This window comes from Micromonospora sp. NPDC005298 (assembly GCF_040607375.1).
Lineage (GTDB): Bacteria > Actinomycetota > Actinomycetes > Mycobacteriales > Micromonosporaceae > Micromonospora.
Genome location: NZ_JBEXGP010000024.1, coordinates 1 through 54701 on the forward strand (window position 1 = coordinate 1; position 54701 = coordinate 54701).

60 protein-coding genes (1 of these 60 running past the window's edge) are annotated in these 54701 nt (G+C 71.5%); 30 read left to right on the plus strand and 30 right to left on the minus strand.

Going from position 1 to position 54701, the window contains the following annotated elements:
- Positions 1 to 131 precede the first annotated feature (131 nt).
- Complete coding sequence (locus ABZS77_RS25000; RefSeq protein WP_354827350.1) at positions 132 to 677, minus strand: TIGR00730 family Rossman fold protein; 546 nt, start codon at positions 675 to 677, stop codon at positions 132 to 134.
- Positions 677 to 1540: a TIGR00730 family Rossman fold protein gene (locus ABZS77_RS25005; RefSeq protein WP_354827353.1), complete on the minus strand. Its 864-nt coding sequence runs from the start codon at positions 1538 to 1540 to the stop codon at positions 677 to 679. The genes ABZS77_RS25000 and ABZS77_RS25005 overlap by 1 nt, the downstream gene beginning before the upstream one ends.
- A gap of 155 nt (positions 1541 to 1695) precedes the next feature.
- Between ABZS77_RS25005 and ABZS77_RS25010 the strand changes: the two genes are divergently transcribed.
- Complete coding sequence (locus tag ABZS77_RS25010; RefSeq protein ID WP_354827356.1) at positions 1696 to 1866, plus strand: hypothetical protein; 171 nt, start codon at positions 1696 to 1698, stop codon at positions 1864 to 1866.
- 46 nt (positions 1867 to 1912) lie between these two features.
- Here ABZS77_RS25010 and dapE read toward each other — a convergent pair whose 3' ends face one another.
- Positions 1913 to 2986, minus strand: a complete 1074-nt coding sequence (gene dapE / locus ABZS77_RS25015; protein WP_354827358.1) for a succinyl-diaminopimelate desuccinylase — start codon at positions 2984 to 2986, stop codon at positions 1913 to 1915.
- A gap of 78 nt (positions 2987 to 3064) precedes the next feature.
- Here dapE and dapD point away from each other — a divergent pair, with 78 nt between their 5' ends.
- Positions 3065 to 4024, plus strand: a complete 960-nt coding sequence (gene dapD, locus ABZS77_RS25020) for a 2,3,4,5-tetrahydropyridine-2,6-dicarboxylate N-succinyltransferase (RefSeq protein WP_354827361.1) — start codon at positions 3065 to 3067, stop codon at positions 4022 to 4024.
- Positions 4025 to 4075: 51 nt separating this feature from the next.
- Here the strand turns inward: dapD and ABZS77_RS25025 are convergent, their stop codons facing one another.
- Positions 4076 to 7369 (minus strand): S8 family serine peptidase, encoded by a 3294-nt coding sequence (locus ABZS77_RS25025; protein WP_354827556.1) that lies wholly within the window; start codon positions 7367 to 7369, stop codon positions 4076 to 4078.
- A gap of 158 nt (positions 7370 to 7527) precedes the next feature.
- Between ABZS77_RS25025 and ABZS77_RS25030 the strand changes: the two genes are divergently transcribed.
- Together ABZS77_RS25030 and ABZS77_RS25035 are read left to right on the plus strand one after the other, a co-directional pair.
- The gene (locus ABZS77_RS25030; protein ID WP_354827364.1) at positions 7528 to 8085 is read left to right on the plus strand and encodes a sugar O-acetyltransferase; all 558 of its coding nucleotides are present in this window, start codon (positions 7528 to 7530) and stop codon (positions 8083 to 8085) included.
- A gap of 9 nt (positions 8086 to 8094) precedes the next feature.
- Entirely contained in the window at positions 8095 to 8733 is a 639-nt protein-coding gene (locus ABZS77_RS25035; RefSeq protein ID WP_354827366.1) for a dihydrofolate reductase family protein, read from the plus strand.
- Between the two features lie 18 nt (positions 8734 to 8751).
- On the opposite strand, the gene ABZS77_RS25040 is transcribed toward ABZS77_RS25035, so the two are convergent.
- The 4 genes from ABZS77_RS25040 to ABZS77_RS25055 all read right to left on the minus strand — a co-directional run bounded on the left by ABZS77_RS25040 (position 8752) and on the right by ABZS77_RS25055 (position 12104).
- Positions 8752 to 9399: a nucleoside/nucleotide kinase family protein gene (locus ABZS77_RS25040; protein ID WP_354827369.1), complete on the minus strand. Its 648-nt coding sequence runs from the start codon at positions 9397 to 9399 to the stop codon at positions 8752 to 8754.
- Positions 9399 to 10037 carry an SIMPL domain-containing protein gene (locus ABZS77_RS25045; protein ID WP_354827371.1) on the minus strand — a complete coding sequence of 213 codons (639 nt, stop codon included), beginning with the start codon at positions 10035 to 10037 and terminating at the stop codon, positions 9399 to 9401. The genes ABZS77_RS25040 and ABZS77_RS25045 overlap by 1 nt, the downstream gene beginning before the upstream one ends.
- A gap of 9 nt (positions 10038 to 10046) precedes the next feature.
- Positions 10047 to 11066 (minus strand): prephenate dehydrogenase/arogenate dehydrogenase family protein, encoded by a 1020-nt coding sequence (locus tag ABZS77_RS25050; protein WP_354827374.1) that lies wholly within the window; start codon positions 11064 to 11066, stop codon positions 10047 to 10049.
- Between the two features lie 96 nt (positions 11067 to 11162).
- Complete coding sequence (locus ABZS77_RS25055; RefSeq protein ID WP_354827376.1) at positions 11163 to 12104, minus strand: DUF4034 domain-containing protein; 942 nt, start codon at positions 12102 to 12104, stop codon at positions 11163 to 11165.
- 181 nt (positions 12105 to 12285) lie between these two features.
- Here ABZS77_RS25055 and ABZS77_RS25060 point away from each other — a divergent pair, with 181 nt between their 5' ends.
- Positions 12286 to 14127, plus strand: coding sequence for a M48 family metallopeptidase (locus ABZS77_RS25060; RefSeq protein WP_354827379.1), 1842 nt, complete (start codon positions 12286 to 12288; stop codon positions 14125 to 14127).
- 47 nt (positions 14128 to 14174) lie between these two features.
- Here the strand turns inward: ABZS77_RS25060 and dapC are convergent, their stop codons facing one another.
- Both dapC and fdxA read right to left on the minus strand, forming a co-directional pair.
- A complete protein-coding gene (gene dapC / locus ABZS77_RS25065; RefSeq protein WP_354827559.1) occupies positions 14175 to 15284 on the minus strand; it encodes a succinyldiaminopimelate transaminase in 1110 nt (369 codons plus the stop codon).
- Positions 15281 to 15607, minus strand: a complete 327-nt coding sequence (fdxA, locus tag ABZS77_RS25070; RefSeq protein ID WP_007464872.1) for a ferredoxin — start codon at positions 15605 to 15607, stop codon at positions 15281 to 15283. Before fdxA ends, dapC begins: the two co-directional genes overlap by 4 nt.
- Positions 15608 to 15686: 79 nt before the next feature.
- On the opposite strand from fdxA, the gene ABZS77_RS25075 reads away from it, so the two are divergent.
- A complete protein-coding gene (locus ABZS77_RS25075; protein WP_354827381.1) occupies positions 15687 to 16697 on the plus strand; it encodes a GNAT family N-acetyltransferase in 1011 nt (336 codons plus the stop codon).
- Positions 16698 to 16797: 100 nt separating this feature from the next.
- Here the strand turns inward: ABZS77_RS25075 and ABZS77_RS25080 are convergent, their stop codons facing one another.
- The 3 genes from ABZS77_RS25080 to mshB form a co-directional block, all read right to left on the minus strand.
- Positions 16798 to 17262 carry a hypothetical protein gene (locus ABZS77_RS25080; RefSeq protein ID WP_354827384.1) on the minus strand — a complete coding sequence of 155 codons (465 nt, stop codon included), beginning with the start codon at positions 17260 to 17262 and terminating at the stop codon, positions 16798 to 16800.
- An 81-nt stretch (positions 17263 to 17343) separates the two neighbouring features.
- Positions 17344 to 17778 carry a hypothetical protein gene (locus ABZS77_RS25085; RefSeq protein ID WP_354827562.1) on the minus strand — a complete coding sequence of 145 codons (435 nt, stop codon included), beginning with the start codon at positions 17776 to 17778 and terminating at the stop codon, positions 17344 to 17346.
- A gap of 17 nt (positions 17779 to 17795) precedes the next feature.
- Complete coding sequence (gene mshB, locus ABZS77_RS25090) at positions 17796 to 18722, minus strand: N-acetyl-1-D-myo-inositol-2-amino-2-deoxy-alpha-D-glucopyranoside deacetylase (RefSeq protein ID WP_354827386.1); 927 nt, start codon at positions 18720 to 18722, stop codon at positions 17796 to 17798.
- Positions 18723 to 18808: 86 nt separating this feature from the next.
- Here mshB and ABZS77_RS25095 point away from each other — a divergent pair, with 86 nt between their 5' ends.
- Positions 18809 to 20953, plus strand: a complete 2145-nt coding sequence (locus ABZS77_RS25095; protein ID WP_354827389.1) for a prolyl oligopeptidase family serine peptidase — start codon at positions 18809 to 18811, stop codon at positions 20951 to 20953.
- Positions 20954 to 21014: 61 nt separating this feature from the next.
- Here ABZS77_RS25095 and ABZS77_RS25100 read toward each other — a convergent pair whose 3' ends face one another.
- The 3 genes from ABZS77_RS25100 to ABZS77_RS25110 form a co-directional block, all read right to left on the minus strand.
- Positions 21015 to 21500, minus strand: a complete 486-nt coding sequence (locus ABZS77_RS25100) for a MerR family transcriptional regulator (protein ID WP_354827392.1) — start codon at positions 21498 to 21500, stop codon at positions 21015 to 21017.
- Positions 21501 to 21509: 9 nt separating this feature from the next.
- Positions 21510 to 22370 (minus strand): SDR family NAD(P)-dependent oxidoreductase, encoded by an 861-nt coding sequence (locus ABZS77_RS25105; RefSeq protein ID WP_354827395.1) that lies wholly within the window; start codon positions 22368 to 22370, stop codon positions 21510 to 21512.
- Positions 22371 to 22469: 99 nt separating this feature from the next.
- Positions 22470 to 22868, minus strand: a complete 399-nt coding sequence (locus tag ABZS77_RS25110) for a helix-turn-helix domain-containing protein (RefSeq protein ID WP_354827398.1) — start codon at positions 22866 to 22868, stop codon at positions 22470 to 22472.
- Positions 22869 to 22972: 104 nt separating this feature from the next.
- On the opposite strand from ABZS77_RS25110, the gene ABZS77_RS25115 reads away from it, so the two are divergent.
- Both ABZS77_RS25115 and ABZS77_RS25120 read left to right on the plus strand, forming a co-directional pair.
- Positions 22973 to 23875 carry an NADP-dependent oxidoreductase gene (locus ABZS77_RS25115; protein WP_354827400.1) on the plus strand — a complete coding sequence of 301 codons (903 nt, stop codon included), beginning with the start codon at positions 22973 to 22975 and terminating at the stop codon, positions 23873 to 23875.
- A 95-nt stretch (positions 23876 to 23970) separates the two neighbouring features.
- Positions 23971 to 24705, plus strand: a complete 735-nt coding sequence (locus tag ABZS77_RS25120; protein WP_354827403.1) for a VOC family protein — start codon at positions 23971 to 23973, stop codon at positions 24703 to 24705.
- A gap of 13 nt (positions 24706 to 24718) precedes the next feature.
- Here ABZS77_RS25120 and ABZS77_RS25125 read toward each other — a convergent pair whose 3' ends face one another.
- The 6 genes from ABZS77_RS25125 to ABZS77_RS25150 form a co-directional block, all read right to left on the minus strand.
- On the minus strand, positions 24719 to 25588 hold the full coding sequence (locus tag ABZS77_RS25125; RefSeq protein WP_354827406.1) for an AraC family transcriptional regulator: 870 nt from the start codon (positions 25586 to 25588) through the stop codon (positions 24719 to 24721).
- A 157-nt stretch (positions 25589 to 25745) separates the two neighbouring features.
- Entirely contained in the window at positions 25746 to 27488 is a 1743-nt protein-coding gene (locus ABZS77_RS25130; protein WP_354827410.1) for an ABC transporter substrate-binding protein, read from the minus strand.
- A 145-nt stretch (positions 27489 to 27633) separates the two neighbouring features.
- Positions 27634 to 28620, minus strand: coding sequence for an ABC transporter permease (locus ABZS77_RS25135; protein ID WP_354827413.1), 987 nt, complete (start codon positions 28618 to 28620; stop codon positions 27634 to 27636).
- Between the two features lie 11 nt (positions 28621 to 28631).
- The gene (locus ABZS77_RS25140) at positions 28632 to 29639 is read right to left on the minus strand and encodes an ABC transporter permease (protein WP_354827417.1); all 1008 of its coding nucleotides are present in this window, start codon (positions 29637 to 29639) and stop codon (positions 28632 to 28634) included.
- Positions 29636 to 30670, minus strand: coding sequence for a dipeptide ABC transporter ATP-binding protein (locus ABZS77_RS25145; protein ID WP_354827419.1), 1035 nt, complete (start codon positions 30668 to 30670; stop codon positions 29636 to 29638). The genes ABZS77_RS25140 and ABZS77_RS25145 overlap by 4 nt, the downstream gene beginning before the upstream one ends.
- Positions 30667 to 31773, minus strand: a complete 1107-nt coding sequence (locus tag ABZS77_RS25150; protein WP_354827422.1) for an ABC transporter ATP-binding protein — start codon at positions 31771 to 31773, stop codon at positions 30667 to 30669. The genes ABZS77_RS25145 and ABZS77_RS25150 overlap by 4 nt, the downstream gene beginning before the upstream one ends.
- Positions 31774 to 32205: 432 nt before the next feature.
- Here ABZS77_RS25150 and ABZS77_RS25155 point away from each other — a divergent pair, with 432 nt between their 5' ends.
- The 5 genes from ABZS77_RS25155 (at position 32206) to ABZS77_RS25175 (ending at position 39125) form a co-directional block, all read left to right on the plus strand.
- Complete coding sequence (locus ABZS77_RS25155) at positions 32206 to 33642, plus strand: TldD/PmbA family protein (protein ID WP_354827426.1); 1437 nt, start codon at positions 32206 to 32208, stop codon at positions 33640 to 33642.
- Entirely contained in the window at positions 33639 to 35051 is a 1413-nt protein-coding gene (locus ABZS77_RS25160; protein ID WP_354827429.1) for a metallopeptidase TldD-related protein, read from the plus strand. Before ABZS77_RS25155 ends, ABZS77_RS25160 begins: the two co-directional genes overlap by 4 nt.
- Before the next feature lie 262 nt (positions 35052 to 35313).
- A complete protein-coding gene (locus ABZS77_RS25165; protein WP_354827432.1) occupies positions 35314 to 36120 on the plus strand; it encodes a hypothetical protein in 807 nt (268 codons plus the stop codon).
- Between the two features lie 12 nt (positions 36121 to 36132).
- Positions 36133 to 38061 (plus strand): fumarate reductase/succinate dehydrogenase flavoprotein subunit, encoded by a 1929-nt coding sequence (locus ABZS77_RS25170; protein WP_354827435.1) that lies wholly within the window; start codon positions 36133 to 36135, stop codon positions 38059 to 38061.
- Positions 38058 to 39125, plus strand: coding sequence for a succinate dehydrogenase/fumarate reductase iron-sulfur subunit (locus ABZS77_RS25175; RefSeq protein WP_354827438.1), 1068 nt, complete (start codon positions 38058 to 38060; stop codon positions 39123 to 39125). Before ABZS77_RS25170 ends, ABZS77_RS25175 begins: the two co-directional genes overlap by 4 nt.
- Before the next feature lie 60 nt (positions 39126 to 39185).
- Here the strand turns inward: ABZS77_RS25175 and ABZS77_RS25180 are convergent, their stop codons facing one another.
- Complete coding sequence (locus ABZS77_RS25180) at positions 39186 to 39626, minus strand: (deoxy)nucleoside triphosphate pyrophosphohydrolase (protein ID WP_354827440.1); 441 nt, start codon at positions 39624 to 39626, stop codon at positions 39186 to 39188.
- Between the two features lie 183 nt (positions 39627 to 39809).
- On the opposite strand from ABZS77_RS25180, the gene ABZS77_RS25185 reads away from it, so the two are divergent.
- The 5 genes from ABZS77_RS25185 (at position 39810) to ABZS77_RS25205 (ending at position 43821) form a co-directional block, all read left to right on the plus strand.
- Complete coding sequence (locus tag ABZS77_RS25185; RefSeq protein ID WP_354827444.1) at positions 39810 to 40118, plus strand: 4a-hydroxytetrahydrobiopterin dehydratase; 309 nt, start codon at positions 39810 to 39812, stop codon at positions 40116 to 40118.
- Positions 40119 to 40235: 117 nt separating this feature from the next.
- A complete protein-coding gene (locus tag ABZS77_RS25190) occupies positions 40236 to 40556 on the plus strand; it encodes a hypothetical protein (protein WP_354827446.1) in 321 nt (106 codons plus the stop codon).
- 502 nt (positions 40557 to 41058) lie between these two features.
- Entirely contained in the window at positions 41059 to 41421 is a 363-nt protein-coding gene (locus tag ABZS77_RS25195) for a PH domain-containing protein (RefSeq protein WP_030337500.1), read from the plus strand.
- 224 nt (positions 41422 to 41645) lie between these two features.
- Entirely contained in the window at positions 41646 to 42374 is a 729-nt protein-coding gene (locus tag ABZS77_RS25200) for a class I SAM-dependent methyltransferase (protein ID WP_354827449.1), read from the plus strand.
- A gap of 166 nt (positions 42375 to 42540) precedes the next feature.
- Positions 42541 to 43821, plus strand: a complete 1281-nt coding sequence (locus tag ABZS77_RS25205; protein WP_354827452.1) for an MFS transporter — start codon at positions 42541 to 42543, stop codon at positions 43819 to 43821.
- On the opposite strand, the gene ABZS77_RS25210 is transcribed toward ABZS77_RS25205, so the two are convergent.
- Genes ABZS77_RS25210 through ABZS77_RS25220 form a run of 3 tightly spaced genes read right to left on the minus strand, consistent with a single transcriptional unit; the run spans position 43805 to position 45055 of the window.
- Complete coding sequence (locus ABZS77_RS25210; RefSeq protein WP_354827455.1) at positions 43805 to 44248, minus strand: SRPBCC domain-containing protein; 444 nt, start codon at positions 44246 to 44248, stop codon at positions 43805 to 43807. The genes ABZS77_RS25205 and ABZS77_RS25210 overlap by 17 nt on opposite strands.
- A gap of 1 nt (position 44249) precedes the next feature.
- The gene (locus ABZS77_RS25215; protein WP_354827459.1) at positions 44250 to 44600 is read right to left on the minus strand and encodes a metalloregulator ArsR/SmtB family transcription factor; all 351 of its coding nucleotides are present in this window, start codon (positions 44598 to 44600) and stop codon (positions 44250 to 44252) included.
- Entirely contained in the window at positions 44597 to 45055 is a 459-nt protein-coding gene (locus ABZS77_RS25220) for an SRPBCC domain-containing protein (RefSeq protein WP_354827462.1), read from the minus strand. Before ABZS77_RS25220 ends, ABZS77_RS25215 begins: the two co-directional genes overlap by 4 nt.
- A 116-nt stretch (positions 45056 to 45171) precedes the next feature.
- Here ABZS77_RS25220 and ABZS77_RS25225 point away from each other — a divergent pair, with 116 nt between their 5' ends.
- On the plus strand, positions 45172 to 45546 hold the full coding sequence (locus tag ABZS77_RS25225) for a VOC family protein (protein ID WP_354827465.1): 375 nt from the start codon (positions 45172 to 45174) through the stop codon (positions 45544 to 45546).
- Between the two features lie 95 nt (positions 45547 to 45641).
- Positions 45642 to 46871: a GAF domain-containing SpoIIE family protein phosphatase gene (locus ABZS77_RS25230; RefSeq protein WP_354827468.1), complete on the plus strand. Its 1230-nt coding sequence runs from the start codon at positions 45642 to 45644 to the stop codon at positions 46869 to 46871.
- Between the two features lie 42 nt (positions 46872 to 46913).
- Here the strand turns inward: ABZS77_RS25230 and ABZS77_RS25235 are convergent, their stop codons facing one another.
- Positions 46914 to 47687 (minus strand): class I SAM-dependent methyltransferase, encoded by a 774-nt coding sequence (locus ABZS77_RS25235; RefSeq protein WP_354827470.1) that lies wholly within the window; start codon positions 47685 to 47687, stop codon positions 46914 to 46916.
- A gap of 72 nt (positions 47688 to 47759) precedes the next feature.
- On the opposite strand from ABZS77_RS25235, the gene ABZS77_RS25240 reads away from it, so the two are divergent.
- Positions 47760 to 48194 (plus strand): hypothetical protein, encoded by a 435-nt coding sequence (locus tag ABZS77_RS25240; RefSeq protein ID WP_354827473.1) that lies wholly within the window; start codon positions 47760 to 47762, stop codon positions 48192 to 48194.
- 62 nt (positions 48195 to 48256) lie between these two features.
- Positions 48257 to 48847, plus strand: a complete 591-nt coding sequence (locus ABZS77_RS25245) for a DinB family protein (RefSeq protein ID WP_354827476.1) — start codon at positions 48257 to 48259, stop codon at positions 48845 to 48847.
- An 18-nt stretch (positions 48848 to 48865) separates the two neighbouring features.
- Here ABZS77_RS25245 and ychF read toward each other — a convergent pair whose 3' ends face one another.
- A complete protein-coding gene (ychF, locus tag ABZS77_RS25250) occupies positions 48866 to 49951 on the minus strand; it encodes a redox-regulated ATPase YchF (protein WP_234583858.1) in 1086 nt (361 codons plus the stop codon).
- A gap of 162 nt (positions 49952 to 50113) precedes the next feature.
- Here ychF and ABZS77_RS25255 point away from each other — a divergent pair, with 162 nt between their 5' ends.
- Genes ABZS77_RS25255 through ABZS77_RS25280 form a run of 6 tightly spaced genes read left to right on the plus strand, consistent with a single transcriptional unit; the run spans position 50114 to position 52843 of the window.
- On the plus strand, positions 50114 to 50527 hold the full coding sequence (locus ABZS77_RS25255; RefSeq protein WP_354827479.1) for a YbaB/EbfC family nucleoid-associated protein: 414 nt from the start codon (positions 50114 to 50116) through the stop codon (positions 50525 to 50527).
- A gap of 4 nt (positions 50528 to 50531) precedes the next feature.
- Positions 50532 to 50849, plus strand: coding sequence for a type VII secretion target (locus ABZS77_RS25260; RefSeq protein ID WP_354827482.1), 318 nt, complete (start codon positions 50532 to 50534; stop codon positions 50847 to 50849).
- An 8-nt stretch (positions 50850 to 50857) separates the two neighbouring features.
- On the plus strand, positions 50858 to 51349 hold the full coding sequence (locus ABZS77_RS25265) for a hypothetical protein (protein ID WP_354827486.1): 492 nt from the start codon (positions 50858 to 50860) through the stop codon (positions 51347 to 51349).
- On the plus strand, positions 51346 to 51915 hold the full coding sequence (locus tag ABZS77_RS25270; RefSeq protein WP_354827489.1) for an exonuclease: 570 nt from the start codon (positions 51346 to 51348) through the stop codon (positions 51913 to 51915). Before ABZS77_RS25265 ends, ABZS77_RS25270 begins: the two co-directional genes overlap by 4 nt.
- Positions 51912 to 52466, plus strand: a complete 555-nt coding sequence (locus ABZS77_RS25275; protein WP_354827492.1) for a nucleotidyltransferase domain-containing protein — start codon at positions 51912 to 51914, stop codon at positions 52464 to 52466. Before ABZS77_RS25270 ends, ABZS77_RS25275 begins: the two co-directional genes overlap by 4 nt.
- A gap of 29 nt (positions 52467 to 52495) precedes the next feature.
- Entirely contained in the window at positions 52496 to 52843 is a 348-nt protein-coding gene (locus ABZS77_RS25280; RefSeq protein ID WP_354827494.1) for a hypothetical protein, read from the plus strand.
- A gap of 7 nt (positions 52844 to 52850) precedes the next feature.
- Here ABZS77_RS25280 and ABZS77_RS25285 read toward each other — a convergent pair whose 3' ends face one another.
- Both ABZS77_RS25285 and ABZS77_RS25290 read right to left on the minus strand, forming a co-directional pair.
- Positions 52851 to 53585 (minus strand): peptidase E, encoded by a 735-nt coding sequence (locus tag ABZS77_RS25285; protein ID WP_354827497.1) that lies wholly within the window; start codon positions 53583 to 53585, stop codon positions 52851 to 52853.
- 73 nt (positions 53586 to 53658) lie between these two features.
- Positions 53659 to 54156 carry a hypothetical protein gene (locus ABZS77_RS25290; RefSeq protein ID WP_354827500.1) on the minus strand — a complete coding sequence of 166 codons (498 nt, stop codon included), beginning with the start codon at positions 54154 to 54156 and terminating at the stop codon, positions 53659 to 53661.
- A 187-nt stretch (positions 54157 to 54343) separates the two neighbouring features.
- Here ABZS77_RS25290 and ABZS77_RS25295 point away from each other — a divergent pair, with 187 nt between their 5' ends.
- Positions 54344 to 54701, plus strand: the 5' end (the start) of a protein-coding gene (locus ABZS77_RS25295) for an AlkA N-terminal domain-containing protein (protein WP_354827503.1). The gene runs 1106 nt beyond the window's last position; only the first 358 of its 1464 coding nucleotides appear in the window; its start codon is at positions 54344 to 54346; the stop codon falls past the right edge of the window.

Genomic DNA, 54701 nt, shown 5'->3' on the forward strand with positions numbered 1-54701 from the left:
CGAACGTGGTGGTCGTGGTGTCGGTGGGCGCGGCGGCGGCCGGCGCGGCGAGAACGCCGACCATCGCGGCGGCGACCGCCCCGGCGAGTGCCGCCAACCTCATGATCGACGGGGAGGGCGCAGGCCCGGGGTCAGGTCAGGGCGGACTCCAGCGCGTCCAGGGCGGCCGGGACCGTCGGGGCCACCGTCAGCAGGCCGAGGCCCGCCGGCTTGAGGAAGTGCTGGTCGGTGACGGTGGTGAGCCAGTCCAGCAGCGGGCGGTAGAAGCCGTCCGCGTCGACGAGCACCATCGGCTTGCGGTGCAGGGCGAGGGTGGCCGTGGTCCAGACCTCGAACAGCTCGTCGAGCGTGCCCAGCCCGCCGGGCAGCGTGAGGAACGCGTCCGACTTCTCGATCATCAACGTCTTGCGGCTGGCCATCGAGTCGGTGACCAGCAGCTCGTCCGAGCCCAGGTCGGCGACCTCCAGGTCGACGAGCGCCTGCGGGATCACCCCGATGGTGCGCCCGCCGGCGGCCCGGGCGCCGTCCGCCAACGCGCCCATCATGCCGACGCAGCCACCGCCGCTCACCAGCGTGTGGCCGCGTCGGGCCAGCTCCGCGCCGGTCTCGGTGGCCAGGTCCAGGAAACGCCTGTCGAGGGTACGGGAGGACGCGCAGAAGACGCAGATCGCCGCCATCAGCCCTCCCGCGAGTGGTCGGCGGCCTGCTCGGCGGCGGCCTGCTGGTCGGCCCCGGTACGGGCGACGGCCTCGTCGCGGACCGCGTCCTGCTCGACCGAGAGCGCCGCCTCGGACTCGACGATGTGCCGGACGGCCGCGTTGACGTCGTCGGTGAGGCAGATCAGGTCCAGGTCGACCGGGCCGATCTTGCCGTCGGCGGCCATCGTGTCGCGCAGCCAGTCGAGCAGCCCCTGCCAGTACGCGACACCCATCAGCACGACCGGGAACCGGGTCACCTTGCCGGTCTGCACAAGCGTGAGCGCCTCGAACAGCTCGTCCATGGTGCCGAAGCCGCCGGGCAGCACGACGAACGCCTGCGCGTACTTGACGAACATCGTCTTGCGGGCGAAGAAGTAACGGAAGTCGATGGCCAGGTCGACCCAGTCGTTGATGCCCTGCTCGAACGGCAGCTCGATGCCGAGCCCGACGGAGAGGCCACCGGCCTCGGTGGCGCCCCGGTTTGCGGCCTCCATCACCCCCGGCCCACCTCCGGTGATCACCGCGTAGCCGGCCCGGGCCAGCGCCCCGCCCACCTGCTCGGCCAGTCGGCACTCGGCGGTGTCCGGGCCGCTGCGCGCGGAGCCGAAGACACTGACCGCCGGTGGCAGGTCGGCGAGGGTGTCGAAACCCTCGACGAACTCGGAGAGGATGCGCAGCGCCCGCCAGGCGTCCCTGGTCTTCCAGTCGCCGCGTCCGCGCGAGTCCAGCAGTCGCTGGTCGGCGGTGCTGCTCGGGATCGCCCCCCGACGCAGCGTCACCGCGCCCCGGTGCCGCTCCTGCGCCGGACCGCGGCTGGCCTCCCGCCCGTTGCTGTCGCTCATGGGGCAACCGTAGTGCTCCACCCGGCGGTTGCTGGGTCGGGTCGCGGACGCCGAGAAATAAGTGCCGATCAAGGGCAACTATTCGGCTCGCTCGTACGTCTTACTATTCACATACCGGGTATGCCCCGGCGCGCGCCTTCGGGGGAGGAGACAGCGTGATCAGCAACAGCGAGATGATCCGGATCCGTCGCCAGATGCAGCGACGGATCCGAGATGTGGTGGCCGAACGCCGCCGCACCCGCCAACAGGACCCGATCCCCCTGCTCGCCCCTCCCGCATCCGGAGCCGATCAAGAGGTTTGCGTCGCCGACAACGGGCCCGGCTGACGCAAACCTCTTGATCACCGGCGCGGTTGGCCGGCGCCGGTCGAGGTCAGGCCGGGGCCAGCCAGCGGTGCAGGGTTGCCGCGCCGTCGCGGATCTTGCTGATCTCGACGTGCTCGTCCGGGTGGTGGGCCAGGTTGGGGTCTCCCGGGCCGAAGTTCAGGGCGGGGATGCCCATCGCCGCGAAACGGGCCACGTCCGTCCAGCCGAGCTTGCCGATCGGCGCCGCGCCAACCGCTGCCAGGAACTCCTTCGCCGGGGCCGCCTCCAACCCGGGCGGGGCACCGGCCACCGAATCCGTGACCACCAGCTCGAAGCCGGCGAAGACCTCCCGCAGGTGCGCCTCCGCCTCAGCGGGGGTGCGGTCCGGGGCGAACCGGTAGTTGACCTCGATCTCACAGCGGTCCGGGACCACGTTGCCGGCCACCCCGCCGTTGATCCGCACCGCGTTCATGCCCTCGCGGTAGTCGCAGCCGTCGATGGTGACCCGCCGGGCCTCGTACGTCTGGAGACGCCGCAGCACCTCACCAGCCGCGTGGATGGCGTTCACGCCGTGCCAGGAGCGCGCCGAGTGGGCCCGTACCCCGGTCGTGGTGACCACCGAGCGCATGGTGCCCTGGCAGCCCGCCTCGACGATGCCGTACGTCGGTTCCAGCAGCACCGCGAAGTCCGCCTCCAGCCACTCCGGGAACGCCTGGGCGACCAGGTTCAACCCGTTGTACCGGGACTCGATCTCCTCCGCCTCGTAGAAGAAGTACGTCACGTCGTACCGCGGGTTCGGCAGGGTCACCGCCAGGTGCAGGGCGTACGCGGTGCCCGACTTCATGTCCGAGGTGCCGCAGCCGTACATCAGGTCGCCGCGCATGGTCGACGGAAAGTTGTTGTTCAGCGGAACGGTGTCCAGGTGCCCGGCCAACACGACGCGCTGCGGCCGACCGAGGTCGGTACGCGCCATCACCGTGTTGCCGTGCCGGTGGGTGCTCAGGTGCGGCACACCGCGCAGGACCTCCTCGACACAGTCGGCGATCGCCTTCTCGTTGAGGGACACGGACTCTATGTCGACGAGAGCGCGGGTCAGCGCCACCGGATCGGCGAGGACCTCGGGGGTCAGCGGGTTCTCCATGGTTCGCACGGTACCTTCAGGTCTGTCAGCGCGAGGAGTGAGCTGAGGCCGGCGCGGCCCAGACCGAGAGGTGTAACAGTGACGTCCGCAGATTCCGCCTGGGGCATCGGCCTGGCCACGGTGACGGCAGACGGGCAGGTGCTCGACACCTGGTACCCGACCGGCAAGCTGGGCCTGGGCGAGCTGCCCCTGGTCGCCGGTGAGGGCGAGTCGGACGTGCTGGACCTGCCGCCGGGTGCGCTCGGCGACCGCGCGCTGCCCGGTCTGCGTACCGTGCAGGTGGTCACCGTGATCGGGTCGCTGGACGACCCGATCAAGGACGCCTCGGACGCGTACCTCCGGTTGCACCTGCTCTCGCACCGCCTGGTGCGACCCAACGCGATCAACCTGGACGGCATCTTCGGCAAGCTGGCGAACGTGGCGTGGACGTCCGCCGGGCCGTGCCCGCCGGAGCGGGTGGACGAGCTGCGGGTGATCGAGCGCGCGGCCGGCCGGCACCTGGCGGTGTACGGGGTGGACAAGTTCCCCCGGATGACCGACTACGTGGTGCCCTCCGGCGTGCGGATCGCCGACGCCGACCGGGTGCGCCTCGGCGCTCACCTGGCCGCCGGCACCACCGTGATGCACGAGGGCTTCGTCAACTTCAACGCCGGCACCGTGGGCACCTCGATGGTCGAGGGGCGCATCGTGCAGGGCGTGCTGGTCGGCGACGGCTCCGACGTCGGCGGTGGCGCCTCGATCATGGGCACGCTCTCCGGTGGCGGCACCGAGAAGGTGAGCATCGGCGAGCGCAGCCTGATCGGTGCGAACGCGGGTGTCGGCATCTCCCTCGGCGACGACTGCGTGGTCGAGGCGGGCTGCTACATCACCGCCGCCTCGAAGATCACCCTGCCGGACGGCCGGGTCGTCAAGGCGCGGGAGCTGTCCGGCGTCGACGGCCTGCTGTTCTGGCGCAACTCGGTGAACGGCGCGCTGGAGGCGAAGCCGCGCACCGGCCGGGGCATCGAGCTGAACGCCGCCCTGCACGCCAACGACTGACGTCCCCGCCGGGTCCGCGGCGCTCGGCCGCGGACCCGGACGGGGTACGCCTCAGCGCAACCGGTACGCCTGGATGATCCGTTGCGTCACCGTGTTGCCGGCGGCGTCCCGGGCGGTGGCCCGCAGGGACGCGTACCCGGGGCCGGCGGGATGCCTGACGGTGGCCGTCCAGCCGTGCCCGCCGTGCCGTACCCGGGCGGGTTGCCAGCTCCGGCCGCCGTCGTAGGAGACGTCCACGCTCAGCCCGGTCAGCCGCGACGCGGGGGCGCCGGGCTGGCGCTGCACCTGCACCGGGATGACCAGGCTCCGGCCGGCCGGAGCCGTGTTGTCCCGGTCGAGCGGTGGCGTGAACCGGATCGCGGACACCGGCAGCTGCCGGTAGTCGTCGCCGGGGACGTGCCCGGACCGGAACGTCCACGCCGCGCCGACCTCGGTGCTGAGGTCGGTGAAGCTCCGCTTCGACGACACCTCCAGGCGGTAGTTCGCGGCGCCGGACGGCACCGTGAACTGGCCGTAGCCCGGGTCCGCCAGCTCGTCGACGAGGACGCCGTCGCGGTAGAGGGCCGTGCGGGCGGCGTCCGGCACCGACCCGCCAGCGTGGCCGTCGGCGTCGCTGTGCAGCGGAACGTCCACCACGATCTCGTCACCGAGGCGGGTGACGCCCTGCTCCGGCCAGCGCGGCGTCGGGAACGACGGCCCGTACGGCGCGCTGTTCCAACTCTCCCGCGTGTGCCGGCCGGCCCGGTACGCCCTCGGTTCGGCGACCAGCACCGCCTTCGTGTCGAGCCACCCCTCCTCGGTGGGCACCCCGAACGTCAGCTCCGAGGACCAGCGCAGACCGTTGGTGTTGTAGTGCTCGACCCGCTGCCCGGGCACCACGGTGGGCAGGACGGTGGCCCAGCCGCCCAGGTCCGGTTCCAGGTGCGGGAAGACCACCCGCTCGGCCGACAACCCGGGATAGCCGCCCCGGAACTGGTGCGTGACGGTGGCCAGGTCCCGGGCGCGGTAGGTCTTGTCGAAGCCGGTCGGCATCCGACCGGGGAACTTCTCGCTGAGCGCGTACAGGTAGGGGCTGACGGCCACCTCGGGCTTGCGCCACTGGCTGCTCACCGTGGCGAAGAACCGTGCGCCGGAGACCGCCCGACCGAGGTGCCCGGTGGACAGCCCGGTGAAGTCCAACGCGAGCAGACCGAAGCCGTACGACCCGTCGTCCGCGCCGAGGAAGATGGCGCTGATGTCCACCAGATCCGGTACGGCCGTCGGCTCCGGAACGCTCGTCCGCACCGGCCGGGCCTTTCGGGCGTCGACGGTGACGGCGGTGTCGGCGGTCACCGCCAGCTCGGGCTGAGCCAGTTGGGCGACCCCGGTGTCCCCGCTGAAGACGAGGCTGGCCAGCCCGTACCGGCCCTTGGGCACGCGGACCTCGTCGGTGCCGTCCGGGTCGTACAGGTCGTAGCTCTCCATGGTGTCGAGCCGGATCAGCGTGGTGATGTGGTCGGTGGCGGCGGCGCCGGTGGCGTCGAGGTGCCGGACGGTGAGCTGGTAGCTCTCCACCTCCCGGTTCACCGCGATCGGGGTGACCGCCACGGCCGTGCCGGAGCGGGCCACGACGCGTCCGGTCCAGTAGCCGTCCGTACCGAGCCGGGTGTCCACGGTGACCGTGGTGCCGGCGGTGCCGCCCGGCGGCACGGTGACCTGGCTCGCGCCCAGGGTGAACATCCCGGCCGGCGCCGGCTGGCCGTCCGGGCCGGTCACCTCGACGGCGAGGTCCAGGGTGAGCGGGTCCGGGCCGTCGTTGCGCCAGTCGACGTTCCGGGTGATCGGTGTGTCGTCGTCGTGCGGCCAGGTGGGTCGACCGAAGGAGACGCTGACCGGGTCGCTCGTCACCCGCTGGGTGATCGCGCGGGCCACGTCGACCCGGCCGGCGCCCTGCTGGAAGGCGGTCTGCTCCGCGTGCGGCTTCGCCGACGCCATCAGGGTCGCCTTGAGCTGCGTCGCCGTCCAGCCGGTGTGCTGCTGGGCGATCAGCGCCACCGCACCGGTGACGTGCGGCGCGGCCATCGAGGTGCCGGAGAGCGCGACGTACCCGTCCCCCACCGGCGTGCCGATCTCCGTGCCGTCGGCGCGGGCGGCGACGATGTCGACCCCGGGTGCGGTGATGTCCGGCTTCAGTCCGCCGTCGCCCACCCGGGGGCCTCGGCTGGAGAAGTCGGCAAGTGCGTCGTCACGGTCCACCGCGCCCACCGTGAGCGCCGCGTCGGCGCTGCCCGGCGAGCCGACCGAGCCGTCGCTGCCGGCGTTGCCCGCGGAGAGGACGAAGAGCGCGCCGGTCTGCGCGGTCAGCGACTCGACGGCCGCCTCCAGCGGGTCGACGTCGGGTGTGTCGCCACCGCCCAGACTCATGTTGATCACGTCGGCGTGCTGGTCGGTGGCTGCCCACTGCATGCCGGCCAGGATCGCCGACTCCATGCAGCCGCCCTCCTCGCAGACCTTGCCGTTGAGCAGCGTGGCGTCCGGGGCGACGCCGTGGTACTTGCCGCCGGAGGCCGCGCCGCTGCCGGCGATGATCGAGGCGACGTGGGTGCCGTGGCCGACCGTGTCACCGGCGTCGGTGTCCTCGGTGAAGTTCCGCGCCTCGGCGACCCGGCCACTCAGGTCGGGGTGGCCGGCGTCGATGCCGGTGTCCAGCACCGCGACGCGTACGCCGCGACCGGTGAAGCCGGCCTGGTAGGCGGCCGGGGCGCCGATCTGCGGCACGCTGTGGTCCAGGGTGGGCTGCCTGCGGGCGTCGAGCCAGATCCGGTCGGCGCCCCCCGCCGTGCCGACCCGGGCACCGGCGCCGGTGAGCGCCGCCCAGACGTTCGTGGCCTGCCGCTTGTCGGCCGTGGCGGCGACCCCGCCGATGGCGGGCAGTTGGGTGGTGACGGTCAGCCCGGCGGGTGCGGCGGCACGCTGGCGCGCACCCGCGTTGCCGGCGACCAGCACCGGCAGGGTGTCCCGACGCGCGTCGTCGTACCCGGCGTCGACCAGCCCGGTCACGTCGAAGAGCCGCCGGTCGACCCGGCCGTCGCGGACCAGCGGCAGGGCGTCCTGCGGCAGCACGGTGAGGTGACCGCGGTCGCGGGTGGTGAGGAAACGCAGATGGGTACGCCCCGGGCCGGGACGGATCGCGGCGGACCCGGACGGGGTGACGGTCACCCGGTCGCCGGTGAGCAGGGTGACGGTGGTCGTGGTGGCGGACGCGCGACGCGGGCTGGCGTCGGCCGGGGTGCTCGTGGGTGGGCTTGCCGCGGCGGTCACCGGAGTGCCGAGCACGAGGGCCAGGGCTGCGGTGGCGGCGGTCATTCTGCTGCGTCGACGCAACGGATCCTCCTTGGTGGAGCGTTGAAATCGGTAGAGACGCATTGACCGCCGCCAGTATTACATACCGGGTATGCAAAAAAGACGGCCAAAATATGACGGACCTGCCAACTGATGCGCGGTTGCCGGGCATCATCGACCGGGTGACCTCCATGAAGGACAGGATGCTCGCCGGCGAGCCCTACCTCGCCGACGATCCCGAGATCATCGCCGACCAGGACCGGGCCGCCCGGCTGATGGAACGCTTCAACACCAGCCCCGCGGCCGATCCGCAGGCGCGACTCGCCGCACTGCGCGACCTCCTCGGCGAGATCGGTGAGGACACCTGGATCCGCCCACCGTTCTACTGCGACTACGGCTGGCAGATCCGGATCGGCCCCCGCAGCTTCGTCAACTACAACGCCGTCTTCCTCGACGTCGCCCGGATCACCCTCGGCGCGGACGTCCAGGTCGGCCCGAACGTCCAACTGCTCACCCCCACCCACCCGGTCGACGCCGGCCCCCGACGGGACAAGTGGGAGGCCGCCAAGCCAATCACCATCGGCGACAACGTGTGGCTCGGCGGCGGCGCGATCGTGCTGGCCGGCGTGACAATCGGTGCGAACACCGTCGTCGGCGCCGGAGCGGTGGTCACCCGCGACCTACCCGCCGACGTGGTCGCGGTCGGCAACCCGGCCCGACCGGTCCGCGAACTCGACTAGGAGACCAGCATGGGCACGATCCACATCGACCTGTTCGCGACACTCGACCTGGTCGCCCAGGCGCCGGGTGGCCCGCAGGAGGACCCGGAAGGCTTCCCGTACGGGGGTTGGCAGGCGCCCCTGTTCGACGAGACGGGCGGCCAACAGGTCGCAGAGGGCATGCGGGGCATGGACGCGCTGCTGCTGGGCCGCAGGACGTACGACATCTTCGCCGGCTACTGGCCCCACCAGGTCGACGGCGTCGACGGCGGCATCGCCACCCTGTTCAACAGCATTCCGAAGTACGTCGCGTCGCGCGGCAACCCGGACCTGGACTGGACCGGCTCCACGCACCTCGGGCCCGACCTGGTGGGCGCGGTGGCCGCGCTGCGGGACAGGCACGAGCACATCCACGTGATCGGCAGCCTGAACCTGGTGCAGACCCTCCTGCACGAGCGTCTCTTCGACCGGCTCAACCTGTGGATCTTTCCCATCGTGCTCGGCGTCGGAAAGAAGGTGTTCGACGGCGGCGCGGTGCCGAGCAACCTGACACTGCTGGAACCACCCGCCACCTCGGGCAAGGGTGCGGTGCTCCTGCGGTACGGGCTCGCCGAGGGAATGCCCACCACCGGGGACATGAGTCGCGAGGACCGGGGCGTCACGGGGTGAACCATCCGGCCGGTCGGGTCAGGGCGCCGGCGGCTCGGAGAGGCGGAGCACCAGGTCGGCGCGGTCGGCGGTGGGGGTGATCAGGGCCGCGTTGGACTCGTCGGTGCCCAACGCCCAGGCCCGCGCGTGCTCCGGTGACCGCCCGAACGCCTCGTGCCGGGCGGTCAGCCGCCGCTGCCGTACCTCGGCGTCCAGGTCGAGGAACCACGCCTCGTGCAGCAGCGACCGGATCTCCTGCCAGGGGAAGTCCGGTAACAGCAGGTAGTTGCCCTCGGTCACCACCAGCCGGACCGACGGCGGCACCTCGATCGCCCCGGCCACCGGATCCTCCAGCTCCCGCCGGAACTCCGGCGCGTACACCGAGGTCGGCTCCAGGCGGCGTAGCCGGCGCAGCAGCGAGACGTACCCGTTGGCGTCGAAGGTGTCCACCGCGCCCTTGCGGTCCGCGCGACCCTGCCGGACCAGCTGCGACTGCGCCAGGTGGAAGCCGTCCATCGGCACCAGCCGGGCGGCCGGCCCCACCTCGGCCACGATCAGCTCGGCGAGGGTGGACTTGCCGGCACCCGGCGCGCCGGCGATGCCGAGCAGTTGTCGCGAACCCGCCTCGGCCAGCGCCGACGCCCGCGCCACCACCTCGTCGACGGACAGCACCCGGGCGGGAGGCATCAGCCCAGAACCGGGGTGCTGATGGTGAAGCGCGCCTGCACGGCGGCCTGCACGGACTGCGGCTGCGGGTCCAACTCCAGTTCCGGTGGCGCGTCACCGCCGGCGAACGCCGCGCGGGCGAACATCGGCCGGTCGGCCGGGCCGGCGTCGGCCAACTCGATCAGCGCGGTGACCTGGGCGCCGAGCGCCTCCGCGTACTCCCGGGCGCGCAGCAGGGCGTCACCGATCGCGGCGTGCCGTGCCTCGCGGTGCGCGGGGCTGTCCGGACGCAGCTCCCACCACGGACCGGCCACCTCGACCTGGTCCTGGTCGGCCAGCCGGAGCATCAGCTCGCCGAGCGCGGTGAAGTCGGTGACGGTGACGGTGGTGGTGACGCTGCCGTGCCAGGCGACCACCCGCTCCCCCGAGCGCCGGGTCTCCGGGCGCACCCGCAGGTCACCGGTCTCCCGCCGGGCCACCACCGGCCCCGCGCCCTCCAGCAGCACCCGCACGGCGGCGGCCCGCTCGGCCAGCCGGGTCAACGTGACCTCCCGGTCCCGATCACGAGCCGTCGCGGTCACCGCGAAGCGCGCCAGCTCGGGCGGCACCTCCCGGTACGCCTCGCCGCGCACCTGCACCACCGGGCCGTCGACCGCCATGCCCTCAGCCTAGTCAGCAGTCGGGCGTCGTGCCGCGTAGGAGACGGTGTCGGCACCGACGCGCACGCCGGTCAGGTGACCGCCGGCCACACCCAACCCGCACAGCCAGGACACCTCGGCGGCGTGGTCACCGTCGAGAGGGAACCGACCCTCGTACGCGCCGAACCGGCGGTCGCGCAGCGCCATCCGGGCGGCCCGCGCCTCGCCGTACCGGTCCGTGAGCGCCGACCCGTCACCGGCGTGCAGCGCGGCGGCCAGGTCGTCCAGGAACGCGGTGACCTCGGCCAACTCACTCAGCACCCGCTGCCGGTTGCCGAGCAGCATGTTGGCGGTCCGTTCGGCCGGAGTCCCGGCGACCCGGGTGCCGTCGGAGAAGCTGCCCGCGGCGAGCGCGAGTATCGCGTCGCGCAGCGGTGCGCGCTGCACGGCGCCGGCCAGCGCTCCGGCGAGCAGGTGCGGCACGTGTGAGGCGAGCGCGGCGGCCGAGTCGTGCTCCGCCGGGGACATCGGCACCACCCGGGCCTCGAAGAGGTCCACCAGCAGCTCGGCCAGCCAGCGGAACGCGGCCGTGGCCGGTCCGGGCGCGGGACAGAGCACCCAGGCGGCGCCGGTCAGCAGATCCGGGCCCGCGGCCGTCAGACCCGCCCGGTCCGTGCCGGCCATCGGATGCCCGGGCACGAACCGGTCCGTCAGGCCACGCGTGGCGGCGAACGCCGCCACCACCTCCTTGGTACTGCCGACGTCGGTCAGCACGCAACGGTCCCCGGTCATCGCCGCCACCTCGACAAGCGTCGCCGGCAGCGTGGGCAGCGGACCGCACAGGAACACCACGTCCCGGTCGGCCACCGCCTCGACCAGCAGGTCCGGAGCGGGTACGCCCATCCGGCGGGCCCGTCGGCGGGTGTCCTCGTCCGGATCCCACCCGGTCACGTCGACGCCTGCGGCGTGCATCCGGAGCAGCACCGAACCACCGATCAGGCCGGTGCCGACCACCGCCGCCCGTACCCGCGCACCGGGACCGTCCACCATCCGCACACCTCGACGTTCCTGCTGGGGTGCGGGGCCGACGCGGCCCCGACCAGGTCCGGCGCCGAGGATATCGCTCGGGGCCGGCCCGCACGCCGGTCAGTCCTCGGCGGCCATCGCGTCGTCACGCCAGGCGACGAACGGGATCACCGGGTCGCTGTTGATGTACTGCCAGGGCCAGTTGGTCACCTGGTCGCCGATCACCTCGAACTGGCCGGCGGCGGAGCGCAGGTCCCCCACCTTCGAGAAGCCCATGGCGAAGGTGTTGTGCACGCTCGCCCAGCCCACCCGACGCCGGTAGTCGGGGTGGCGTACGGAGTGGTCGGCGGCGGCGTTGATCTCCGCGCGTAGCGCGTCGTCGTCCAGGTACTCCTCGTCCTCGCCGACGGGCAGGTCCAGCCACTTCTCCAGGTGCGCGACGACGACCAGGTGGCCCAGCGGAGAACCGGCGGGCGACTTCGCCACCGCCTCCCGGGCGAAGTCGAACATCTCCTCGTGGCTGCCGAACCACTTGTGGCAGCGGTACTGGAGCATCTGCTCGTGCGCGATCCGGTGCCACGGGTGCCGGGCGACCACCTCGGCGAAGCGCCGGTTCGCCTCCTCCCGGTCCACCTGCCGCCCGCGCGCCGAGGTGACCAGGAACGTGCGCGCGGTGGTGTCGTCCGGGTCGCGGTCGGCGACCTCGTCCAGGGAGTTCTCGGCCAACCGCAGCCGCCGCCAGAACTCCTTGAACTGGTCCTGGCTCACCTGCGAGGCCCGGGCGCTGCTGCGGGCCTCCCAGGCCCAGTAGACCGCGTGCGCCCCCCGCACCAGCACCGGCAGCGTCGACCGGGGCTCGGCCTCGACCCACTCGCCGATCCAGTCCTGTATGCCGTCGGTGTTGGCGAGCACCGAGACGTAGAAGGCGTGGTCGTCCGGGTCGGTCACCGGGGTGAGGAGATCACGGACGGCACCCCAGTCCCGGCGCTCACCGGCCTCGCGCAGCGCCCGCGCGGTCGGGTCGCCCTCCGCCGGGTCCACGACCAACGTGGGTACCGCCACCTGCCTGCTGCCACGCCGAAACGGCCACATGCCACGTTTCCTCTCGCCCCGTCGAAGACCCGGCAGATCGTAGATCTTGACAAGGCCGGTCCGGAAGGGGGTTGTCCCCTTCTGATCATCGTCGTACGGTCCGCTCCGCTGCCCGCCGTCTGGATGCGGGCTAACAGCGGGAGGAAATGAAATGTCCGCGACATACCGGGCCCTCGCCTCGGTGGTCATGTTGATCGGCTTCTACGTCGTCGCGCTCCTACAGCTCGCCGCCGTGGTCGCGCTCGGGGTCTGGCTGTACGGCCACACCAACGGGCTCGTCACCGGGAAGCTGCTGCTACCCCTGGTCGTGGCGCTGGGCGCGGTCGCCGCCGGGATGTGGCGCGCGATCCGTACGAAGAACGAGCCGGCACCCGGCCTGATCGTCACCGAGCGCGAGGCGCCGAACCTGTGGGCCACCGTGCGGGAGCTGGCCGACGGGGTCGGCACCCGCGCCCCCGACGAGATCCGGCTCGTGCCCGAGGTGAACGCGGCGGTCGCCGAACAGAGCCGGTTCCTCGGCCTGATCGGCGGACGGCGCACCCTGTATGTCGGCCTGCCGCTGCTCCAGGCGATGCGGATGGACCAGCTGCGTTCGGTGCTCGCCCACGAACTGGGCCACTACTCCGGCAAGCACACCCGCCTCGGCGGCGTCGCGTACCGGGGTCGGCTGGCCATCGCGGAGACGCTGGACCGGATCAGCCCGCGCAACCCGATCGGCTGGGTCTTCAAGGGGTACTCGAAGCTCTACCTGATGGTGGACAACGCCGCGTCGCGGCGGCAGGAGCTGGAGGCCGACCGGTCCTCGGTGCTGCTGGCCGGGCACGACGCCGCGGCCTCCGCGCTGCGTACGCTGCCGGCGCTCGGCGCTGCGTGGGGTTTCTACATGCGCCGGTACGTCGAGCCGGGCTGGTCCGCCGGGCTCGCGCCGGACGACCTCTTCGGCGGCTTCGGCCAGCTGCTGCGGGCCCGCCACGACGAGATGACCGAACTGCGGGAGAACGCCCCCGACCGGGACCCGTCGCCGTGGGACACCCACCCGCCGATCGGTGTCCGGGTCGCCGCGATGGCCGACCTGCCGGCGGGAGCGGTCACCAGTGACGAACGGCCCGCCGCGCTGCTGCTCGCCGACATCGACGCCGCCGGCCGGCAGTTGCAGGCTGTCGTGGTCGAACACGGCAGCCGCCAGGTGCTGCCCTGGCCGCAGTTCACCGCCGCGTCGGTGGCGGCCATGGTGCAGCAGCAGGCGGACGGCATCTACCGGGCCGCGGGGCGGTTCATCGGTGTCGCCACGCCGGGCCTCGCGACCGTGCTGGAGCTGGTCGGCTCCGGGCGGCTGGGCGAGTTCGCCGAGCAGTTCTTCGGCGACGCGACCCGTAAGGAGGCGGCTGCCCGCTTCGCCGGGCCGATGGAGACGCTGCTGGACAACGCGGCGGTCCGCTCCGGTCGGGCCCACTGGCAGCTGTCCTGGTCCGGCCCGGCCCGGCTGGTCGGCCCGGACGGGCAACCGTGGGACCTCGCCGAGATCGCCAAGCTGGCCGTCGCGCCGCAGACCCTGGACGTGGCGCTGGCCCGCCTGGCCGAGCTGGGCGTCGACCCGTCCGGCGCGACGGTGGTGGAGGACCGGGTCTCCGGACGGGACGCCGACCTGATCGGCGCGCTGGCCAACATCAAGGTCGACGGCAGGGCGCACGACGTGCTCATCCTCGACCGGGGGCTGGTCCTGATCGCCGACCCCGGCAAGGCCAGCCAGGGCGAGAAGCGGCTGCGGGCGCTTGTCGACTCGGTGCCGGTCGGGGAGCTGGCGACCGCGCACACCTTCCTGCCGTACGAGGAGGTCGCCTCCGTGGACGTCAAGCGGGAGGTGCCGCTGAAGGCGGAACTGACTCTGCACGACGGTCGGGTGGTCGCCCTGCAGGAGCTGATGGCGAGCGAACTGCTGGAGAAGCAGAGCCGCAACACCCTGCTGCGGGTCTTCGCCCGGATCAACGACTGACGCCGGACGGGCGGTCGACCCACGGGGGTCGGCCGCCCGTAGCGTGGTCAGGCCTGGGCGAGACGGGCCGCGACGGCGGCCACGTGGTCGTCGGACTCGGTGAGCGCGACCCGGACGTGCCGATCGGCGGTGGGGCCGTAGAAGACGCCCGCGGCGACCAGGATGCCCCGGCGGGCCAGCCAGTCGACAGTCTCCCAGCAGTCCTCGTCGCGGGTGAGCCAGAGATAGAGACCGGCCTCCGAGTGCTCGACGGTGAACCCGGCGTTCGTGAAAGCGGCCGTCAGCACCGCACGCCGTGCGCGGTACCGCTCCCGCTGCTCGTCGGCGTGTCGCTCGTCCCCCAGGGCGGCCACCATCGCCGCCTGCACCGGGGCGGGCACGATCATGCCGGCGTGCTTGCGGACCTTCAGCAGCTCGGCGACGAGCGCCGGGTCGCCGGCCACGAACCCGGCCCGGTAGCCGGCCAGGTTGGACCGCTTCGACAGCGAGTGCACGGCGAGCACACCGTCGTACGTGCCGCCGCAGACCTGCGGGGACAGCACCGACACTGGCTCGGCGGACCAGCCGAGCGGCAGGTAGCACTCGTCGCTGGCGACCACCGCGCCCCGCTCCCGGGCCCAGTCGACGACCTTGCGCAGGTGCGCCGCGGGCAGCACCCGACCGGTCGGGTTGCCCGGCGAGTTGACCCAGACCAGACGTACCCGGGAGGTCGGCCCCACCGCGGTTAGCGAGTCGGCGCGGACCACGGTGGCCCCGGCCAGCCGTGCCCCGTCCTCGTATGTGGGGTAGGCGACCGACGGCACGACGACCACGTCGCCGGGGCCGATGCCGAGCAGTGTCGGCAGCCAGGCCACCAGCTCCTTCGAGCCGATGGTCGGCAGCACGCCGAGACCGTCGACGCCGGCGCCACAGGCACGGGCGACCCAGGCGGCGATCGCGTCACGCAGCACCGGGGTGCCGGCGGTCAGCGGATAGCCGGGAGCGTCGGACGCGTCGGCGAGCGCCTGGCGGATCACCTCGGGCACCGGGTCGACAGGCGTACCCATGGAGAGGTTGATCAGGCCCTCCGGATGCGCCGCGGCCAGAGCGGCCGCGGCGTCCAGGGAGTCCCAGGTGAACTCGGGCAGTCGCGACGAGACCGGCGCGGACCGGGTCAGTGGCCCTCGCCGCGCGGCGGCTGCGCGGCGACGAAGGTGGCGTCCTTCTCCACCTTGCCGATCTTCGAGGCACCCCCGGGCGAGCCCAGGTCCTCGAAGAACTCGTAGTTGGCGCCGGTGTAGTCCTTCCACTGCTCGGGGACGTCGTCCTCGTAGAAGATCGCCTCCACCGGGCAGACCGGCTCACAGGCACCACAGTCGACGCACTCGTCGGGGTGGATGTAGAGCATCCGATTGCCCTCGTAAATGCAGTCGACCGGGCACTCCTCGATGCATGCCTTGTCGAGCACATCCACGCACGGCTCGGCGATGATGTAGGTCACCGGTCTTCTCCTCCGCAAGACACGTCGCGATCTCCCGCGACGGTAAGAGCCTAGTATCTCGCCGGGGAGGGGGTCGATCGTGCTCCGACAGCAGGATGTGGGACACCGGATCGTGGTTCGCCGGATTGTGGGGATTCGCGAAGGTCGGCCGCTCTTCTCCGATGCTCTCGGTGAGCTGGTGGAGCTGAGCGAGACTCATCTCACGCTCGCCACGGCGCACGGCCCGCTGCGGGTTCCGGTGACCCAGGTCCATCGCGCCAAGCGGGTCCCTCCGACCCGTCGCCCGACCGCGGCCGCGGTGGTGGCGCTGGAACGCGCCGCGGACGAGGCCTGGCCGGCGCCCACCCGTGGCCGCCTCGGCGACTGGCTGCTGAGGTCGGCCGAGGGCTGGACCGGACGGGCCAACTCGGCGTTGCCGATCGGCGATCCGGACCGCCCGCTGCCGGCCGCCGTGGACGCCGTCGAGCGCTGGTACGCCGAGCAGGGCCAGCCTGCGATGATCAACACACCGCTGCCGCTCGCCGCGCCCGTCGGCGCCGAACTGGACGACCGGGGCTGGGGCAGCCGCCCGCCCACGCTGGTCCAGACCACGCCCCTGCCCCTACCCGCCGGCGTGGCCTCCGCCGCCGACGCCCCCGCCGCCGACCCCTCCGCCGGCGTGGCCCCCGCCGCCGACGCCTCTGCCGGCGTGGCCGTCGAGCTGGCCACGGCGCCGAGCGAGGAGTGGCTGGCCGTCGCCGCCGGCCGCAAGGGCGGCCTCCCGGACGCCGCCCGGCACGTGCTCACCGCCGTGGAGCAGGTCCGCTTCGCCCACGTGTACGCCGACGGCACGCTTGTGGCCACCGGCCGGGGCACGGTGACCGGAGACGACCGCCGCTGGTTGGGCCTCAGCCTCATCGAGGTGCTCCCGGCAGCCCGCCGTCAGGGTTTGGCCCGCCGGGTGATCCACGCGTTGGCCGACTGGGGCGTGTCGTGCGGCGCGTCGCACGCCTTCCTCCAGGTGGAACAGCGCAACACGGCGGCCGTGACGCTCTACCGGACCCTCGGCTTCACCACCCACCACACCTACCTGACCCGCGTAGCCCCCTGACCCACACCCGCGGCGATCTTCCACTCTCTGCCGCGACACAAGGGGTACGTAGCGACTAATCGCCGACCACAGGTGCAAGATCAGCGCGAGGGGTGGGGGGTCAGCGGCGTACCACGCGGCGGGGCTTGGCGGCCTTGACTTCGGCGTAGCGCTTGAGCTGCTTCGACCGGTAGTCCCGGCCGAGCGCGGTGAGCACCAGGTAACCGACCAGGATTCCCGCGCCGGTGGCGAGCAGGTAGAGCCAGATCTGGGCGAAGAACGTGCCCGCGCCGGCGCCGAACGGGTTGTTGCCGACCAGCAGCGGCCCGACCAGCACGGTCAGCGCCATGGCGATCCCCACCACCAGGGCCATGTCTGCGGACCAGGCGGACAACGGCCGGCGGCTGCCCCAGCGGAAGGCCACCACGGCCAGGATCAGACCGATCACCACGAACATCACAAGCGACACCCGGTCGGCGGCGGTGTCGTCACCGTCGAAGCCGAGTTTGATGATCAGCCGGGCGGCCACGTTCGCCGCGAACAACGCTCCCGTGAGCACTCCGACGTCACGCCACCGTCTGTCCATCGCACGACCTCCTGCCGTACGCCCCGTAGCGGGGCCGCATCCCTGGCAGGAATATCTACCACCCGCACCTGGGTGGCGTCATCAGCCGAGCAGGGTGGGCGGCGGGGTGAGGATCTGCCGGAAACCCATCACCGCGAAGGTCATCGCGCCGGCCACGATCATGGCCAGGCCGACCCAGTTGTCGCCGGCCAGCAGCAGGTCGCCCTCGGAGGTCCGTACGGCGGCCACCGCCATCAGGGCGAACCACGGCACGGCGGGCAGCGCCACCGCCCACCGCCGGCCGACCGTCTCGTGCGCGAACCAGCTCAGCACGATGTTCGCGCCGACGGCCAGCAGCACCGACACGCCGACCAGTTGCCCGCCGACGCGGACCGTGGCGAGCAGCAGCTCCAGCACCCCGGTCAGCACACCTGCCACCACCACGACGACCCCGCCGGCGACCCGCAGACCCAGGTCCAGCACGCGTGGCGGCGGCCCCGCCCGCGGCGGGGTGTCCTCGTCCTGCACGACCGACATCGGCGCGGCGGGCAGCGTCACCGGAGACCGGCTGCCGCGACCTGGCGGCGGTCGGCGGTGGACCCGTCGGGCAGACCGGCGAACAGGTCGTCCTCCCAGCCGTACGGGCCGGAGCCCGGCCCCTTCGCACCGACCGCGAGGGTGAAGAACTCCACGCCCATGAACTCGCCCCCGAAGTTGCCGGCGATCGAGTAGAGCCAGGAGGTGGCCGGGATCTGGGTGGCGTGCGCCCGCATCGCGGCCTCCTTGGCGGTGTGCTGGTCGGTGCCGTCGATCCGGGCGGCGATCTGGGCGTCCGGGGTGCCGAAGGGCAGCTCGGACAGATCGTGGATGCCGGCGAACGGGTTGTCCGAGGATTCGGCGAAGTGCGCCATGCCGGCCTCCAGCACGCTGAGCGGCATGGCCGTCCAGTAGACCTTGGCCGGGGCGCAGCCCTCGACGGCGGCCAGCTCGACGGCGCGCATCGCCACCCGGTGTGCCTGGATGTGGTCGGGGTGGCCGTAGAAGCCGTTGGGGTCGTACGTGACGAGCACCTGCGGGCGTACCTCCCGCATGATCTCCACCAGGTGCCCGGCGGCCTCGTCGAGGTCGGCCCGCCAGAAGGCGCGGGGGTGGTCGTTGGTGGCGAGCCCCATCATCCCCGAGTCGCGGTAGCGGCCCGCGCCGCCGAGGAAACGGTGGTCGGTGACGCCGAGCGCCGCGCAGGCGGCGGCCAGCTCGCCGATCCGGTACCCGCCGAGCTGGTCCGCCTCGGCGGCGGCGAGCTGGGCGAGCGCCGGGACGTGGATCTCGCCCTCCTCGCCGAGGGTGCACGTCACCAGCGTCACGTGGGCGCCGGCGGCGGCGTAGTGGGCCATCGTCGAACCGGTGCCGATGGACTCGTCGTCCGGGTGCGCGTGGACCAGCAGCAGGCGGCGGTCGGGCAGCGTCGTCACGACGGTCACTCTAACCGGCGGTTCGGCCCGGCCGGCGCTGACGCGTCCGCCCAGGTCGGCCACATCACCCTCGCCACCGCTCTACGATTTGGCCTGTGGACTTCCCGGAGCTGGCCGCCCGCACCCGCCGGTTCACCCACGGCGCGCCGCGTGCCGTCGCCGTGGCCGAGGACGGCTCCCGGGTGATCTTCCTGCGCTCGGCCGGCCCAGAGGACCCGGCGGACGCGCTGTGGCAGCTCGACGTGGCCAGCGGCGAGGAGCAGCTGGTGGCGGACCCGGCGGCCCTGCTGGGCGGGGGCGACGACCCCCGGGCGCTCTCCCCGGGCGAACGCGCGTTGCGTGAACGGCTGCGGCTCAACGCCGACGGCATCGGGTCGTACGCGCTCGACGCTGCCGGCCGGGTCGCGGTGTTCGCGCTGGCGGGACGCCTCTTCCGGGCCGACCTGGTGCACGGCGACGTGGTGGAGGTGGCCGCCGTCGGCCCGGTGCTCGACCCCCGTCCGGACCCGACCGGGCAACGGCTGGCGTACGTGACGGACGCGGCCGAGGGTGTCCGGCGGGGCGAGCTGCGGGTGATCGAGGCCGACGGCACCGACACCCTGCTGGCCGGCGAGGACGCCGGGGTGAGCTGGGGCCTGGCCGAGCACATCGCGGCGGAGGAGTTCGGCCGGTACCGGGGCTACTGGTGGGCGCCGGACGGCCGCATGGTGCTGGCCGCCCGGGTCGACGAGTCCCGGCTGGAACGGTGGCACCTGCACGACCCGGCCGACCCGGCGAGCCCTCCGACCGCCGTGGCGTATCCCCGGGCGGGCGGGCCGAACGCGGAGGTCAGCCTGCACCTGCTGGACCTGGACGACGGCTGGGTCGACGTGCACTGGGACCGGGAGACGTACCCGTACCTGACCGGGGTGAGCTGGGGCGAGGGCAGCCCGCTGATCACCGTGTTGCGCCGTTCGCAGCAGCACGGGCTGGTGCTCGCCGTGGATCCGCGTACCGGTGAGACGCAGGTGCACGCCGAGCTGGCCGACCCGCGGTGGGTCGAGCCGATCGCCGGCACCCCGGCGCACCTGCCGGACGGTCGGGTGCTGGTCGGCGGGGAGTTGGCCCACGACGGGTACGACGCGCGGTGCCTGTTCGCGGACGGCACCCTGCTCACGCCGCCGTCGCTGTACGTACGGCGGGTGGTGGGTCGGCTGCCGGCCGGCTCCGGACCGGCGGACCTGCTGGTCGAGGCGAGCGACGGCGAGCCGAGCGAGCGGCACCTGTTCCGGGTACGCACCACGATCGGTGGTGGGGTGGACGCCCGCCGGATCACCACCGACTCGGGCTGGCACACCGCCGCCGTGGGCGGGGACGTGCTCGTCATCGGGGTCGCCTCGCTGGACCACGCCGGGGTGCGGTGGACGGTGCGGCGCGGCGACCGGGAGGTGGCCGAGCTGCGGTCGCTTGCCGCCACCCCGCCGTACTCTCCGCTGCCGCTGCTGGAGCGGGTCACCGACCGGCGGTTGCCGGCGGCGGTGCTGTACCCCGACAACCACGTCACGGGCCGGCGGCTGCCGGTGCTGCTGGACATCTACGGCGGGCCGGGGCATCAGGAGGTGGTGACCGCCCGCGCGGCCTGGCTGGAGCGGCAGTGGTGGGCCGACGCCGGGTTCGCGGTGGTCACCATCGACAACCGGGGTACGCCGGGGGTGGCCCCGTCGTTCGAGAAGGCGATCCACCGGCGGGTCGCCGACGTGATCCTCACCGACCAGATCGACGCGCTGACCGCCCTGGCCGGTAAGCATCCCGACCTGGACCTTGACCGGGTGGGGGTGCGTGGCTGGTCGTTCGGCGGCTGGCTGGCCGGGTTGGCGGTGCTCCGACACCCGGAGCTGTTCAAGTGCGGCATCGCCGGCGCCCCGGTGACCGACTGGGCGCTGTACGACACCGCGTACACCGAGCGGTATCTCGGCCTGCCGGAGGACGGCATGGACGTGTACGCGCACCATTCGCTGATCGAGATGGCCGCCGAGCCGGTCACCGGCCCGGAGCAGGCCCGCCCGCTCCTGCTGGTGCACGGGATGGCGGATGACAACGTGGTGGCCGCGCACACGCTGCGACTCTCGGCGGCCCTGCTGGCCTCGGGCCGCCCGCACGCGGTGCTGCCGCTGACCGGCGCCACCCACATGGCCGCGAACGGCACCGCCGAGCGACTGCTCCCGCTGGAACTGGATTTCCTGCGTACGCACCTGCGGTGAACCGAGCCCTCTGTCGAAAGGGCTCCCGGGCGGTACGCGTCGCGTCCTCGGCGGCCGGGCCCTACGGTTCGGTGGCCGCGACGTCCGGTCCGGTGGAGCCGCCGTACGTGGCGATCTTGTATTCGGTCGCCGCGAGGGAGAGGGTCAGTTCACGAATCCGGCGTCGGATGATGTCGCGGTGTTCGAGCAGCATGTCGAGCCGCTCGGGGACCGTGTCCTGCCCGGCGTCCACGAGCGAGATGTAGTGCTGTAGGTCGCGCATCGGCATCCCGGACAGCCGCATCCTGGTGAGGAACACCAGGCGCCGCACCGCCGCGGCGTCGTAGACGCGATGACCGTGGCTGTCCCGGGCCACCTCGATCAGCCCGGCCCGCTCGTAGTAGCGCAGCGTGTGGGGCGTGATGTCGAGGAGGTCGGCGACCTCGGCGATCGTCATCGGCTCGGGGACGTCGGCGAGGTCGCTGAGGCGGTGGATCACCTCGGCCGTCAGCGGGCCGTCATCCCCCACCATGGCCAGGGCCCTGGTCATCAGATCGTCGGTGGCCACGACATCACCCTAGATCGGCCGGACCGACGCGGGGACGCCGTCGAAGTCGGCGCTGCGGGCGGTCTCGGCCCACCGCTCGACCTCGTCCAGACCGCGCCGGTACACGCCCGAGACGCGCTCGACCGCCTCGCGCCCGAGTGGCAGGCGCAGCGGCACCTCGTTGCCGTGTGCGAGGGACACGATGATCTCGGCCGCCCGCCTCGGGTCGCCTTCCTGGCGGCCGTCGGTCCCGGCCATGTCGGCGCGGACGGCGGCGAGCAGGTCACGGTAGGTGTCGGACGCCTCGGTGAATTCGAGGACGTCGGCGGCGTTGAAGTCGGTCCGGAACCGGCTCGGTTCGACGAGCATCACGCGGATCCCGAACGGTGCGACCTCCCCGGCCAGGGCCTCGGACCAGCCTTCGAGGGCGAACTTCGACGCGCAGTAGGCCGACACGCCGGGGAACGCCGTCCGCCCGCCCTGGCTGCTCATCTGCACGATCATCCCGGTGCCCCGGCTGCGCATCGCGGGCAACGCCGCACGCACGAGCGCGGCCGGGCCGAACAGGTGCAGATCCATCAGGTCGCGCAGCTGGGCGTCGCTGACCTCCTCGACCGCTCCGACCACGGCCCGGCCCGCGTTGTTGACGAGGACGTCAAGCTGACCGAAGTGGTCGAGGGTCGCCCGCACGAGCGACGGGGCCGCGGCGACGTTCCGGACGTCGACGGTCGCGGCCAGAAAGCTGTCGGGGTGTCCGGTCGCCAGGTCGGCCACGCTGTCCGGCCGGCGTACCGCCGCCACCACGTGATCGCCCGCGGCGAGCGCCGACTCCGCCAGTGCGCGTCCGAAACCGCGGGACGCACCGGTGATGACCCAGGTCTGTGTCGTCATGGCGGCAAAGCTAGGGCTTTGAGCGCGCGCGAACGCAAACGCGATCCCGCCGCGACGCAGATCCTCCGGTCGGCGTCAGGCACGCTCAGGTCGATGCGCTCAGGGCCGTGCGTCGTACCGGGTCCGGGCTTCGAAGACGCGGTCCATGTGCGTCTCGGCCCAGTTCTTGATCGCGATCATGACCGGGAACAGTTCGTGGCCGAGCGGGGTGAGCGCGTAGTCGACGCGGACCGGCACCGAGGCGGTGACCGTACGGGTGACCAGGCCGTCGCGTTCCAGGGTGCGCAGGGTCTGGGTGAGCATCTTCTGACTGACGCCGGCGATGCGCTGGGCCAGCTCGCCGTGCCGCTGCGGGCCCTCGACGAGCGCGGGGATCACCAACGCGACCCACTTGTCGGTGAGCCTGCTCAGCAACTCACGGGTGGGGCACTGTGCCAGGAACGCGTCGTAGTCGCGTCTGGCCTGTTCGCGGCGTTGCGCTGCGGTCGACGTCGCCATTCTTCCTCCATCGGTGCCCTAGGCACTCCAAGGTACCTACTTACCAACAGTGCCTACGGTTCGTACGGTCGTGGTGATCACGAAACCCCACGGAGGAGAACACGATGCGCGCAGTCAGCTATGCGGAGTTCGGAGGACCCGAGGTCCTGCACGTGGCTGAGGTGCCGGTGCCCGAGCCCGGGCCGGGGCAGGTCCGGGTGCGGGTCGCGGCGTCGGTCGTCCACCCGGTCGACCTGATGGTCCGCTCCGGTCGGTTCCCGGCCCCGTTGCCGACCGGGCTGCCCTACACGCCCGGCTGGGACGTCGCCGGCAGCGTCGACGCGGTCGGCCCGTCGGTCGAGGAGTTCACGATCGGCGACGAGGTCATCGGCTTCTCGCCGTGGCTGCGGACCACCGTCGGCGCCCACGCCGAGTACGTGGTCCTCGACGCCGCCTGGCTGACCTCCGCGCCCGCGAACGTCCCCGCCACCGAGGCGGCGACCCTGCCGACGAACGGCCTCGCCGCCGCCCAGGCCCTCGACCTGCTCGCGCTCCCCGCAGGTTCGACAGTGCTCGTCACCGGTGCCGCCGGGCAGGTCGGCGGGTTCCTTCTGGCGCTGGCCCGGGCGGCGGGTCTGCACGCCACGGGACTCGCCGGACCGGACGACCGTGAGTTCGTCGAGTCGCTGGGCGCGGCGTTCCTGTCGCGCGCCGACGATCCGACGGGGACGTTCGACGCGGTCGTCGACCTGGCGGTGATCGGCTCCTCGCTGCTGGACCTCGTCCGGGACGGCGGCGGCCACGTGGCCGCGTCACCTCCGCTTCGCCTGGAGCCGGTGCGGGGAATCCGGACCTTCGCGCTGGACGTGTCACCGGACGGATCCCGGCTGGGCGAGCTGGTCAAACTCGTCACCAGCGGCGACATCCCGCTCCGGATCGCTGACGTGTACCCCTTCGCCGACGCGGCGGCCGCCCACCACCGGCTGGCCCGCGGCGGCGTACGCGGCGGCGTGGTGCTCGTCCCCTGACGGTCGCCCCACCGCTCGACACGACACGTCGCCGGAACAGCCCTCCACCCACCGGCCGTGCGGTCGCGTGCCCGGCCGCCGCTAGCATCGTCGCCATGGCGACGCGGCTCGTTCAGATCAACATGAAGGCTCAGGACGACTCCGCGTTGGGCGGTTTCTGGGCGCAGGTGCTCGGCTGGGAGGTGTCCAGCGAGGGGCCGGGCGTGACGAACCTCGAACCCGAGGGCTTCGTCTACCCCGACCCCGTCGCCGTCTGCATCGACCTCGTCGCCTACCCGGAGCCCAAGACCGTCAAGAACCGCGTGCACGTCGACCTCGCCACCACCTCGGCGGCCCACCACGCGGAACTCGTCACCCGCCTGAAGGATCTCGGCGCGACGCCCGCCGACGTGGGCCAGGGCGACGTTCCGTGGACGGTCATGGCCGACCCGGAGGGCAACGAGTTCTGCGTGCTGGACTGGCACGACCCGGTGCGGGACACCGGACCGATCGCCACGGTGGTGGTCGACTGCGCGGACCCGCGAGCCATGGCCCGTTTCTGGGGCGAGGCCACGGACTGGACGGTGCACAGGGTGACCGACCACAACGCGGTGCTGCGCTCGGCCAAGGAGGTCGGCCCGTACCTTCAGTTCCTTCGCACGCCCGACGTGAAGACCGGGTGGAACCGGGTCCACCTCGACGTACGCCCCTACCCGGGCGACGACCTGGAGGCGGAGGCGGCCAGGCTGGAGTCTCTCGGCGCCACAGTCATCGACCTGGGCGGCGATGTCAGGTGGAAGGTTCTCGCCGACCCGGAGGGCAACGAGTTCTGCCTCCTCACCCCCGCCTGAGCCGGACGGTCCGTCACGCCGGCTCGACGGGCAGCCACAGTTCGCAGGTCGCGGTGCTGAAGTCGTCCGCGCGTTCGAGGATGGCGACCATCGACGGCCCCGGCCGCAGCCGCCACGGGTTGGAGGGGAACCACTCGCTCGCGGTCGCGGCCCACGTCGTCTGCAACGCCTGCGGATGGGGTCCGGAGGTGCGGAAGACCGCCCACCTGCCGGCCGGCACCTCGATGGCGTCCAGGTCGTCGGGGACCTGCGTGTCCCGGGTCACCGCGACCCCGTGCAGGTAGGTCAACTCGCTGCCCTCGGTGGCCTCGGCGTCGACGTCGTCGCTGACCTGGAGCAGCCCGCCGGGCTCGGTGTCGCTCAGGGCCTTGAGCCGGGCGTGCTCCTGTGGTGGTAGTCCGGTGATGTGCTGCTGGATGTGCGGGTTGACGCCCCGGTGGATGAGCGGGACCCGGGCCGCGTGTCCGACGAGCCGGAAGGCGGGGCGGTCGACGATGCGGGTGTCCATGGGGATGCTCCCTTCGACTGTCAGGCGGAACCTGAGCTGCGGTTGTGTGCGAAGGGGACCTCCGTCGCGGCGTACGTCACCGGGGTTGGTGCCGTGGACCGCCCGGAACGCGCGCCCGAACGCCTCGGTCGAGCCGTATCCGTGCCGGACGGCGATGCTCAGCAGATCGTCCTCGCCGCGGACGACGTCGGCGGCGGCGACGGTCATGCGGCGCCGGCGCACGTACTCGGACAGCGGCATCCCGGCCAACGACGAGAACATCCGGCGCAGGTGGTATTCGGTCGTGCCGAGTGCCCTGGCCACCGCGTTGACGTCGAGTTCCTCGGTGAGGTGCTCTTCGAGCACGTCGACGAGCTGGTTGAGTGCCGCGATCACGAGGCCTCCCTTCGACGTCAAGCCTGGCCGAAGGACCCGGCCCGGCACCCGACCGTAGCGGTCCGATCCGATCAGGTGCCCGGACTCCGGAACGACGACAGGGGTCCCCTCCCGACGTCGTTGTCGGGAGGGGACCCCTGTCTGTCTGCGGCGTGCGTTACGGCTTGACGTGCGCGTTGACGAACGACGGGTAGCCGAAGACGCTGGAGATGAAGACCCCACCGGCCTTGGACCCGTGCACGTTGTAGGCCACGTCGACGTACATCGGCACCACCGGCGCGTGCTCCTTCATGATCCGCTCGTCGAGCTTGGCCCACTCCGGTCCCTGGTCGGCGGGGGCCAGTGCCAGGATGCGGTCCATCTCGGCGTTGATCGCCGGGTCGTTGAAGTAGGACTGGTTGCTGTTGCCCTCGGCCTTGATGGTGCGGCCGTCGTAGAGCACCGGCAGGATCGACGCCCCGCTGGGCCAGTCCGCCGCCCAGTTACCGATGTACAGGTCCCAGGGGTTGTCCTTCTTCTTGATCTCGTCGAGCTTCGCGTCGTCCGAGATGCTCCGGACGGTGATCTTGAAGCCGGCGCGCTCCAGGTTCGCCTTGAGCTGAGCGCCCTGCTGCTGCTCGGTCGTGTTGTCGGCGACACCGAGGACCAGCTCCGGCGTCTTGCCGCCGAGCAGCTCCTTGGCCTTGTCGACGTTGCCGTTGGCGCCCGCCGGGTACGCGTCGTACGCCTTGAAGCCGATGGTGGCCGACGGCATCAGCGTGGTCAGGGGTGCGGCGACGGTCTGGCCGCCGAGCGCCTTGATCATGCCTTCACGGTCGATGGCGTAGTTGAGCGCCTGACGCACCTTCAGGTCGGTGACCCGCTGGTTGTTGATGACGAGCTGGTTGGCGCTCGGGGTCGGCGAGAGGAGCGTCCGCGACTTGAGGGCGCTGTCCCCGGCGACCCTGGCGACCAGCGAGGCGGGTACGGCGTTGAAGGCGATCGCGCTCTGGTCGGCGCCGTTGTCGGCGATCACCCGGTTGTTCGCGGCGTCCGCGGTCGGGCCGAAGGTCCAGACGAACTGGTCCGGGTACTGGTGCCGGACCGGGTCGGTGTTCGGGTCCCAGTTGGGGTTGCGGTCCAAGGTGATCTGCACGCCGACCTGGTTCTTGGCGACCTTGTACGGGCCGGACGAGAACGGCTGCTTGTCCACGTTGATGCCGGTGTCCTTGTCCGCGGGCAGCGGCGCGGTGGTCGGCAGCGAGGCCGCGAACGGCAGGTCACAGCGCGGCTTGGCGAACTCGAAGCGCAGCGTCTTCGCGTCCGGCGTGGAGAGGCCGGGCGGCAGCGACGTCTTGTTCTTCTTGAAGTCCCACTTGGTGTCGAACTGCGCGGTGTCGGCCAGCCACTCCTGGATGTAGGTGGGGCCACCGGACAGGTCCGGGTCGAAGGACCGGGCGATGCCGTACGCGATCTCCTTGGAGGTGATCGGCCGCCCGTCCTCGAACTTCACCCCGTCCTTGATCGTGAATTCCCAGACCTTGCAGTCGTTGTTGACGTTCTTGCCCGGCGTCTCGGCCAGGTCGCCGACCAGGACCAGGCCGCCCTTGCCGTCGTCCTTCCAGGTGGTCAGATAGCGCGCCCAGAGCGGGTTGGCCATCAGACCGGCGAACGAGTACGTCCGCTGCGGGTCGAGGTGGGAGATCGGCGTCTCCCGGATGACCGTGAAGGTGCCGCCCTTCTGCGCCCCGCTCACCTCGGCGGCCGGACCCTGTGAGTCCTTGGGGTCGGTGGCGATGACCCCGGTCTGCTTCCGCTCGCTGTCCACGGTGGTGCCCTCGCCCGTGTTCTTCGAGCACGCACCCAATGCCACAACCAGAGCGATCGCGCCGCCTGCGGCAGCCACCACGCGTGGTCTCATGAAGTACCCCCTTCACCCATGTGCCGTGCGATTTCGTCGGGGCGAGAACCGCCGACGTCCCGAGGATCGTAAGGAAGAAAACCTACGAGTTGTGTAACAGTTGTCGATAAATTTCGCCATCGGACGGCATGCCGGCCCCGGCGGCTCAGCGCAGCCGGACCCGCGGGTCGATGGCCGCGTAGAGCAGGTCCACGAACACGTTCGCGAACACCACGAAGACAGCCGCGATCAGCACCGTCGCCATGATCGTGGGCAGGTCACCCGAGCGCACCGCCTCCACCGCCGTACGCCCCAACCCCTGGATGCCGAACGTGGTCTCGGTGATCACCGTGCCGCCCAGCGCCCCGCCGACGTCCAGCCCGGCGATGGTCACCACCGGGGTGATCGCCGCGCGCAGCGCGTGCCGCCCGTACACCTTGGGTTTGGCCAGGCCCTTGGCCCGCGCGGTCCGGACGAAGTCCTCGGACAGCGTCTCCAACATCTGCGCCCTCGACAGCCGGGCGTAGATGGCCGAGAAGAGGAAGGCCAGCGCCACCCAGGCGAGCACCAGCCCGCTTGCCCACCTCGCCGGGTTGTCGAATATCGAGGTGTAGCCGGGCACCGGCAGCCACCGCAGGTTGTAGACGAACACCAGCAGCAGCACCGCGCCCACGAAGTAGAGCTGCAACGAGGCGCCGGTCAGCGAGAAGCCGATGGCCGCGCGGTCCAGCCAGGTGCCCCGACGCAGTGCGGAGACCATGCCCAGGCCGACGCCGAGCAGCAGCCAGAGGATCGCCGCCGGGATCACGATGCTCAGCGTCACCGGCAGCACCCGGGCGATGGTGTCGGAGACCGCCTCGTTGGTGACGTACGACCAGCCAAGGCAGGGCGCGTCGCACCGGCCACCCTGGGCGCTGCCCAGGTCCCGACCGGTGACGATGCCCTTCATGTAGCCGGCGTACTGGGTGATCAGCGGATCGTTCAGGCCCAGGTCGTCGCGGACCCGCTCCAGCCGCTCCGGGTTGCAGTTCTTCGAGCAGATGCTGGTGGCCGGGTCGCGCGGCAGTGCGAAGAACATCAGGAACGTCAGCACACTCACCGCGAGCAGGGTCAGCGTGGCGGAGAAGAGTCGCTTGAGGAGAAATCGCGCCATGATTTTGACCCCTACCGGGACGACTTCGGGTCGAGCGCGTCTCGCAGCGCGTCGCCGAAGAGGTTGAAGGCGAACACCAGCGCGAAGATCGTGATGCCCGGGAAGAACACGTACGCCGAGTCGGTCTGGAGGAAGTTCAGACTGCGGTAGATCATCCGGCCGAAGCTCGGCGTCTCGTCGCTCAGGCCGACGCCGATGAACGACAGGGCGGCCTCGCTGGTGATGAACTGTGGCACCGCCAGGGAGAACGACACCAGGATCGGCGCCCAGATGTTCGGCAGCAACTGCCGGAAGATGATGTGCCCCAGCCCGGCCCCGCTGGCCTTCGCCGCATCCACGAACTCCCGTTCGCGCAGCGCGATCACCTGCCCGCGGACCAGGCGGGCCGTGCTGGTCCAGCCGAAGATGGCGAAGACGCCGATCAGCACACCCACGCCGAAGGCCGCCGACACCTGCCCCCGCTCGCCGTAGAAGCGCAGCGTGACAGTGGGGGTGAGGGCCAGCGCGATGATCAGGAAGGGCATGGCGAGCGTCAGGTCGGTGATCCAGTTGATCACCGCATCGAGCCAGCCGCCGAGGTAGCCGGCGAGCGCGCCGAGCACGACACCGATCGTCGCGGTGATCAACGCGGCGGCGATCGCGATGAACAGCGAGGTCCGCAGCCCATACACCAACCGGATGAAGATGTCCCGGCCGAGCCCGGGCTCCACGCCGAACCAGTGGTCCCCGCTGACACCACCCGCGTAGCCCAGCGGCATCCCGAAACCGTCGAGCAGGTTCTGGAACTGCTCCCGCGGACCGATCCCGTAGACCATCTCGATGAGCGGGGCGGACAGCCCCAACACCATGAAGAAGACCAGGAGTACGCCGCTGACCAGAGCGGTCCGGTCGCGACGCAGCCGCAGCCAGGCGAGCTGACCGGGCGAGCGACCGACGACCCCCTTGATCGCGGGCTCGCCCACGCCGTCGCCGGACTCGATCTCGGCCAGCGCCACACCCTCCACCGGAGACAGGCTCACGGCGACACCTCCTCGACCTGGGTGACCGACCCCTCGACCTCGGGGCTCGTGCCGACTGCTCCCTCTTCCGGAAAGTGACACGCGGTGGCCTGTCTGCCCCCGTCACGCGGGACCAGCGCCGGCTCCTCGGTGGCGCAGACGTCCTGCGCCTTCCAGCAGCGGGTACGGAACCGGCACCCCGACGGCGGGTCCAGCGGGGTGGGCACGTCACCGGCCAGCCGGATCCGGCCCGCCGGGCCGAGCTTGGTGACGTCCGGGATCGCCGAGAGCAACGCCCGCGTGTACGGGTGCTGCGGGCGCTCGTAGATGTCGGCCCGGTCACCGATCTCCACGATCCGGCCCAGGTACATGACCGCGACCCGCTGGCAGAAGTGCCGCACCACGGCCAGGTCGTGCGCGATGAACACGAAGGCCAGGCCGAGCTCCCGTTGCAGGTCGCGCAGCAGGTTGACGACCTGGGCCTGGATCGAGACGTCAAGCGCGGACACCGGCTCGTCGGCGACGATCAGCTTGGGCCGCAGGGCCAGCGCGCGGGCGATGCCGATGCGCTGGCGCTGCCCGCCGGAGAACTCGTGCGGGTACCGGTTGTAGTGCTCCGGGTTCAACCCGACCAGCTCCAGCAGCTCCTGCACCCGGGCCTTCACGCCACCCGGCGGCTTGATCCCGTTGACCTGCAACGGCATCGCCACGATCCGGCCGACCGTGTGCCTGGGGTTCAACGAGGCGTACGGGTCCTGGAAGATGATCTGAAGTTCCTGACGCAGCGGGCGCAACTCCCGACGGCCGGCGCGGGTGATGTCCCGCCCGCCGAACTCGATGGTGCCGGCCGTCGGCTCCAGCAACCGCACCAGCATCCGACCGGTGGTGGTCTTGCCGCAGCCCGACTCCCCCACCAGACCCAGCGTCTCGCCCGGTCGCACGTCGAAGTCGAGCCCGTCGACGGCCCGCACGAGGCCCGCGCCGCGCAGCCCCTGACGTACCGGGAAGTGCTTGGTCAGCCCGCGTACCCGCAGCAGTGGTTCGTCGGTCATCGGGCCACCCCCACGGATGCGACGTCCTCGGCGTAGCGCTCGGCGCGCTCCTCGGCGGACAGGTGGCAGGCGACCAGGTGGCCGTCCGCGCCGGCCGGACGCAGCTCGGGCACCTCGGTGCGGGAGCGGTCACCGTTGCGGTCGGCGTAGCGGCAGCGCGGGTGGAAGGCGCAGCCCGGCGGCAGGTTGATCAGGCTGGGCGGGTTGCCGGGGATGGGCAACAGGTCCGCGTCCGCGTCGCCGTGCAGCGACGGCACGCTGGAGAGCAACCCCCAGGTGTACGGATGTTGCGGCGAGCGGAGCACCTGCTCGACGCTGCCCCGCTCGACGGCCCGTCCGCCGTACATGACCAGGACGTCGTCGGCGACCTGGCCGACCACGCCGAGGTCGTGGGTGATCAGGATGATCGCGGAGTGGAACTCGGCCTGGAGGTCGGCGAGCAGGTCCAGGATCTGCGCCTGGACGGTGACGTCCAGCGCGGTGGTCGGCTCGTCGGCGATCAGCAGCGCAGGGTCGTTGACCAGCGACATCGCGATCATCGCCCGCTGCCGCATGCCGCCGGAGAACTCGTGCGGGTACTGGTCGAAGCGTCGGGCCGGCTGCGGGATGCCCACCCGGTCCAGCATGTCCACGGCCCGCTGGCGGGCCTCGCGTCGACTGGCCTTCGGGTGGTGCACCCGGTACGCCTCGGCGATCTGCCGGCCCACGGTGTAGTACGGGTGCAGGGCCGACAGCGGATCCTGGAAGATCATCGCCATGTCCCGGCCGCGCAGCCGGCGTACCTCCTCGTCGCCGAGGCCGACCACCTGCCGGCCGCCGACGGAGATCTCGCCGGTGACGGTGGTCCGTTTCGGATCGTGCAGGCCGAGGATGGCCAGCGAGGTGACGCTCTTGCCGGAGCCGGACTCGCCGACGATGCCGAGGGTGCGACCCCGCTCGACGGCGAACGACACCCCGTCGACCGCGCGCACCACGCCGTCCTCGGTGTCGAACCGGACCCGCAGGTCACGCACCCGCAGGTAGGCGTCCTCGTCGGGGCGCTGCGCCGGAACGGCGGGATAATCGTCCGGCTCCCCGGACGGCGGCGGTTCCGAGCTGTCCACTGCCACCTCCCTCAGTGACGAAGAGAACTTACAGGAAAGTCCTGAGGGTGAAAATAAGCTACAAAGTCGGTACCTGTCAGCGGGCCAGAGCGTAACGAGTCGGCATCGCCGTGAACACCCCTCACCTCGCCATCCATGCCCCGCGCCCCGCGCCTCGCGCCGCGATCGGATCGTGGACGACTTTCCCGCCGCACCACCGTCAAGGTCACGCTCGAACCAGGCTCCAGTGGCCACGGAGCGTCAGGAGACCACTACATCCATGCTCGAGCGCGATCTTGACGCCTCAGCATCGACGATCACCAGCTCCGACCGGCCTTCGTGGCGTGCTCGCACCACGGGCGCGACCGCAGTGACGTGCCCGCCCGACGGGCGCGACCTCAGCAGTCGGGATTGCGGTGCACCGGGTGGGCGATTCCCGCCTAGGGTCGGTCCATGACCGAGTTCGACGCGGCCACCGCCGCCGTCCAGGCCGCCCTCGACGCGGGCGCGCGGTACGCCGACGCGCGGGTGATGCACCGCCGCTACGAGTCGATGACGGCGCGCAACGGCGACGTGGAGGAGCTGACCCAGGACGAGAGCATCGGGCTGGGCGTCCGGGCGCTGGTCGGCGCGAGTTGGGGCTTTCACGCCGTACCCGATCTGTCGGACGCCGCCGCCCGCGACGCCGGACGTCGCGCGGCCCGGACGGCCATGGCGAGCGCGCGGGTGCCCGGCCCACCTGTCGACCTCGTGCCGGTCGAGGCGGTGACCGCGAGCTGGGCCTCCGGCTGCCAGGTCGACCCGCTCGGGGTGCCCCTGTCCGACAAGGGCGACCTGCTGGTCGGCGCGACCCGCACGATGGCCGAGCACGGCGCCGACCTGGCCGAGGGCCTGTACCAGATCTGGGACACCGCGAAGTGGTTCGTCTCCAGCGAGGGCCACCGGATCGACCAGCGGATCCGCGAGTGCGGTGGCGGCATCTCGGCCACCTCGATCGGCGACGGCGAGACGCAGCGGCGGTCCTGGCCCAGTTACCGGGGCCAGTACGGCACCACCGGCTGGGAGCTGGTCGAGTCGCTCGACCTGGCCGCGCACGCCGCGCAGATCGCCGAGGAGTCCCGGGCGCTGCTCACCGCGCCGCCCTGCCCGGCCGGCGAGACGGATCTGATCCTCGGCAGCGAGCAGCTGGCCCTGCAGATCCACGAGTCGGTCGGGCACGCCATCGAACTGGACCGGATCCTCGGCTGGGAGGCCGCGTTCGCCGGCACGTCCTGGCTGGACCTCGCCCAGCTCGGGTCGCTGCGGTACGGCTCGGACCTCATGAACATCACCATCGACCCGACGATCCCCGGCGCGCTCGGCAGCTTCGGCTTCGACGACGAGGGCTCCCCGGCGGTCAAGCGGGACGCGGTCCGCGACGGCCGCTGGGTGGGCGTGCTCGCCGGCCGCGACTCGGCAGCCATGGCCGGCCTCGACCACGGTGGCAGCGTACGGGCCGACGGGTGGGCCCGACTGCCGATGGTGCGGATGACGAACGTCGGCCTGGAACCCGGCCCGCACACGCTGGAGGAGATCATCGCGGCCACCGACGACGGGGTGCTGATGGACATCAACCGGTCCTGGTCGATCGACGACAAACGGCTCAACTTCCAGTTCGGCTGTGAGATCGGCTGGGAGATCAAGAAGGGCCGGCGGGGTCGGCTGCTGCGCAACCCGACCTACACCGGGATCGGGCCGCTGTTCTGGCGCTCGATGGACATGCTCTCCGGCGAGACGGTGCCGTGGGGGACGCCGAACTGCGGCAAGGGCCAGCCCGGTCAGATCGGGCACACCGGCCATCCGGCGGCGCCGGCCCGGTTCCGCAACGTCCGGGTGGGGGTGTCGGCGTGAGCGCGAGCGGACCTGGCGAGGTGGAGCTGGCCGGGCAGGTCGTCGAGCTGGTCCGGCGGCTCGGCGGGCCGGGCGCGCAGGCCGAGGCGGTGGTGACCCGGGCCGACCTGGCGTTGACCCGGTTCGCCAACTCGGCCATCCACCAGAACGTCTCCGAGTCGACCGTCGGCGTCCGGCTGCGGCTGCACCTGGACGGGCGGACCGCCGCCGGCAGCGGCAGCGTGGTGACCTCCGACGGGCTGCGCGCGCTCGTCGAGCGCACCCTGGCCGCCGCGCGCCTCGGCCCGCCCGACCCGGGCTGGCCGGGGTTGACGCCGCCGGTGGACACGCCGGTCGCGCCGCCCGTCGACGAGGCGACCGCGTACGCCGAGCCGGATCAGCGGGCCGACCGGGTCGGCGCGTTCGTGGCCGCCGCCGGGGGCTACAGCACGGCCGGTTACTGCCGTACGTCGCACCGGTCGTCGGCGTTCGCGAACTCGGCCGGGCACATGGCGTACGGTCGCTCCGCCGACGCCGCAATTGACGGGATCGCGCGCCGGGACGGCGCGGACGGGGTGGCCCGGCGCCACTCGGACCGGCTGTCCGACCTCGACGGCGCCGAGTTGGGCGCGCACGCCGCCGCGAAGGCGCAGGCCGCGGCCGACCCGGTCGAACTGCCGCCGGGGCGGTACGAGGTGGTGTTCGAGCCGGCCGCCGTGGCGGACCTCCTGCAGAACCTGTCCTGGTTCGGGTTCAACGGCAAGCGGTACGTCGAGCGGCAGTCCTTCGCCGAGCCGGGCGCCGCCCAGTTCGACCCGTCGGTGACCCTGGTGGACGACCCGTTGGGCGCGTCGGGGCTGCCGTTCGACGCCGAGGGCACCGGTCGGCGGGCGTTGACCCTGGTCGAGGCGGGCACGACCCGCGCGGTGACGCACGACCGGCGAACGGCCGTCGAGGCGGGTGCGGAGTCCACCGGGCACGCCGTCGCCGGTGGCGCCACGTGGGGTCCGATGGCCCGTAACCTGCGCCTGTCCGGCGCGGTGGCGGGGCCGGTCAGCGCGGCGGGGCGGAGCACCACCGGCGCGGCGGCCGGCGCGGTCGGTGACGCGGACACCGCCGCGCTGGTCGCGGGAGTACGCCGAGGGCTGCTGGTCAGCGACCTCTGGTACACGCGGGTGCTCGACCCGAAGAGCCTGGTGATCACGGGGTTGACCCGCAACGGGGTCTGGCTCATCGAGGACGGCACTGTCGTCCGGGCGGTCCGGGACCTGCGGTTCACCGAGTCGTACCCTCGGGCGCTCGGGCCGGGCGCGGTGCTCGGGCTGGGCGCGCGGGCGGTGCGCCAACCGGACCGGGTGGACGGCGTCTGGTGGTCCGCCCCCTCGGTGCGGCTGGCGTCCTGGCACTTCACCGGGGGCGCCTCCGGGTGACGGACGAGCGGACAGTGACCTTCTTAACAACGCGCCATCGATCGGCGTGCCAGGGCTTTTCCGCAGGCCGGACACACGGGACACTCCCTTGCGCGGACGGCCCGCGAAGATCGGCGTAACGTGTGTCACTTAGCTGCGTCGGTCGATCCGGCGTGGTCGTTGGTGTGCGCATGACGTGGCAGCGGGTGCGGGTTCGCCGGTCCGCGTGCCGACCGGAGAAAGATCAGCCCGCCCGTACGGGCCCGTCGAGGAGACGACTCGAATGACTTCAACGGCAACGAGGCCGCGGGGAGCGCGGGCGCGCGCCGCCATCGCGGCGAAGACGTTGCGTACCGACCGCTGGTGGTTCGCCCCGCTGATCACGGTGATCGGGCTCAGCGCCTGGGTCGCGTACGCGACGGTCCGGGTCTTCATGCACAAGTGGTACTGGGTGGACCAGTACCACTACCTGACCCCGTTCTACTCCCCGTGCGTGACCGACCGGTGTGTCGAGGAGGCCTCGCACTTCGGCCGGTTCCTGCCCGGCTGGTGGATCATCCCGGACGCCGCGCTGACCCTGCCGTTCCTGCTGCTGTTCCGGCTCACCTGCTACTACTACCGCAAGGCGTACTACCGGTCGTTCTGGCTGTCGCCGCCGGCCTGCGCCGTCCCGGACGGGCACAAGGAGTACAGCGGCGAGACGCGTTTCCCGCTGCTCGGGCAGAACCTGCACCGCTACTTCTTCTACGCCGCCGCGATCATTTCGCTGATCAACACCTGGGACGCGATTCTCGCCTTCCACTCGCCGGAGGGCTTCGGCTTCGGGTTGGGCAACGTCATCCTGGTGCTCAACGTGGTGATGCTCTGGGCGTACACGATCTCCTGCCACTCCTGCCGGCACATCATCGGCGGCCGGCTCAAGCACTTCTCCAAGCACCCGGTGCGGTACAGGGCCTGGACGTTCGTCTCGGCGTTGAACGTCCGGCACATGCAGCTCGCCTGGATCACCCTCGGCACCCTGGCGCTGGCCGACTTCTACATCATGGCGCTCGCGGCCGGCTGGTTCTCCGACCTGCGGTTCATCAACTAAAGGGCCCCTGACATGACCACTACCACTCGCATCGAACGACACCACTACGACGTCGTCGTCATCGGGGCCGGCGGCGCCGGTCTGCGCGCGGCGATCGAGGCCCGGCTGGCCGGCAAGAAGACCGCGATCATCTCCAAGTCGCTGTTCGGCAAGGCGCACACGGTGATGGCCGAGGGCGGCGCGGCGGCCGCGATGGGCAACGTGAACAGCCGGGACAACTGGCAGGTGCACTTCCGCGACACCATGCGCGGCGGCAAGTTCCTGAACAACTTCCGGATGGCCGAGCTGCACGCGAAGGAGTCGCCGCAGCGCATCTGGGAGCTGGAGACGTACGGTGCGCTCTTCGACCGCACCAAGGACGGCAAGATCTCGCAGCGCAACTTCGGTGGCCACGAGTACCCGCGGCTGGCGCACGTGGGTGACCGGACGGGCCTGGAGCTGATCCGCACCCTCCAGCAGAAGATCGTGTCGCTCCAGCAGGAGGACCACCGGGAGTTCGGCTCGTACGACGCCCGGATCAAGGTGTTCTCCGAGACGACCATCACCGAGCTGCTGCTCGACGGTGACCGGGTGGCCGGGGCGTTCGGCTACTACCGCGAGTCGGGCGAGTTCATCCTCTTCGAGGCGCCGGCGGTCGTGCTGGCCACCGGTGGCGTCGGACGCTCCTACAAGGTCACCTCGAACTCGTGGGAGTACACCGGGGACGGGCACGCGTTGGCGCTGCGCGCCGGGGCGACGCTGATCAACATGGAGTTCCTCCAGTTCCACCCGACCGGCATGGTCTGGCCGCCGTCGGTGAAGGGCATCCTGGTCACCGAGTCGGTGCGTGGTGACGGTGGCGTCCTGAAGAACTCCGAGGGCAAGCGGTTCATGTTCGACTACGTCCCCGACGTCTTCCGCAAGCAGTACGCGGAGACCGAGGAGGAGGCGGACCGCTGGTACACCGACCCGGACAACAACAGGCGTCCGCCGGAGCTGCTGCCCCGCGACGAGGTGGCCCGCGCGATCAACAGCGAGGTGAAGGCCGGTCGGGGCTCCCCCGCCGGCGGTGTCTTCCTGGACATCGCGAGCCGGCGTTCGGCCGACGAGATCCGCCGCCGGCTGCCGTCGATGTACCACCAGTTCAAGGAACTGGCCGACGTCGACATCACAGCCGAGCCGATGGAGGTCGGTCCGACCTGCCACTACGTGATGGGCGGCGTCGAGGTGGACCCGGACTCGGGTGCCGCCTTCGGCCACGTACGCGGGTTGTTCGCCGCCGGTGAGGTCTCCGGCGGCATGCACGGCTCCAACCGGCTGGGCGGCAACTCCCTGTCCGACCTGCTGGTCTTCGGCAAGCGGGCGGGCGGGCACGCGGCCAGCTACGCCGACGGGCTGACCGCCCGGCCGAAGGTGGCCGTGGACGCGGTCGAGGCCGCCGTGGAGACCGCCCTGGCCCCGCTCCAGCGGGACACCGGCGAGAGCCCGTACACCCTCCAGCAGGACCTCCAGGTGGTCATGGGGGATCTGGTGGGGATCATCCGGCGCGAGGGCGAGTTGGCCGACGCGCTGGTGCGGCTCGCCGAGCTGCGTGAGCGGGTCGCCAAGGTGAGCGCTGTCGGCGGTCGGCGCTACAACCCGGGCTGGCACCTGGCCCTGGACCTGCGCAACATGCTCGTGGTCTCGGAGTGCACCGCGAAGGCGGCGCTGGAGCGGCAGGAGTCGCGCGGCGGGCACACCCGGGAGGACTACCCGGCGATGGAGCCGAAGTGGCGGCAGGTCAACCTGGTCTGCTCGCTTGACGGCGACACCGTACGGCTGACCCGCAAGCCGCTGCCGAAGATGCGACCGGAGCTGATCGGCCTCTTCGACCGGGCCGAGCTGGCCAAGTACCTCACCGACGAGGAGCTCGCCGACTTCGACGCTCTCGTCGCCGACGCTGGAGAGGCGGACAACCGATGAGCGCGAAGCGTCAGTTCCGGATCTGGCGGGGCGACGAGAGCGGGGGCGACCTGCAGGACTACATGGTGGAGGTGAACGAGGGCGAGGTCGTCCTCGACGTCATCCACCGCCTCCAGGCCACCGACGCGCCCGACCTCGCCTGCCGGTGGAACTGCAAGGCCGGCAAGTGCGGCTCCTGCTCGATGGAGATCAACGGCAAGCCGCGGCTGGGTTGCATGACCCGGATGTCGACCTTCGGTGACGACGAGACCGTCACGGTGACCCCGCTGCGCACCTTCCCGGTGATCCGGGACCTGGTCACCGACGTCTCGTTCAACTACGAGAAGGCGCGGGAGACGCCGGCGTTCGCCCCGCCGACGGACGTCGCCCCGGGCGACTACCGGATGCAGCAGGTCGACGTGGAGCGCTCGCAGGAGTTCCGCAAGTGCATCGAGTGCTTCCTGTGCCAGAACGTCTGCCACGTGATCCGTGACCACGACGAGAACAAGCAGGCGTTCTCCGGGCCGCGGTACTTCATCCGGGCGGCCGAGCTGGACATGCACCCGTTGGACACGCGGACCGACCGCAAGGAGTACGCCCAGGCCGAACAGGGCCTCGGATTCTGCAACATCACCAAGTGCTGCACCGAGGTCTGCCCCGAGCACATCAAGATCACCGACAACGGGATCATCCCCATGAAGGAACGGGTCGTCGACCGCAGGTACGATCCCCTTGTGTGGCTTGGTAGCAAGATCTTCCGTCGGGGCGAGACGCCCCAGACCAGCGTGACCACCGCCCGTCAGGGCTCGGCGACGTCGTCGGGCGCGACCCGGGGCGGGGTCCACTCGCATGCGGGTGGCTCGCACGACCAGCGGGCCGAGGCGCAGGCGCAGTCCGGCGTCAACTGGGACCGGGAGGTGCCCCACCCGACCGCTCCGGCGGTCGACGACCGGGGCCGGCTTCCGCTGACCGAGCTCACCTTCGACCGGGCCGCCGCGCCGTCGCCGTTCGGCGACGACGTGACCTTCCCGCTACCTCCGGAGCACCTCAACTTCGCCCACCCGGAGCAGGACGACAAGCACTGATCACCCGAACGACGACGGGGGCCGCGGCACTTGCCGCGGCCCCCGTTCCGTCGCGGGATGTCAGGGGGTTCGCAGGTGGGGGCGGAGGGCCGCCACGATGGGGGCGTCGGCGGGGAGCCAGGTGACCGAGTCCAACTCGTCGGCGGTGAGCCAGCGCAGCGCCTCGTGCTCCAGGGCCTGCGGTTCGTCGCCGCCGAGCAGGCGGGCCGCGTACACCTTGAGCACCGAACGGCCGTGGGCCATCCGCACGTTGCGGCCGACACGGTCGCCGATCTCGACGCGTACGGCCAGTTCCTCGGCGCACTCGCGGATCAGCGCCTCGGCCTCGCCCTCCCCCGGCTCGACCTTGCCGCCGGGGAACTCCCACATGCCCGCCACCTCGGGTGGGGCGGAACGCGCGCAGGCGAGCACCCGCCCGTCCCGGATTATCGCCGCGCCGACGATCACCTTCAGGTCCCGTCTTTCGACCTGCCCGCCGCCATTCGCCCGTTCGGTCCGCACGGGCGTCCAGGGTGCCAGATCAATCGGCGGTTTGGGTACCGTAACCGGCCGCTAGGCCAGGAGAACCCGGAAGTGTGGGCGTGGACACCCCTTCCGCGCGGCGAGAGACTAGAGGGCACCGACAAGACACGGGATGGCGACGATTTGGCCACGAGCCGGCAACGGCGCTTGGGGGGTGCGGTGATGCGCGTGCTGTTCAACAGCAGGTCGAAGCACGACTACCTTGCCGACGCGTTGACCTTGCTGTCTGGTTGGACACGCGAGGGGGAGCAGATCCGACGGACGCTCGCGATCGACGATACCCAACACGCGGCACTAACTGAACGGGTCAAGGTGGTCGCGGATGCGCTGCACCTTCGCCCGGAGATCAGCCGGCAGTCCGACAGCACCCAGATCCGGGTCGGGCACGGCAACGGTGAGCCGCTGACCGAGGGCGAGGTCCTGCTGGCCGCCCGCATCGAGGACGCGTACCGGGCGGTCACCGAGCCCTGAGGGTTCGCTGAGAGTTGAGGTTTCTCCTGAAGAGACCTGGGGTACGAATACTGACGGGAGCGTACAACTACTCCCGCAACGGACGAGACCCTCAGAAAGCCTTTTTCAGGAGCTGATATGAGCACGCCTACCCAGAACCGCGCCAAGGACCACGACGAGCACGCCGGTCACGACGTCCGGCGCGTGCACCGCCACGGCGACGAGACGAAGCCGTCCTGGAAGACCAGCGAGCTGGCGATCTACGTGCTCGCCGTCATCGGTGTGCTGATCGCCTCGAACGCCGTCGGCGACGGCGCCGCGAACGACGGCGGCGACTACTTCGCCGCCGACAAGGCCTGGTGGTACATCACCCTGCTCACCATCGGCTACCTGGTGAGCCGGGGCCTGGCCAAGGCCGGCAGCCGCAGCACGGACCACGACCCGCGCAGCGACCACTGACATAGCGTCGAAGCCCCGCGCCTGCCCACTTCCAACGGGTGGACGCGGGGCTTCCGCATGTCGCCAGGCAACCCTGGCTCACCGGTCGGTCACGGCATCCTGCGGGTACCAGCGCAGCTCCACCGAGTTGCCGTCCGGGTCCTGCACGTAGATGGAGGTCGCGGACCCGCGGGCACCGAACCGGTCACCGGCCCGGTCAGCACCGTGAAGGCCCCCGATTCGATCACCCGGACCCAGTCCAGCGGTGCCACCACCAGGCAGAAGTGATCAACGTTCGTGCCATGCCGCTCCCCACGGACGAGATCGATGAGCGAGGGCCGGTCTGGCTGCCAGCAACACCACCACCCGGGTACGCGAGTTCGTCCGCGCCGCGACCGACGCGATCCCCCGATGAGGCACGCCGAGTTCCGCCGCCACCGGCTGGTGCGGGTCCACGGCGACGGCGAGTTCGTGGTCATCGCCCGTGCTGGCACGCTGGCACCGGTTTTCTAGCCTGGATGCCATGGCGAACATCGCGTACGACCGCAAAGAGCAGGTCCAGCAGATCGAGAGTGGCCTTCTCGAGGGTGAGCAGATCATCGCCGTCTACGACGCGGTCGGCACCGGCACCGGGTTCATCGGGCTGACCGACCGCCGGGTGATCATCCAGGACCGTTCCTTCGTCGGAAAACGGTTCGCGATCACCAGCATCCCGTACTCGAAGATCACCAGCGTGAGTGTGGTCAGCAACAAGTCCTGGGGTGGCTCGTTCTTCTCCACCGGGGCGATCGCGATCCACGTCGGCACGCACACCTACGAGGTGGAGTTCCGTGGCGCGCAGAAGAGCCACCACGTGCACAACGTGATCCTGCACCACATCTCCTGACCGTACGACCGCTGCGGGCCCGGCTGGCGTAATTGCCTTGCCGGGCCCGGCCGTCTCTGGTGTCCTCGGTCGACAGCCGCGCGAGAGGAGCAGCCGCCATGGCCGAAACGGCGAAGTCCCCCGAACCCATCGTCATCCGACCCGAGGAATCGAGACTTCGTGAGCAGATCTGCTCCGCTGACCATGGCGCGACGCGCCACTGACACCAACCCCGGAGGCCGCTGATGTCGGTCTTCGACGATCCCGGCCTCTTCGGTCGGCTGTGGGCAACCGACTACGACATCGGCAACCCCGACCCGGCACCCGCCGTGGACTTCCTGGCCGACCTGGCCGACGGCGGTCCGGTTCTCGAACTGGCGATCGGCACCGGCCGGGTCGCGTTGCCGCTGGCCGAACGCGGGCTCACCGTGCACGGCGTCGAGGCGTCCGAGGAGATGCTCGCGCAGCTGCGGGCGAAACCGGGTGGCGACCGGATCCCGGTGGTCGTCGCCGACATGGCGGACGTACCGGTGGAGGGCGAGTTCCGGCTCGCCTACCTGGTGTTCAACACGTTGTTCAACCTGGTGGACGCCGAGCGGCAGGCGGACTGTTTCCGCAACGTCGCGCGGGTGCTGTCGCCCGGTGGCGCGTTCGTCATCGAGACGTTCGTACCGGACCCGCGTACCTTCGACTCGGACGAGCAGGTGCAGGTGCGGGCCGTCACGGAGGACTCCGCGACGATCCGACTGCACAAGTACGACCGGCCGGCGCAGCGGTTCATCCGGCAGACCATCACGTTCGACAGTGCGGGCGTACACCTGAAGCCGTTCGCCATGCGGTACGCCTGGCCGCACCAGATCGACGAGATGGCCGAGCGGGCCGGGCTGCGGCTCGCCGAGCGGTACGCCGACTGGCACCGGCGGCCGTTCACCGCCGACAGCCCGTTGCACATCTCCGTCTACCACGCCCACTAGCGGTCTGATCGACTCGGGTTCCGGACGGTCGGGGTGTCATCGCCACGACGACACCCCGACCCGAGGAACCCGAGTCGATCTCCCGCCGACCGTTCCGCCCGAAGCGGAATCTGCTGAGAGCAGCCTCCGCTGGCCCGCCACGGCCCCCGTCAGGTCGACTGGCGGCATGTCGTCGAATCCGGTCCGCTTCCCGCGCGCCTCGCCGTACTGGCCCGTGGTGAGTCACCCACTGCTGCGGCGGGTCCTGCCCGGGTTGGCGGTGTCCGCGCTTGGCGACGGCATGGCGTTGGTCGCGGTAATCTGGCTCGCCAGGGAACTCGCACCGTCCGGTCAGCACGGCACCTGGATCGCGCTCGCCATGGCGGCGTACACCCTCCCCAGCGCTGCTGGGACGGTCATCTTCGGCCGGTTGCTGCGCCCCCGCGGCGGCGCCCAACTCGCCGGGTGGGACGCGATCCTGCGGGCCTGCGCCCTCGCGGCGATTCCCCTCGCGCACCTCGCCGGCGTACTCGGCATCGAGCTGTACGTCGTCCTGCTGGCCGCGTCCGCGCTGCTGCACTCGTGGGGGTCCGCCGGACGGTTCACCCTGATCGCCGAACTGCTGCCGCAGCGCCACCACCTGCCGGCCAACGCGGTTCTCTCCACCATCGCCGGATTCGCCACAATCGTCGGTCCACCGCTGGCCGGCGTCCTGATCGGCTGGGTCGGGCCGGGGTGGGTCATCGCCGTCGACGCCGGCACCTTCGCCGTGCTGGCGCTCACGTACCGCCTCGCCCTACCCCCCGCCGACAGCGTCGACGCGCAGGAGCGGGGCGCTTCGCGTACCGCCGGCTTCTCCGTCATCCGCCGCAACCCCGCCCTGCTGAACCTGCTGGTGCTGAGCCTGTGGTTCTTCTTCCTCTTCGGGCCGGTGTACGTGGCCATGCCGATCCACATCACCGACGACCTGCACGGCTCCGCGACACTGCTCGGCGCCTACTACACGGCGTTCGGCATCGGCGGCCTCGCCGGAGGTCTCGCCGCCGGGCACCTTCGCCGCTGGCCGCTGCGCGCCACCACCATCGGCATCGTCGTCGCGTTCGGTGTCGCGATGCTGCCCCTCGGTCTGGGCGCGCCGGTCGGCGTGTCGTTACCGGCGTTCGCCCTGGCGGGCCTGATCTGGGCGCCGTACATGTCGACGTCGATGGCGCTGTTCCAGCGCAGCGCGTCCGTCGCGCAACTCCCGGCGGTGCTTGCCGCGAACGGCGCCGTCCTCGTGCTGGCAGTACCGCTGGGGACCGTGCTCGGCGGCCCGCTCGTGGGTGCCCTGGGCGCACGCCCGACGCTGCTGCTCTGCGCCGTGGCGATCGTGGCCCTCGGCCTCGTCGCCGGGGGAATCGCGCTCTCCCGGCGGAGCGCGCGACCCTCCGGCGATCCGGCCGTCACCGAGGTCAGTGCCAGTCGCTGATGCGGACGTCGTCCGGCGCCGGCCGGCCGCGTCCGGTCTCCACCAACTCCTTCAGGCTCATCAGGAACAGCGCCCACTTGGTACTGCAGTGGTGCATGAACTCGACGGGCTCACGCCAGCCCTCGTGCGCGAACTGGACGATCGTGTACTCGCCGCGCTTGTCGAGACGCCAGTCGACGTCGGTGCCGACCCATTCCTCGGGCCCGTCGACGACCCGCCACCGCACCCGGCCGGCGGGGTCCAGCTCCAGGACCTCCATGTCGAAGCCGCCGAGGTCACCGAACCGGAATGCCAACCGTCCGCCGACCTCGCTCCTGCCCACCGTGTCGGTGGTCCACCAGCCGGCGAGGCCGGCCGGGGTCGCCACCGCTCGGTAGACGTCGTCGAGCGGAGCGACCACACCAACCCGGTGCAGGATGTCCACCATGTCATTCCCCTTCGCTGTCGGTGCGGCCGCGTTCGATCGCCTCGGCGATCCGCTTGATCCGGCGCAGGCGGGCGTCCCAGGTGGCGCCGACCGCCGACAACTGGGCGACCGCGCGGGCGAGCTGCGCCTCGTCGACCTGGTAGTGCCGCTCGCGGCCGGCCGGCTCGGCGTGGATGAGCCCGACCCGGTCCAGGACCGCCAGGTGCTTCGAGACGGCCTGGCGGGTGACGGGCAACCGCCTGCTCAGCGACGTCGCGGTGCCCGGCCCGTCGGAGAGAAGAAGATCGATCATGGTACGTCGGGTGGGGTCGCCGATCGCCGACCACAGCTCATCGTCGACGGCCGTGCTCATGCGGCGGCGACCAGCCGCGCGACGTACGCACCCAGCTTCGGCATGTAGTGGTCCCAGCCGTTCACGTGGTCCCGGTACTGCTCCTCGAGGACGGCGACCTCCCAGCCCGCCTCGCGGAACCCGGTCTCGGTCATCCGTACCTGGGTGCCCGCGCCGCTCGGGGTGAGGTCGAAGGTGACGAGCAGCGACTGCCCGCTGCGATCCGCGTCGGTGAAGCACCACCGGAAGGAGAACCGTCTCGGCGGGTCGACCTCGACGACGGCGAGCGCGACGGTCGTCGTCTCGCCGGTGTCGCCGTTGCGCCACACCAGCTCGCCGGGTGCGCCGGCGACCGACTCGAACCGCGCGTCGTCGGGCCACCACTCCCGCATGTGCTCGGGTCGACTGACCACCTCGAAGACGACCTCGGGAGACGCGTCGACGTGGATGTCGCGTTCGATGGTTCCCTGTTCCATGACCACACCCTTTCGCAACCTTTGGTTGCACTGAACCTACGACACCGCACGTACGTTGCGCAACCTTTCGTTGCGCCTCCCGGTGTTTGTCGGACCCGAGGCGCACAATGCCGACCATGTCTGAGCCAGCTCCGCACCGGCACCACGGCATCGACTACGTCGAGCTCACGGTCAACGACCTCGCCGAGGCCAAGCGCTTCTACGCCGACGCGTTCGGCTGGGAGTTCAACGACTACGGGCCGGGTTACGCCGGCATCCGCAGCCCACACGGCGACGCGGCGCCCGAGGTGGGCGGTCTCCGCCTGGACCAGGACGTCCGGACGGGCGGCCCGCTGGTGCTGCTCTACTCGAGCGACCTGGACCGGTCGGTGCAGGCCGTGAAGGACGCCGGTGGTCAGGTGGTGAACGGGCCGTACGAGTTCCCGGGCGGACGGCGATTCCACTTCACCGACCCCAGCGGCAACGAGCTGGGCGCCTGGGGGGAGCAGTAGCACGCCCGCTGCCAGCCCGGTCGGTTCCACCGGTCGGCACGTTGGTCGGCGGACGCATGACCAGCGGCGGTGACCGACGCGGCTACGATCCTGACGTGGTAGCGACCAGCGGCGTCACGGACGCGGAGCGGTTACGCCGCATCGAGACGGTGACCGATGCGACGCTGTCCCGGCTCGATGTCGCCGACCTCTTCGACGAGTTACTCGACCGGGTCCGCGAGTTGCTGCACGTCGACACCGCCGCCATCCTGCTGCTGGACGTGCACGCCCGACAACTCGTGGCCACCGCCGCCAAGGGGTTGGAGGACGAGGTCCGGCAGGCCTTCCGGATCTCGATCGGGCAGGGCTTCGCCGGCCGGATCGCCCTCACCCGCCGACCAGTGATCATCGAGTACGTCACCGCCGACAAGGTGGTCAACCCGCTCCTCCTGGAGACCGGGGTCCGGTCCCTGCTCGGCGTACCGGTCTTCACCCGCGGTGAACTCATCGGCGTCCTGCACGTCGGGAGCCTCACCCCGCGCCGGTTCGCCGCGGACGACGTCCGGCTGCTCGAACTGGTCGCCGACCGGATCGGCGTGGCGAGCCAGGCCCGCGCTCACAGCCTGGACCAGAACGCCGCCCTGGCCCTGCAACGGAGTCTGCTCCCCACCCAGTTGCCCACGGCACCGCACCTGGACATGGCCGCCCGGTACGTTCCCGGTCACGTCTCCGGCGTCGGCGGCGACTGGTACGACGTCTTCCTGCTCCCCTCCGGGTGGCTGGGCGTGGTGATCGGTGACGTGTCGGGGCACGGACTGCAGTCGGCGGTGGTGATGGGACGCATCCGCAGTGCGCTGCGCGCGTACGCCCTGGTAACGGACGACCCGGCGGAGGCCCTGACCCTCCTCGACCGGAAGGTCAACCACTTCGAGACCGGCAGCCTCAGCACCGCGTTGTACGCGATGATCTCCCCGGACGGCACGACCATCCGGATCTCCCTGGCCGGGCACCTGCGCCCCGTGCTGGTGGCGCCCGCGCAGCCCGCCCGCCTGATCGAGGCGCGGGTCGACCCACCGCTGGGCATCGGCTACTGGACGCCGCGACGACACAGCACGACTGTGGACTTCCCGCCCGGCGCGGTCCTGGTCGGCTACACCGACGGGCTCGTGGAACGCCGGGGCGAGCTGATCGACACCGGCATCGCCCGTCTGGTGTCGGCCGTTCCGCTGGCGCCCGCCGACGTCGTCTGCACCGCCGTGATGGCGACCCTCGACACCCAGAACCCGAACGACGACATCGCCCTTCTGGTCATTCGTCGAACAGCCCGCGAAATCGCGGGAGCGTGACGATCGGCGTGCGGCACCACGGCCGACAGGGGCCGCCGACCGTCACAGCCGCCGGGCGCGCAGCACACCGGTCAGCATCGGCAACGTGAACTCGCCCCGGGCGGTCTCGGGCGTGCTGCCAAGGAAGTCGCGGATCCGGCCGAGCACGGCCCTGCGCTCCGGGTCGGCCATGACCAGCATGCCCGCCCGCGTCGCGAGCGTCGCCACGAGAGAGTCGGCGGTACGGCGCTGGCCGTGCGGGAACTCGACCTGCGCCGCCGCGTCGAACCGGGCGACCGGGCCGGTGCCCGGCGCCAGCATGGTCGCCGTCGCCGCACGCCAACTGCTCACCGTGTCACGCGGGCCGATGGCCGCGCTTCCGCTGACCCGTTCGAGGTCGGCAACCCAGCCGACCCGGTCGTCCAGGATGTTCCACAGTCCAGCCAGCACGCCTCCCGGCGCGAGGACCCGGGCGATCTCCGGACCCGCGACGGCCATGTCGAACCAGTGCATCGCGTTGCCGGCCAGCACGGCGTCGACTGACCCGTCAGGCAACGGGACCGCCTCCGCGCTGCCCGGCAGGGCACGGACGGCCGGCAGCGCGCGGCGCAGCTCGGCGAGCATCGCCGGGTCGGGTTCGACCGCGACGACCTCCACGCCCAGCGCGACAAGCGTGGCGGACAACTTGCCGGTGCCAGCGCCGAGGTCGAGCACCCGCGGGCCAGGTGCGGGCTCGAGCGCCCACCGCACAGCGGCCCGCGCGTAGTCCGGGCGGTGCTCGGCGTACGCGGTCGCCGCCGCGCCGAACGACGAGCTGAGCCGCGACCGTTCGTCCACGCGCCCACCCTACGTCGAGGACCACTGTGGTCGGTGCCCGACGCCAACGGTCCATCCACTAGCGTTCCGGTGATGACGGCCCAGGCGGCGGGCGTGTTCCGTCGGACAGCTATCGAGCGATCAGATCAACGCATCGCGTGGGAGCGGACGGACCAGGCCTTCTTCGCCGCCGGAGCGTGCCACGTCCTGGCCTGGGTGTGCCGGAACTCCTACCCGGATCGGCGCATCGACATCGCGGGAGTGCGCCTCGCCGGCGGGTGGCAGATCTTCCACGTCTACGCGCTCTGGGACGGCTGGGCGTACGACCACTCGGGCTGGAATCCCGAACCGGAGCTGCTGGCGGTCAACACGACCTTCGAGGGCCGTCCGCTGGAGAGCGTCAGGATCAGGGACAGCCTCGCCGACTTCTGCGAGACGCACCACTCCCGTCTGCCCCACCAGTACTGGCGGGACCCCGTCCCCCGTGCGCGCGGCTACCTGCGCCAGCACACCCCGCCCTGGGTGTAGTTCAGCCCTCCAACGCCCGGGCGGGCAGCGACAGCGGCCGGCGCGTGGCAGGCTCCCCGAGCATGATCGATGATTTCGCGAAGGAGTACCTGCACAGCGACCTGCGGGAGATGCGCGAAGCGCTGCTGTGGAAACTCGACGGACTGTCCGAGTACGACATCCGCCGCCCCCTGACCTCGACCGGGACCAACCTTCTCGGCCTGGTCAAACACCTGTCGATATGGGAGGCCACCTACTTCGGCGAGGTCTTCGACCGGCCCTTCCCCGAACCGCTTCCCCGGTGGGACGACGACGCCCTGCGGCAGGGCCTCGACATGTGGGCGACCGAGCAGGAGACGCGCGAGGACATCGTCGACCGCTACCGTCGCGTGTGGCAGCACTCGGACGCGACGATCACGGCCCTCGCCATCGACGCACCCGGCCGCGCGCCCTGGTGGCCGCAGCCGGACGTGAAGCTGTTCGCCATCCTGGTCCACATGCTCATCGAGACCAGCCGGCACGTCGGGCACGCCGACATCCTGCGTGAACAGCTGGACGGATCGACCGGAACGATAGCCAGGAGGGCACCCGCCGAACACGACGCGGCCTTCTGGGAGGCCCGCCGCACAACCATCGAGCGAGCCGCCAGAGCCGCCGACCCCAGCACTGCCTGACAGCGCCAACGGCCGGACTCAGACGTTGAAGCGGAACTCCACCACGTCGCCGTCCTGCATGACGTACTCCTTGCCCTCGATGCGGACCTTGCCCGCAGCCTTGGCCGCCGCCATCGACCCGTGCTCGACCAGGTCGTTGTAGGAGACGACCTCGGCCTTGATGAAGCCGCGCTGGAAGTCGCTGTGGATGACACCCGCGGCCTCCGGCGCGGTCGCGCCGACCGGGACGGTCCAGGCGCGCGCTTCCTTGGGGCCGGCCGTGAGGTACGTCTGGAGGCCGAGCGTGCGGAAGCCGACGCGGACGAGCTGGTTGAGGCCGGGCTCGTTCTGCCCGATCGACTCCAGCAGTTCGCGGGCCTCCTCCTCGGGCAGGTCCACCAGCTCGGATTCGATCTTGGCGTCCATGAAGACGGCCTCGGCGGGGGCGACCAGGGCGCGCAGCTCGTCGAGGAACGTCTCGTTTGCCAGTTCGGCCTCGTCGACGTTGAAGACGTACAGGAACGGCTTGGTGGTGAGCAGGTGGAGCTCGCGCAGGTGCTCCAGCTCGATCTTGGCGGCGGCGGCCCCGGAGTACAGGGTGGTGCCACCGTCGAGCACCTCGATGGCGGCCTTCGCGGCGGCGACCGCGGCGAGGCGGTCCTTGCGGAGCTTCGCCTCCTTCTCCAGCCGGGGCAGCGCCTTGTCCAGGGTCTGCAGGTCGGCGAGGATCAGCTCGGTGTTGATCGTCTCGATGTCGTCGGCCGGGGAGACCTTGCCGTCGACGTGGACCACGTTCGGGTCGGAGAAGGCGCGGACGACCTGGCAGATCGCCGAGGCGTCGCGGATGTTGGCCAGGAAGGCGTTGCCCCGGCCCTGCCCCTTCGAGGCGCCACGCACCAGACCGGCGATGTCGACGAACGACACCGGGGCGGGCAGCACCTTCTGCGACGAGAAGATCTCGGCCAGCTTGCCCAGCCGCTCGTCGGGAAGCCCGACCACGCCGACGTTGGGCTCGATGGTGGCGAACGGGTAGTTCGCCGCCAGCACGTCGTTCTTGGTCAACGCGTTGAAAAGCGTGCTCTTGCCGACGTTGGGCAGGCCGACGATGCCGATGGTGAGACTCACGACGGGCCAGCTTACGCCGGTGCCGGCCGGGCCGGTCCAGGCGGCTCCGATTCGCCCCGCGCCGGACACCGGCCCTGGTCACGACTCGGCGGATCCCGACGCCGGAATCCCGTTGCTACCCTCTCGATGTCGCATGCGACGTGAGGGGGCGTTGTGGACCAGGTGACCGAATTCGACAGACTGTTCCAGCAGACCCGACAGGCGCTGGCGTCGATGCGTTCGACCGGGCAGGTCCCCGACGGCCTGGACGTCGAGCCGGCGCGCGGCACCGGATCCGCGGCGGGCGGTCAGGTCGAGGTCGTGGCGGTCGGTCAACGCGTCGAGTCGGTGACGGTCGACCCGCGTGCCCTGCGGATGGGCGCCGAGATGCTCGGCGAGCAGATCACCCTGGCGGTCAACGCCGCGCTGGACGACCTGCGCCTCGCGGCCGGCGACGTCGGGGACGCGCCAGCGGTGGACCCGGTGGCGCTGGGCCAGCAGCTCGACGAGTTGCAGAACGAGTCGGTGCGCAGCATGGCGGCGATGACCGACGCGCTCACCGACGCGGTGCGGCGCATCCAGCAGGCAGCGAGGTGATGGCATGCCCGAGGACCTACAGGTGCACCCGCCCGCGCTGCGGCAGGGCGGCGGCCACCTGACGACTGTGGCCGAGCAGCTCGCCGCGCAGTGGGAGGCGCTGCGCGCGCGGACGGCCTCGATGGGCGACATCTTCGGCGACGACGACGTGGGCGGCCTGATCGGCATGTCGTACCAGGTGGCCGAGGAGATCGCGGCGGAGTGCCTCGGGTCGGTCGTCGACGGGCTGCGCGGCTTCGGTGACGGGCTGAGCGTGATGGCCGACCAGTACGACCTGGTCGAGCAGGACAACGACGCCCAGTTCACGACGATGAGCTCGTAGGCGGGTCGATGGGGATCATGCTGCCCGGCGAACTCGCCGGCCTGCTGAACGAGTTGGGCTACACCTGGCCCAAGTCGGACGAGACGAAGATGTTCGAGCTCGGCCAGATGTGGATGGAGATGGCCGAGTCGCTCAACAACGCGGCGGCGGAGGGCACGGCGGCCGCGCAGCGGGTGCTGGACGGCAACCAGGGTGACGCGCTGGCGGCGTTCCAGCAGCGCTGGGAGTCGGACGGCTCGGCGATATCGGTGCTGCGCGACGGTGGCACCGGCGCGCAGATGGTGGCGGCGACGCTGTTCGTGTGCGCGCTCATCGTCCTCGCCCTGAAGATCAACGTGATCGTCCAGCTGATCATCCTGCTGGTGCAGATCATCCAGGCGCTCGCGACGGCCGCCCCGACGTTCGGCGCCTCGCTGCTGGAGATCCCCGTCTTCAAGAAGCTCACCGACATCGTCCTGAACATGCTCATCGACCAGGCCATCGGGGTGGTCCTGGGATGACCTCTCCCCTGCCCGAGCTGTACGTCGGCGTCGACGTGGAGGCGGACGGGCCGATCCCCGGGCCGTACAGCATGATCTCGCTGGGCATGGCCGTGGCAGGTCGCCCGGATCTGACGTTCTACACCGAGCTGCGGCCCATCTCCGACGAGTTCGTGCCGGCCGCGCTGGCCGTGTCGGGTCTGGACCGGGACCGCCTGCTGCGCGAGGCGCCGACCGCGCCCGAGGCGATGGCATCGGCGGCGGCCTGGGTCAACGGGTTGCGCCGGATCGGTCGACCGGTCTTCCTCGCCGCGCCCGCCGTCTGGGACGGCATGTTCGTGCACTGGTACTTCGTGCGTTTCGTCGGCCACAGCCCGTTCGGCGCCACCGGCTCCGGCGTCGACCTGCGCAGCTACTGGATGGGGCTGACCGGCGGCGAGTGGGTCCAGACCCGCAAGGGCAGGATCAAGCACGAGCTGGGTCTGCACGACGTGCCGCACACCCACCACGCCGGCGAGGACGCCGCCGAACTGGCGCAGGTCTTCGACGCCGTACTGCGCCGCCGGCAGTCGGGCGGGCCGCAGTGACCGGCCGCCGACGGGACCTGCCGGACGGCGCCACGACGGCCGCCCGGGGCATCGTGGCGCAGGCCGCCCGGAGCATGATGCGGCGGGCCGACGACGTGGCGGGCGAGGCGGCCGAGACGGCGACCACCCGGGCCGCCCGCCGGATCCCGCAGGGCTTCACCGAACGGCAGTGGACCCGCTTCGCCCGGGGCGCCCGGCAGACGCAACGCCAGGCCGGACTGCCCGACGGGGACCTGGTGGCCCACGGCAGCCGGGTGAAGGGCACGGCCCGCCCGGACTCCGACATCGACGTGGCGCTCATCGTCGACGACAAGACCTTCTTCGACCTGGCCGAACGTTCCCTCTCGCGGGCGCCGGACGGCACCCGGCTGCGCAAGACGATGCTGCGCCGGATCAACGAGAACGGTCAGCTCGCCAGCTTCGACCTGGGCACCGACTTCACCCACCTGCGCCGCGAACTGATGGACACGCACGTGCCGCACAAGGTGCAGTTCTCCGTGCTGCGCCGGGGCGGCAAGTTCGACAACGGCCCGTTCCTCCCGCTCGATTGAGCGGTTCCGCATCTGGCAAGGTGGCAGACGTGCAGACGACGTTGCAGTTCCTCATCATGGTCGACGGCCCGCTCACGGCGGCGGAGCTGCTCGACCTGATCCGCACCCGGCTGCCCGACGCGGTGCCCTACCGCCGGGACTCGGTGGACGTCCGGGGCAACCTGCTGGAGATCAACCCCAACGAGGACGCCGACCCGCAGCTCGCCGCCACCGACGAGGACGACTACCTCTACTTCCGGTGGCGGGTCGAGCTGACCCCGATGGACCGGACCGTCGACGAGGCGCACCAGATCGCCCTCGCCCGGGAACTGCTGCGGGCGATCGAGGGGCCGCAGGCGCGGGCCACCGTGTGCGCCGCGTTCGAGGACCGGGTCTGACCCACGCTCAGGCGAGCAGGCGGGGAGCGATGACCGCCTCCCGGACACTGCCGTCCGCGCCGCGGGTCACCTCGTACGCCGAGACGCCCTCACGGTCCGCGATCGCCTCAACCAGCCGGGTGCCCCGGTAGACCAGGCCGACGCCGTCGTCGGTGCAGTGGCTGGTCGGCAGCGTCCCGTCGCCGACCAGCTCGTGCATCAGCGGTCGCCGCTGGTCCTCGCTGTCGTAGTGCACCCCGTTGCCGTACGGCAGCCAGGCCAGCCCCTCGGTGAAGCCGCGCAGTCGGGGGCCGAAGCTGTCGGTGGCGCCGCCCACGTGCCAGCAGATCGACCCGGCGGAGACGCCGGCCAGCACCACGCCGGCCTGCCAGCACTCGTGCAGGATCTCGTCGAGCCCGTGCACCCGCCAGACGGCCACGAGGTTGGCCACGCTGCCGCCGCCGACCCAGACGACGTCCTGGGCGAGCAGGTGGGCGCGGACGTCGTCGACGTTCGGCATGGGGAACAGGGCCAGGTGCGACAGCCGGAACCGGGTGTCGGCGAACGCGCCGTAGACGGCGGTCAGCGAGGTGGGCTGGTCGCCGACGGCCTGCCCGAGGTAGCACACCCGGGGCTGCGCCCCGGCCCCCGCCAGCTCTGCCGCCAGCTCGAAGACCGGCCCGGGACGCAGGTCGGACGGGCCCCGGTCGCCCCGGAAGAAACCCATGCTGGTGGCGAGGATCGTCGGTTCGCTGGCGGGCATTCGTCGTCTCCTTCGTCGGTGCTGACGGCGTCCATCCTGCCGCAGCCGGTGCCGCGCCCGAGGTCGGTGCCGCTCAGCAGGCCCGGCGCTGGCGGGGCACCACCACCGCGTCGGCGGGCAGGGCGTCGAGGGGTGACTCGCCCGCCGGTAGCTGCGCGGCGGCGGCGCGCGGCAGGGTGAACCGCTCGGGGGCGGCGGGGCCGGCCGCGCTCGACTCCCGAAGCATCCACAGCACCTCGTCCGTCGTCCAGCCCAGACCCGGGCGACCGGCGATCTCCCGGAGCAGTCGTCGGCCGACGCGGGTGTCGTCGTCGTAGAACCGCATGCACCAGTGGTGCGTCCACATGCCGAGGGCCCGCAGGCCGGCGTCGTCGAGGGAGTTGGCCAGACGACCGCAGGCGGTGTCGGCAAAGGGCCGCTCGATGTCGCCCGCCCGGTCCCGTTCGAGGGCACCGACCGCCGCCGGACCGACGGCCCGCATCCGGCGGTAGAAGGACTGGGCCACCGCGCGGGGCAGCGGCGGAAACGCGCCAGGTGTCGACGCCGCCGCCCGACCCGCCACGCTCACCATCGCCGCACCCTTCTTGAGTTGGTGGCCGGACGTTACCCGGCACGACTGACACTTCCGGGCGGAAACCACTCAGGAGCAACGGATTCGCGGCACCGGCGCCGCCGGTGACCCGCACGGCCGGGCGGGTCCACGCCCAGGTCCGATTCCCGCCAGCCGGCGGCCCGGCCAGCGGGGCATCATCGGTGACGTGGAGATGGACTTCGAGCGGTGCTACCGGGCTGTGGACAGCCGTGACCAGCGGTTCGACGGCTGGTTCTACACCGGCGTGACGTCCACCGGGATCTACTGCCGACCGTCCTGCCCGGCGACCACCCCCAAGCGGCAGAATGTCCGTTTCTTCCCGTCGGCGGCGGCGGCGCAGGGTGCCGGGCTGCGCGCCTGCCGCCGCTGCCGGCCCGACGCCGCACCCGGCTCTCCGGAGTGGGACGTCCGCGCCGACGTGGTCGGCCGGGCGATGCGGCTGATCGCCGACGGGGTCGTCGACCGGGGCGGCGTGCCGGGGCTGGCCGCCCGGCTCGGCTACACCGAGCGGCACCTGCACCGGA

Excerpts from the sequence above, each read along its gene's own strand:
- ABZS77_RS25000 (WP_354827350.1), bottom strand. The coding sequence starts at position 677 with ATGGCGGCGATCTGCGTCTTCTGCGCGTCCTCCCGTACCCTCGACAGG.
- ABZS77_RS25005 (WP_354827353.1), bottom strand. The coding sequence starts at position 1,540 with ATGAGCGACAGCAACGGGCGGGAGGCCAGCCGCGGTCCGGCGCAGGAG.
- dapE (WP_354827358.1), bottom strand. The coding sequence starts at position 2,986 with ATGGAGAACCCGCTGACCCCCGAGGTCCTCGCCGATCCGGTGGCGCTG.
- ABZS77_RS25025 (WP_354827556.1), bottom strand. The coding sequence starts at position 7,369 with ATGACCGCCGCCACCGCAGCCCTGGCCCTCGTGCTCGGCACTCCGGTG.
- ABZS77_RS25035 (WP_354827366.1), top strand. The coding sequence starts at position 8,095 with ATGGGCACGATCCACATCGACCTGTTCGCGACACTCGACCTGGTCGCC.
- ABZS77_RS25040 (WP_354827369.1), bottom strand. The coding sequence starts at position 9,399 with ATGCCTCCCGCCCGGGTGCTGTCCGTCGACGAGGTGGTGGCGCGGGCG.
- ABZS77_RS25045 (WP_354827371.1), bottom strand. The coding sequence starts at position 10,037 with ATGGCGGTCGACGGCCCGGTGGTGCAGGTGCGCGGCGAGGCGTACCGG.
- ABZS77_RS25050 (WP_354827374.1), bottom strand. The coding sequence starts at position 11,066 with ATGGTGGACGGTCCCGGTGCGCGGGTACGGGCGGCGGTGGTCGGCACC.
- ABZS77_RS25060 (WP_354827379.1), top strand. The coding sequence starts at position 12,286 with ATGTCCGCGACATACCGGGCCCTCGCCTCGGTGGTCATGTTGATCGGC.
- ABZS77_RS25080 (WP_354827384.1), bottom strand. The coding sequence starts at position 17,262 with ATGGACAGACGGTGGCGTGACGTCGGAGTGCTCACGGGAGCGTTGTTC.
- ABZS77_RS25085 (WP_354827562.1), bottom strand. The coding sequence starts at position 17,778 with ATGTCGGTCGTGCAGGACGAGGACACCCCGCCGCGGGCGGGGCCGCCG.
- ABZS77_RS25105 (WP_354827395.1), bottom strand. The coding sequence starts at position 22,370 with ATGACGACACAGACCTGGGTCATCACCGGTGCGTCCCGCGGTTTCGGA.
- ABZS77_RS25110 (WP_354827398.1), bottom strand. The coding sequence starts at position 22,868 with ATGGCGACGTCGACCGCAGCGCAACGCCGCGAACAGGCCAGACGCGAC.
- ABZS77_RS25115 (WP_354827400.1), top strand. The coding sequence starts at position 22,973 with ATGCGCGCAGTCAGCTATGCGGAGTTCGGAGGACCCGAGGTCCTGCAC.
- ABZS77_RS25120 (WP_354827403.1), top strand. The coding sequence starts at position 23,971 with ATGGCGACGCGGCTCGTTCAGATCAACATGAAGGCTCAGGACGACTCC.
- ABZS77_RS25130 (WP_354827410.1), bottom strand. The coding sequence starts at position 27,488 with ATGAGACCACGCGTGGTGGCTGCCGCAGGCGGCGCGATCGCTCTGGTT.
- ABZS77_RS25135 (WP_354827413.1), bottom strand. The coding sequence starts at position 28,620 with ATGGCGCGATTTCTCCTCAAGCGACTCTTCTCCGCCACGCTGACCCTG.
- ABZS77_RS25145 (WP_354827419.1), bottom strand. The coding sequence starts at position 30,670 with ATGACCGACGAACCACTGCTGCGGGTACGCGGGCTGACCAAGCACTTC.
- ABZS77_RS25155 (WP_354827426.1), top strand. The coding sequence starts at position 32,206 with ATGACCGAGTTCGACGCGGCCACCGCCGCCGTCCAGGCCGCCCTCGAC.
- ABZS77_RS25165 (WP_354827432.1), top strand. The coding sequence starts at position 35,314 with ATGACTTCAACGGCAACGAGGCCGCGGGGAGCGCGGGCGCGCGCCGCC.
- ABZS77_RS25170 (WP_354827435.1), top strand. The coding sequence starts at position 36,133 with ATGACCACTACCACTCGCATCGAACGACACCACTACGACGTCGTCGTC.
- ABZS77_RS25175 (WP_354827438.1), top strand. The coding sequence starts at position 38,058 with ATGAGCGCGAAGCGTCAGTTCCGGATCTGGCGGGGCGACGAGAGCGGG.
- ABZS77_RS25185 (WP_354827444.1), top strand. The coding sequence starts at position 39,810 with ATGCGCGTGCTGTTCAACAGCAGGTCGAAGCACGACTACCTTGCCGAC.
- ABZS77_RS25190 (WP_354827446.1), top strand. The coding sequence starts at position 40,236 with ATGAGCACGCCTACCCAGAACCGCGCCAAGGACCACGACGAGCACGCC.
- ABZS77_RS25195 (WP_030337500.1), top strand. The coding sequence starts at position 41,059 with ATGGCGAACATCGCGTACGACCGCAAAGAGCAGGTCCAGCAGATCGAG.
- ABZS77_RS25200 (WP_354827449.1), top strand. The coding sequence starts at position 41,646 with ATGTCGGTCTTCGACGATCCCGGCCTCTTCGGTCGGCTGTGGGCAACC.
- ABZS77_RS25205 (WP_354827452.1), top strand. The coding sequence starts at position 42,541 with ATGTCGTCGAATCCGGTCCGCTTCCCGCGCGCCTCGCCGTACTGGCCC.
- ABZS77_RS25210 (WP_354827455.1), bottom strand. The coding sequence starts at position 44,248 with ATGGTGGACATCCTGCACCGGGTTGGTGTGGTCGCTCCGCTCGACGAC.
- ABZS77_RS25215 (WP_354827459.1), bottom strand. The coding sequence starts at position 44,600 with ATGAGCACGGCCGTCGACGATGAGCTGTGGTCGGCGATCGGCGACCCC.
- ABZS77_RS25220 (WP_354827462.1), bottom strand. The coding sequence starts at position 45,055 with ATGGAACAGGGAACCATCGAACGCGACATCCACGTCGACGCGTCTCCC.
- ABZS77_RS25225 (WP_354827465.1), top strand. The coding sequence starts at position 45,172 with ATGTCTGAGCCAGCTCCGCACCGGCACCACGGCATCGACTACGTCGAG.
- ABZS77_RS25240 (WP_354827473.1), top strand. The coding sequence starts at position 47,760 with ATGACGGCCCAGGCGGCGGGCGTGTTCCGTCGGACAGCTATCGAGCGA.
- ABZS77_RS25245 (WP_354827476.1), top strand. The coding sequence starts at position 48,257 with ATGATCGATGATTTCGCGAAGGAGTACCTGCACAGCGACCTGCGGGAG.
- ABZS77_RS25260 (WP_354827482.1), top strand. The coding sequence starts at position 50,532 with ATGCCCGAGGACCTACAGGTGCACCCGCCCGCGCTGCGGCAGGGCGGC.
- ABZS77_RS25265 (WP_354827486.1), top strand. The coding sequence starts at position 50,858 with ATGGGGATCATGCTGCCCGGCGAACTCGCCGGCCTGCTGAACGAGTTG.
- ABZS77_RS25270 (WP_354827489.1), top strand. The coding sequence starts at position 51,346 with ATGACCTCTCCCCTGCCCGAGCTGTACGTCGGCGTCGACGTGGAGGCG.
- ABZS77_RS25285 (WP_354827497.1), bottom strand. The coding sequence starts at position 53,585 with ATGCCCGCCAGCGAACCGACGATCCTCGCCACCAGCATGGGTTTCTTC.
- ABZS77_RS25290 (WP_354827500.1), bottom strand. The coding sequence starts at position 54,156 with ATGGTGAGCGTGGCGGGTCGGGCGGCGGCGTCGACACCTGGCGCGTTT.